This window comes from Vibrio tapetis subsp. quintayensis (genome assembly GCF_030409945.1).
GTDB lineage: Bacteria > Pseudomonadota > Gammaproteobacteria > Enterobacterales > Vibrionaceae > Vibrio > Vibrio quintayensis.
Genome location: NZ_JAUFQV010000026.1, coordinates 576,717 through 634,387, shown reverse-complemented (window position 1 = coordinate 634,387; position 57,671 = coordinate 576,717). Strand labels below are relative to the sequence as shown.

Genomic DNA, 57,671 nt, shown 5'->3' with positions numbered 1-57,671 from the left:
ACTGACAAATGAAGAAAAGTCGCTCCGTTGCTTTTACCAAAATCTGTTGCAGTTCTCTCTAAACCACTCTGCTATTACGGCCGAATTCGACGATGTTTACGCCAACAACGAAAATGCACTGGGCAGGCATGGTTATGTATTTGGCCGTCATGATTCCAATCAGTTTGTATTGATTGCGGCTAACTTCGATGCAAGTGAAGCGTTAGAAGCCACCATCAATCTTTCTGCAGCCACAATAGATGCATGGCAATTGGCTGACGGTGAGTATCCGCTAAATGAGCACATTGATAACGGCGACGCTATTACCGTAAAAGTGAATAACGGCGTTGGGGTTGTGTCACTGCACTTACCACCATTGGCCTCGTACGCGTTCACGCTGTAAGCCAGCCATACTCACTCAGGTCACTTTCGGCTTTATCTCATTGAACTCTGTTTTAACTTTCAATGAATAGAATCACCGGCAAGTGACCTTTGTCATTTACCCCCTTTCATGTTTATTCAGCGTGCCCTCACAAATTCGTAATCGCTATAACCACCAAGAGTTCTCAATTATTTGAAATGGTGCTTAGTCACCTAGCGTGGAATAGTTTTTATCTATATCACGACTTGTTCCGGCTATTTTCTTAGTCACGATTCCCTCGTTAATATACTGCCTATAACAACAATAACTTACCCTAGCTTTTCGGTTCGACGAGTTAAGGCATGAATCTGATTTTTGATGGGACAACGATATGAAAAATATACTAAAGAAATTGTCAGTCTGCACATTGGCAACGTTGATGGCATCGCCTGTTTTTGCTATGGATGAAGGCGAAATTGTTATTTGGATTAATGGCGATAAAAGCTATGAAGGCCTAGCCAAAATCGGACAACAATTTGAAGAAGATACCGGCGTTAAAGTGACGGTTCAGCACCCTGAGTCTCTTGAGTCGCGTTTTCAACAAGCTGCGGCTACGGGGAGTGGCCCTGATATCGTTTTTTGGGCACATGACCGGTTTGGTGGCTACGCAGAGTCTGGTTTATTGCAGGAAGTGAACCCAAGTAAAGAATTCAAAAACAAACTGGCGGATTTTAGCTGGGATGCCGTCACCGTAAACGGGAAATTAGTGGGCTACCCGGTTGCCATTGAAACCCCATCACTTATTTACAACAAAGACCTCATCGATACACCACCAAAAACATGGGAAGAGCTCGCCGCACTGCACACCAAGATGCAAAAACAAGGCAAACAAGCCATCATGTGGGACGTGAAAAATGCGTACTTTACGTGGCCTATGATTTCATCTGGCGGTGCGTTTGCGTTTGAAAAAGTCGCTGGCGGTTATAACGCTGGCGTAACAGGCGTTAACAATGATGCGGGAGTGAAAGGGCTAGAGTTCCTCGTTGATTTGGTTAACCGCGACATTGTAAACCCAGATATGGATTATTCGGTATCGGAAGCTGAATTTAGCAAAGGGAACGTCGCCTTAACCATCAATGGGCCGTGGGCATGGGGTAATTTAGATAAGTTAGGCGTAAATTATGGTGTTGCGGTTCTACCTACATTAAACGGCGGTACAGGTAATCCGTTTGTTGGCATTTTGAGTGCTGGCATAAACGCCGCGAGCCCAAATGGCGATCTCGCTGTTGAGTTCATCGAGAACTATCTGTTCCTTGATGATAACCTGAAGATCATGAATGACGATAAGCCACTTGGCGCGGTTACTCTTAAATCGTTCCAGAAGATCATCGAAAGCGACGAGCGAATTCGTTCTACCATGATCAATGCGGAAAACGGTGAGATCATGCCAAACATCCCTCAGATGACGGCTTATTGGTTCGCTGAAGGCGCGGCTATTGAAAACGCCATGCTTGGTAAGCAAACCAGTAAAGAAGCGTTGGATACGGCTGCCAAGCAAATTATTAAAAAATAGCCGGCTCGTACTCTAGCCTCAAGTCGCCCACTCACTGGTGGGCGCTTTCTACTTTCTACTTTCTACTTTCTACTTTCTACTTTCTACGACTGCGCCACGTATCAGACTTGATTTCAAACAGGCAATGACGCTCTAAGGCATGTCCTTTGGGTAGCTTAGGGCTATCGAAATCTTGGTCGATATTGATCATTCCAATTTTACTCATCACCCGTTGTGACGGTATGTTTGGCAACGCGGTAAAGGCATAAACCTGTGCAAGATTGAGTTGTTCAAATGCAAACTCTAACGCTTTTTCTGCCGCTTCTGGCGCGTAACCTTTGCCCCAATATTCAGAAGACAACCGCCAGCCGATTTCAATCATTGGCGTATTTGGGATCTCCGGTGCGGCTTGCTTATGCAGCCCAACAAAACCGATAAACTCACCACTGGATTTAAGCTCAACCGCCCAAAACCCAAAACCGTTGGCTTCAATCAATGAGTGAATAAGATCAGCCTGAGCATCACTTTCCGCTTGGTTCAGTAATGCCGGGAAATACGTCATGACTTTTGGGTCAGCATTCAATTTCGCGTAACCGGGCTTATCGTCGTCTTTCCACTGGCGAAGTATGAGTCGCTCTGTTTCCAATGGGTATCTCATTGGTTTTCTCCTAACAACTTATAGAAAATAACGGTCGCGTCCAATTCACCATTTGAACTCAACGCGAATTGAGGAATTTGACCGGATTCGATGTAACCTAATTTGCGATAAAGATCTGAGGCAACGTCTCCTTTGCGCGTATCCAATACCAACAGGGAAAGACCTAGCTCTGTACTTCGTTCTTCCAGCGTCTGCATTAATAATGTGCTGATGCCTCGGCCACGGGCGCTGGTTTTAACCATCAGTTTTTCAATTTCACCGCGATGACGGCCATTACGTTTCGTACACAAAGAAAGCTGCACCACACCAAGCAGTTGGTTATCTTCAACCGCTAGCCATATTTTTCTAGTATTATTGGCCAAATCACTTGCGACACCTTGCCAGTATGCTGTTACTTCTTGATGGTCTATCGGCATAATAAAGCCCACAGACGCGCCACTTGAAACGCAATCAATCAACAGGGTTTCTAACGACGGTTGGTAGCCATCGAGTGAGGGTAATTCAATAATATTCATGACGTTTCCTTGTCTATCGTTTTCCATGTTGCCGTTTTCGTTTTCTGTTTTCTGAATCGCTGCTTTACCATTCACATAAGCTCTATGGCTCTATGGCTCTATGGCTCTATGGCTCTATGGCTCTATGGCTCTATGGCTCTATGGCTCTATGGCTGAATAGCTGAATAGCTGAATAGCTTACAAACCTTCCCACATGGCTTCTATTTCTTCATCCGTCGGCATTTTGCTTTGCTCAATTGTCTTAATAACTCGGCATGGGTTTCCCACGGCAACAACATCGGCAGGAATGTCTTTGGTCACCACACTTCCAGCCCCAATGACGCTGCGATCACCAATGGTCACACCATCGAGAATAATGGTTTTTGCGCCTATCCAAACGTTATCACCAATCACGATGGGGTTCGCTGTCGCCACTGGTCTTACTCGCTCTGCTAAATCAAGTGGATGTCCAGCGGTGGAGATGACGGTATCTGGGCCAATTTGAACGTATTCGCCGATGGTAACAGTGGCAAGATCGAGTATTTTCACCCCTGTATTCAGAAAACCACCTTGTTTGAAGTGGATGTTTTTGCCCATATCACAATAAAATGGCGGGACGATGTGTACTTGGTTCGCAGAGCCCAGGATTTCGCCCAGCAATTGGTTTCGATACTCTAATTCGGACGGGCGAGAGTGGTTAAAATCATAGAGTTTTTCTTTCACTTGAGTTTGAAAGTCAAAAAGTGATTGATCGATAGGCAGTTGTATTTCAAAGTCGGCAATGCGTTGGCTCATCATGATTCCTCTGTCCATAAGAAACATTGAGCTTATGTCAATCAAGTAGGTATGTGAAGCCTAAGTATTAGAAAGGGCTGAGTTTCTTCCTGAAACCTTGTCGCAACTCGTAAATGCCTCTTTGTAAAAAAGAACAAGCACCGCGATTGCAGTGCTTGTTAACTTTTTTTGATTAGTAGCAATTACCGACTAAATGCTAGGTCAATTTTTGGCGGTAGGTTTGCCTTTACGGCTACCAAACACGTTCACGAGAGCGCCCAATACAATCATAATGCCACCAGCCCAAGTCCAAGCCGATGGCAGCTCACTAAAGAACAACCAGCCGAAGAAGATAGAAAATACAACCTGTACATAAGAGTACGCGGTCGCTTTGCTGGCCACTTCAGTTTTCATCGCCTTAGTTAAGCCAACCTGCCCTATTTGGGTAAAAATACCAATCAGAACCAATAGAACGATTCCTTCCATGTTCGGCATAACAAAGTCATCACCGAGCAAAAAGATGGATAAAGGCAAAGCAATAAGAGGGAAATAGAAAATAATGACCGAGCTGTCTTCTGTGGTACTTAATCGCTTCACAATCACATAGGCAATAGCACTACCAAACGCCCCCATCAGCGCTATTCCAACGCTCAGTAATGGCAGATCAGATGCCGTACCCGCCATGTATGCAGGGCTTACGATTAGGCCAAGACCTAGAAGACAGAACACGATACAAATCATGGTTGATATTTGAATGCGTTCTTTTAAAAAGACTAACGCCAATAATGCGGTAAATACAGGGTGCAAATACTGCAAAATGGTCGCTTCTGCTAACGGTAATGTCGCCACCGCGTAGTAAACGCATATCAGGGCCAATGAACCCGCGGTTCCTCGGGCGATAAGCAGTTTTTTGTTATTTCCCCATACTGAAATGCGTTTACGCTTCACGTCGATATAACTGATCACCAGCGAGACTAAAGCACGCGCAGCCACAATTTCAAATACGGGAATGCCGTGAGCACTAACAAGCTTTACGCAGCTGGTCATCAAAGCAAAGGCGAAAGCAGACATAAGCATGAATCTTACGCCCACAGGGAAGCTGCTTAACGAAGGAAATAACATAGCAAGTTACGAATTTATAGATAAGAACACGAATGATACGTTATTTAAGCTCGTGGGAATATCATTCCTCAATATTTATCATTATTGCTTTGGTGATCTGTTGTTTATTCTCTTCTAGATAGTTTATATCAGCTAAGTACGCTAAATGATGGCCATCCATCAAATTTTGCTTAAACGCTTGATTACCTTTATTTGCTTCTGACTTCATATACTCCACGACAGCGGCAAGACGATCCATCATCACGACAACCAAGTTGCTGCGTTGATCTGGTGTTGCCTGATAAGCGTCACAGAACAATTTAGCTCTGGCTATTTGCTGCTCTAGGTTACCCATTCTGTCATAGCTGTCTGTCTTGAATGGAGCCCAGCAATAAATAGAGAATGCCAGATCCCATACTTTTGGTGCAGGGTGTGCCGTATCAAAATCAAACACGCCGACGACTTCTTCTCCATTCAACGCCACGTTATAAGGGGTGAAATCACCGTGGCAGATCACTTCAACCGGCTGACGACTTGGCTGCATCCACGTGTGAGAGCTTAACTCTGTACACTGAACAAATTGCGCAGACACTTCATGAAAGTGAGCCAATATTCTGGCCCCAGAAACCAAGGCCATTTCACTGGCTATCGGCCCTGTAAGGGGGTAGTTATAGGTATCCCCTTCCACAAAGGAAAGACGCTCTCTCTTTTCATTATAATCAATAGGTTGAGGACAACACGTAAAGGCATGTGAGTGTAAAAAATTGAGTAGATCATGAACACTGCCGGTGCATCCTAAAGCGGGGCGAACAACATGATCGTCATTTCGATATATGCCACCTCTCCCGCCTTGCAATACTTCCATTAAAGCCCCTTTTTTATTGTTCAACTAAGATGACTTGCTCGGTATCAAACCCTCTTTGCTTAGCCATCAACATAAATTTATCAATAATAGTCTGATCCACTTGTGGAGTACGCGCTAGCAGCCATAAGTAATCCGTATCTGGGCCAGATACAAACGCATAGTCGTAGCCGGCTTTTTCAAGCTCAAATACCACATATGAACCGTAGAAAGGCCCAAAGAACGATACTTTCAAATACCCTTCATCAGAATTATCAACGAAATAGGCTTTGCCTTCTGCCTCACTCCATTCGTTCTTTTCAACGGAAAAACCACGGTTGATTACTTTCACTCCACCATCTTCTTTGAGGGTATATTCCGCAGAAACTTGGCTGAGCCCACGTTCAAAAGAATGATCGAGACGGGCGATTTCATACCATTTACCCAAGTAACGATCTAATTCAAAGTTTTGAACCGGCTCAACATTTTTGGGCATGCCTAAACAACCCGCTAGGCCAAACAGGCTCATCAATACCAATAATTTTTTCATGATGACTCTCCCTTTTGTGATTTCATTACCCATTTAGCACGCCATTCCGGAGCGTCATAATCGTCGGGCCAGAATTCAATTTGCTTGCAAATACGGCCGCCACTGACCGTGTGAAAGGTTATCGCTCTCGCCTTTTGCACCCCGTCAGTTATCGATACGTCGGTGACTACTTGGGCCATTTCACAGACCACACTATTGATTTGAAAGTGCCACCTACCATTAGCTGGATATTGGGTATTAATTGCGGTGAAATTATCGCGGCCCAATACTCGTTCATTCGACTGTGGCCAAATGCCTTCGAAGTCTTCACTTAACCAAAGGCTCGCTTTTTCAAAATCGTTACTTTGCATTTCTTGCCAAAACGCCAACACCACTTGCTTTGCATCCATTGCTTTTATTCCCTATTCATTATTGCCCTTAGCGAGCATACTCAGTTATTTTCGGCTACCAATCAATTTTTGACGGCAACCACCGAGTAAGTGTGCCAATGTTTTTCTCGGCCTAATGCTGTTTTGCCTAACTCGTTTCTTTCGTCAAATTGAATAATGTCAAAATCGCTAAAAAGGTCTTCTATTTGAAGCCTAGATATCGGGTTGGTTTGGTGTTTTCCCTCTAATACCCAACTGTCATCAATGCCTAAGAAGTCGCCAGAGAACACCCCTCCCGATTGCAAACTTTGGTTTATTGCTCGCCAAGTTCTAGGGAAGTGAAATGGGTCCGAAAAATACAAGCTAGAGTGGGCAATCACGACACCACATTGGCCGTATTGAAATTGTTCAAAACTGCTATGCGCGATAACAACAGAATCATCCTTGCTAAACCTCTTTTTACACAATGCTACTGAGTCTTCATTGATGTCAAAACCGTTCACTTGATAACCCAGTTGACTGAGGTAATGAGCATCGCTGCCCGTGCCACACCCACAGTCAATCGCAGTAAGCACGCCCGATGTATTAAGCTCTGCCGCTAGTTGGGTTCTAACATGGTGCGGCTTATTCTTTGTTTGTTTGTAGTAGTCTTGCCAGAGTATTTTATTTCGATTCATCAAACACCTATCTCCATACGTTTCACACGCAGCAACGGATCATAGTTTGCGGTAACTTTTATAAGTTTAATTACTTTGATAAGCGAATTTAAACGGAATTTCAAAGAATAATATGTAAAATTGGGAGGTGGAATCCAATGGAGTTTAAAGGGTGCGACCTAATAAGCGGAACGAGTAAATTATGGTATTTTTGAGCTAAGAGCCAATTCAACACGTGTGTGAATTGGCTATGCGTTAGAGAGGGTTATTCGATAAACTAAACGCAACATGTCCTTGTGCTGAATACCATGTTCGTAAATGGGGTCAGGGTAATGGTTAATAAAAAAGTCAGTCCAAATAGCGTCAACTCGAAAGCCATGTTTTTGGTAAAAACTCAGCTGATACCCAAAACTTCCCGTTCCCAACTCTACTTCCAGCATTCCTTTTTTTTCGACCGCATCTATAACATAGCTAAGGAGCTCGGCTCCATATCCCTGCCCTTGAACATCCGGTTTTACGGCAATATTAAACAACTCTGCCTTATGCTGGCCAACCTGTTTGATGACACATACTGCAACAAGGGTTGATTCAACAAATAAGCCAAAACACCAAGAATCATTAAGGTATTTTTGAATGCATGCTTCAGACGGATCGGCCTCTAGCAGTAATGCCATTGGCACTTCTTGAGAAGGTACCTGCTTAATTACTCGATAAATTGCCATGTACCTGCTCCGTCAAATTTCCTCACTATAATGTCATCAAGTAGCGTCGGGGCAAACATTCTGTAGTTAACAGAAAGCCGAGATGTGGGTGATGAATCGACCGATGTGTAATGCGTATGACACCCGCATACGCTGCAATGGTGAAAGCGAATTAAATGGTCACCATGTGAGTAGCTACTTAACGGAGCAGATTTGACGGTCACCTCAACCTCTTGTTCCGTCAGATGCCCCCAAATAGCCCCCACTCGAAAACATATCGAACAGTTACAACTTGTCGCCGTTTGAGTTGCTGTAGGGATGGAAATTTGAACGTTACCACAATGACACTGACCAGAGATCATGTTGTTATCCTTAACACTAAAATGAACAGCCTAAACACGAGAACACACTACTTGTTGATGCCGTCGAGAAGCTGCCTCGCTTGTTTTGGTGTTCTGACCCGAATGAAGCGTATATGTTGATATTCTTCCGACGCCATCATTTTTTCATAACGATCTCGGTTACTAGCATGATGATTAATCATCCATAGTAAAACCGACTCTTTACTCATAAATGTTCTGCGAAAGCTTTCCTTATTGCCGGTTCCAGGCCACAGTTCTGCTTTCGTCACCACTCGAATTATCGCTCTTTTTGTCGCTTGATAAAAGGTACGAATAAAGCTGTAATCAACCCAAATGACCGTATCGACATTAGCCCATTTAATGGGCACTGTCCTATTATAGTTTCCGTCGAGCACCCAAGAAGATTGCCCTGTGACCATTCTTAGATCAGCAAATAACACTTCATCAGAGACGCCCTGCCAATTGGCTCGCCAATATAGCGCATCCATTTCGTAAAATGGCGCGTTGACCTTGCTTGCCAGTGCTCGCCCTAGCGTGGATTTGCCACTTCCACTGGTTCCTACAATGTTAATTCGTTTCATGAGTGATATCCGTTTTATAAAACAAGCCAGATGCGGGTTGCGAATTCTAGATAATAATTCTCATTAACACCAGTGCGTTTTGCAATTTATTGATATAACTATACTAAAAGGCCCAGCAAATTTGCTGGGCCTTTGTCACGGAGCAATAACAACAAGCGCTACACGGCTACAAAAGAATGAACATGCCAGCTAAACAAGCACTCATTAAGTTAGCTAACGTGCCTGCAATAACGGCTTTGAAGCCGAGGTTTGCCACTTCAGCACGACGCTCTGGTGCCATAACACCAATAGAACCCAGTTGAACCGCAATCGAGCCAATATTTGCAAAGCCACACAAGGCGAACGTAACGATCACTTGGGTGTGTTCTGAAAGTAGCGCTTTGTTTTCAATGAAATCAATAAACGCAACAAATTCATTCATCACCACTTTTTGGCCAATGTATGAACCCGCCATTAATACTTCATGACTCGGTACACCGATCAACCACGCTAATGGCGAAAATAGGTAACCAAATATCGCTTGCAGAGTAACGCCTTCAAAGCCAACTAACCCACCCAGTGATTCTAAGCCAGTATTGACCATCGCAATCACACTCACGAACGCAATCAACATGGTGCCCACGGCAACCGCGACTTTCATGCCATTCATTGCGCCACTTGCAAGCGCGTCAATCACATTGCTTTGGTCGCCACTGTCCATAGAGATGTCGAGATGTTGCTCTGGCGTACCTTGTTCTGGGACTAAGATTTTCGCCATTAATAGGCTACCCGGAGCGGCCATGAAGCTCGCGGCAATCAGGTATTTAAGCTCTACCCCTAAACCAGCATAACCGCCAAGCACACTGCCAGCAACCGAAGCCATACCACCCGCCATTACGGCAAACAGTTCAGAGCGAGTCATTTTGGCAAGAAATGGGCGAATAAGAAGTGGAGACTCACCTTGAGAGAGGAAAATATTACCCGTTGCTACCAAAGATTCCGCTTTACTGGTGCCTAGGAATTTTTGAATGGCACCACCCAAGACTTCAATGACTTTCTGCATAATGCCCAGGTAATAAAGCGCGGAGATAAGAGCACTAAAGAAGATGATGATTGGAAGAACGCGAATGGCAAAAATAAAACCAGTACTGGCAAGGTCACCAAACAGGAAAGCGATCCCTTCATCAGCAAAACCTAACAAGCTCGATACGCCACTACTTAGGCTACCGAGTGCTGCCTGTCCCCATGGGAAATATAACACCAATGCAGCAAAACCGACTTGCAGCATCAAGGCTCTTGAAACGGTTTTCCAATTAATGGCTTTGCGGTTTTCAGAAAGGAGGAACGCACAAAACATCAGTGCAAACATGCCAATTAGGCTAAAGAGTACATTCATCATCTTAGTTCTTCTCCGAATCAAGTTGCTCGGAAAGCAAAGACGCAGATCGCATCGCGTTCGCGTAAGAAGAAGTAAAGATAGAGGCAGGAGCAAAAAGCCTACCAAAAACAGATTGGAACGACAAAGTCATTGTATTTCACCTTATACAAGCAGTTAAAAACAGCTGGTCCGGTCCGTGGGGTCATTCACTACATCGACTTGGGTGAAACACTGGTTACAAGTAACGCAGAGCCCATTGCCAAGAGATAATCTCCATGTGACGGCTTGTATTGGCTAAGCATCGGCTGTAACCGAGCGAGAAGTATAGCGATCAAAACGAGACTTTCATCACATTTCTTTACGCAAACGTTCGCTCGGCCATAATTTAAACGAATTGATTGCAATTGAACCATAAAAAAAGCCAACTCATTACAAGTTGGCTTATGATTAGTGGCGTTCAAAGAGTGCTAAAACTCGATTTTTGGTGTTATGCGTGCTCTGGAGGCAATAGAAAAACCCCATTAGGGTTAATCGTTAGATAGGCGTGATCCGAATTGCTTGCATCAAACTGCGACGAGTTAAGTTGCAATAGCATTTCTTGATCTTGCCATTTCACCATCACTTCGTACATCGCGCCCATGTAGGCAATACTCAAAACTTGGCACTGCTGACAAGCTTCTCCTTCTTCAGTCAGCAAAATCGCTTCCGGGCGTACCCCTATCTGATAATGCCCAGGGGCGATGCCTTTTACATTATCTTCAACGGCGGCTAATTTATAACCTTGAATATCAATTTCACTGCCCGTGAAGTCTCCTTCAAACATGTTAGCCTCACCCATAAAATTGGCCATGAACATCGATGATGGATGCTTATAAAGCTCCGTTGGGCTGCCCTCTTGCATAATTTCGCCATCTTTCATTACGATAACTGTATCGGAAACCGCAAACGCTTCAGACTGATCGTGCGTTACATACAGCGAGGTAATGTTAAACCTTTGCTGAAGATCACGAATGGTTTCGCGCATGTTTCGGCGTAAGTTGGCATCGAGGTTACTTAAGGGTTCATCAAACAACAGTACTTTGGGCTTTAACACTAGTGCCCTTGCGAGCGCCACTCGCTGTTGCTGACCACCGGAAATTTGGTCCACAAAACGTTCACCAAACCCCTCTAAGTCCACCAGCGTCAATGCTTCATCTACACGCTTATTCAACTCAGATTTAGATAAACCAAGCATTTTAAGGCCATAGCCTACATTCTCATGCAGCGACATATGTGGAAACAAAGCGTACGACTGAAACACCATACAAATATCTCGATGCTGAATCGACGTATTGGTTACGTCTTCCCCATCAATAAATATCTGCCCACTGGTTGGCTTTTCTAACCCAGCGACCAAGCGTAATACCGTTGTTTTTCCACAACCAGACGGGCCCAATAGCGTAACCAAACTGCCTTTCTTGATTTCCAGATCCAAGTCACCAATAACGGTATTGTCACCAAAGCGCTTACAGACGTTCTTTAAGACTACAAAGTTTTCATTTTCCATGAGTTAATTCTCCGGTTACGACTCTTGGTTATTGGCTTTGGAACGAGAAACTCGCGCTTCACCGACAAGGGAATCAAATATTAAAATAATGGCGAGCATCACCACGATAAGGATCGAGCCGTAGGCTATAGCAATGCCGTACTCACCGTCTTCTACTCGGTTTAGAATGTAAGACGTTGCTACGCGGGTTTCTGGTGTTACCAAGAATATGATGGCGCTTACCGTTGTCATGGCTCTTACAAAGCTGTAAATCAACGTTGATAGAATCGCAGGACGAAGTAATGGCAACAGAACATGAGTGATGGTTTTGAACGAGTTGGCACGTAAGCTCAGTGAAGCCTCATCTAAAGACTTATCTAACTGGCCTAACCCTGCAATACCCGAGCGAATACCTACAGGGACATTTCTCATCACCATTGAGATAACCACAATGGCCGCTGTGCCCGTCAGGTAAACTGGCGCATCATTAAAGGCCAAGATGTAAGACACACCCGCCACCGTTCCCGGCACCGCAAAACAAAGCATGGTCGCAAATTCGATGACTTTCTTGCCGTGGAATTGCTGACGAACCACAATGTAGGCAATCAGTAATCCGAAGAAAGCGGTGATCGGTGCCGCGATACCGGCATAAGTCATGGTGGTAATCAATGAAGGCCAAGCACCCTCGCCCATTCCCATGCCAAATAAGTTAATGTAGTTTGCAAACGTCAGGCTGTAATCCACGCCCCAGTTAACAGTGAAACTGCCGTAGAAAATACTGCCGTAAAGCAATACGTTGAATGCCATCCAGAAATACAGAAGCCCCGAAACCCCATGTTTTATCGCCGTCGGCAATGGTTGCACGTCGCCACGGTAGGATTTACCCGAAATCGTTACGTATGAGCGCTTACCAATCCAGAGGTACTGCACAACAAAGATCGTCAAAGAGAACAACAGAAGTACCGCGCCTAATGTACTGGCAGAAGCGTAATCTAACTGAGCACCCGCAATGTAGAAGTATATTTGCGTTGCTAGTACGTCAAAGCTACCGCCCAATACCAACGGGTTACTAAAGTCCGCTAACGATTGAACAAAGATAATAAGGAAACTGTTGGCCAGCGCAGGTTTAAGCAATGGCATAACGATCTTAAAGAAGGTTTGGTAGCGGTTAGCACGGAGCGTATAAGACGCCTCTTCTAAAGAAGGGTGCAGCGACTTCATCGCGCCATCTAGGATCATGAATGACATAGGAGCAAACGCCAACACTTGCGCCATCCAAATACCGGTAAATCCGTATAACCAGTTGGTTTGCTCCAGCCCAAACCATTCGGCCATGAACTCAGTAATGTAACCTGAACGACCCAACATTAAAGTCACACCCAAGCCAACAACAAAGGGAGGCGTTACGATGGGTAGAATTGAAAATATACGCGCAATAAAGGCACTGCGCTTAGCAATTCGAGTGGTATAGATAGCGAAAATCAAACCAAAGAAAGTGGCACCAAGCCCCACAGAAGTGCCGAGCATCACTGAATTTAGGATGATTTGAATGATCTGCGCTCGGCCCAGAATATCCAAAAACTGCCAAGCGGCAAAATTGCCCATATCATCTTCAAACATAGGCACAAATATCGCGATACTCGGGAATATGATGAAGGTTGAAATCAATAGAATAATGGCGATTAAGGAGCCAATTACAAATTTGTCGCCACCAAGGTACTCAAGCCTAGAAAAGGCCAATGTCATTACGGCACTTAATCCGACAAATAGCGCGATGGTCGAATACCCCATGCCTTGCTGGGTTATCCAAGACGACAACACCACAAAAACCATGCAGAACGAAGCATAACCAATATCAAAATAGTGGCGTTTTTTCGCGTATTTGTCTTGTGCGGTTAACGGGCGAATAAGTAAGGCAAGCGGTAATAGAAACCAAGCCCATGAAATGTTGGTACTGCTCCAACCCATTGCGGCTCGGAACTCTTCAGGGGTAGATTCGAACACGCCCCAATCCAAGGCAAAAGAAGGCAGTAAAACAAAAGCAGCGAGCAAACCGAGCACCCAATAAAAAACAGGGTCTCTTTTGGCTGCACTGGACGTGACGTGTGCGGCTATTTCGTTCATTTTTTAACACCTAAAAGATGAGATAGGTCAGCGGCGCTTACCGCCAACCTAGGTAGAAAGGTCAAGTAAGAAATGGGCGTAACTTGAAATAGAGTGTTCCGTAATCAAGTGCGCCCAATTGAATGCTACTCGCCCATTTTCACAACGTTAACCCACTTGTTGATCAAGCGTTTACGCTCAGCAGATGAACCGTATTTGTCCATGTCGTAGCTGATCAAGTTGATTTGTTTAGGGTCAAGTGCGTTAGGGGATTGTTCAGCATTAACATTGGTTAAGATCTGGAATGACTGACCTTTTTTCCATGCCGTTTCTTGGCCCTGTTTGGAGAGTACAAAATCAAGGAACTTCTTCGCGTTATCTAAGTTACGAGCGCCTTTAATTACACTCACACCACCAATCTCATAACCCGTACCTTCACACGGAGATATAAGCTCTAGCGGAGCACCTTTAGATTGTTCTAACGAGTAATCGTGTAAGAAACCAATACCAATTGCGATTTCACCACGCGCCGCATTTCGAGACGGAGTCACACCGGATTTGGTGTACTGAGAAATGTTTTTGTCTAGATGCTTGAAGTATTTGAATGCTTTATCTTCATCCCATAACTGAATGAACGTCGCTAGCGCAGTGTATGCCGTACCTGAACTTTGAGGATCGGCGATTTGGATTTCGTCTTTGTATTCAGGCTTGGTTAAATCATTCCAGCAGCGAGGGATCGCTAACCCTTTTTCAGCAAGGCGTTCCTTGTTCACGCCAAAACCAAGAATGCCCATGTAAACCGCAGAAGAATAATTGCCTTTGCGTTTTGCCGGGTCTTTAAACCCTTCCATGATATTGTCTAGCTCTGGAGATACATAAGGGTGCAGCAGGTTCATTTCACCCGCTTGAGACTGAGGATCAAGCGTACCACCATACCAAACATCGGCTCTTGGGTTCTTTTTCTCCGCTTCAATTTTAGCTAGCGTACTACCAGAACCGTTACGGACAAACGACGTCTTCACATCGTATTTGTCAGAAAACGCTTTGGTTTCGGCTTCACACATTGCATTCGTTGCGCTGCAATAAACCACTAAGCGGCCATCAGCCATTGCTTGTGGCGCAATCGCCATTGAACCAAAAAGACAAGCGGCGAGTAGGGTACGTTTTGTTCTAACTTTCATGTTATTTCCTCTTATTATTTCCTTGTTACAAGGGCGTTGCTGTTTCAAAGCGGCAACGCGAGGAAAGTAACCGAAGTTACGACACTGCGACCCTCGTTCGCTGCTGAGCTTTAACGAAAGGTAATATCAACAGTCCGATCATCGCTGCACAGAGCGTAATCACGGCGAAGAATCCTTCCCAGCTGTAGTTTTCTATAATCAGTGCGATTGGGTAACCGGCAAGTGCCGCGCCTAAGTAGGCAAACAGCCCGACAAACCCTGTCGCGGTGCCCGCTGCGTCTTTGTGTGAACACTCAGCAGCGGCCATTCCTATCATCATTTGTGGCCCGAAGATGAAAAACCCGATGGCAAAAAAACAGCCAGATAGCACAACAACGTTGTCTAATGGGGTTAGCCACAATCCGGCTACAGAAACAAAAATCCCTAATGCAAAAATCAAATTCATTGGCGCACGGTTACCATGGAAGAATCGGTCTGAACCCCAGCCACCAAACAAAGAACCTAAGAAGCCACCCACTTCAAACATCGACACTGCGGTATTCGCACTAAGCAACTGATAGCCATGTTTTTGAATCAGGTATAAGTTGCCCCAGTCATTAATGGCAATGCGCACCACATACACGAGCAAATAAGAGCTACAGAGCAACCAAATGTACTTATTTCCCAATACATACGTTCTCAATATCTGGCGAAACGGTAATCCTCGCCCTTCTGCTTCGTGCTGTTTTTCCAATTCATCATTACGCCACTCACCAACCGTGGGTAAGCCCATGGATACCGGTTTGTCTTTCAGGCGAAAACAAAGGATAACGCCGACAATAATTGCCAAGGTGCCTGGCAGAATAAAACCAAATCGCCAGCCCCAAGTTATCGCTGCAAAGCCGATAGATATGGGTATCAACGCGCCACTTAAGTTGTGGCAGGTATTCCATATTGACCACCAGAAACCACGCTCGGTACGTGAATACCAACTGGTCAGAAGCTTTGCACACGGCGGCCAGCCCCAACCTTGGAAAAAGGCGTTCAGTGCCCATAAACCCGCAAACATTACCAAGGACGAACTCAACCCGAAGGCGATATTAATCATGCCCGTGGCAATTAAGCCCAAGCCCATAAAATAACTGGGTTTCGTTTGGTCGCTGACCATGCCAGACAGAAATTTTGAAGCACCGTATATCACGTAAAAAAGCGTTCCTAACACACCGAAATCCGAGGTGGTCATATTGAGTTCGCTTAACATTTCTGGCATTGCGAAATTGAGGCTCTTGCGGGTGAAGTAGAAAACCCCGTAGCCAAGATACATCGCTGCCATTAAGTGGATTCGCCAATATCGGTAACTTTCATCTATCTGACGCGGGTCAGGTGCAGATACAAAAGTCATCCTTTCTCCTTATTGCGAGATTGATGTTATCGAATGAATTCATACAATGAATGGGACAGTTTTATATATCACTAGGAAAATTTCCTAGTTTTATGAAGAGGTGATGTGTTTTGTGGGCAAGTTAACATTTATCTTACTGCCAGTGCCGTCATGAGAACCGATTGCCAGTTGACCGCCAAGCGCACTGATTCGTTCTTCAATACCGGTTAAGCCTTGTCCTAGTGAACGCCAGTTAGAAGGAATGCCGATCCCATTGTCTCGGATTTCTAAATTAAAGCGCTCACCTGGAATTAAGGTTAAATGTACCAGGGTGGCCTGAGAGTGCTTACAAACGTTATTCAGTAGCTCTTGAACGACACGGTATAAGGTTACTGCGGTTATGTCGTCTAGGCGGTCTGGATTGACGCCAAAATTGAGTTGAAAATCAACATGCCTTTCTTTGAACTTCATCTCCCCTACTAACTGCCTAATCGCGTTCTCGAGCCCCATCTCATCGAGCGCTTGTGGTCGCAATTGCGTTAATAATTGACGTGTTGAGGTATGGATCCTCATAGCAAGATCGTTGGTTGTCGTGGCGATCGTCTCGCACTGCTCATTAGGTGCAATCCGCTTGGCTAGCATGGCTTGAATTTGGATAGCCGTGATGTTCTGGCCGATTTCGTCATGCAACTCGCGAGCGACAGACTTACGAATATCTTCTTCAACTTGCACTAATTGCCTGGCTAACAAGCGCTTATTATCAAGTTCTTTAGCGAGATCTGAGTTTACCTGCTGCAAACGATGAGACAGTAAATGTTGCCGACTAATCGCAATCCCCAAGCCTAAGCCAATAATCGCTTGCGTGGCGACAAAGGTCTGCAACTCTAAATCAGTATCAAAAGAGCCCGCTACCTGCTTGGCCGTTGCGAGTAAAATACTGTTCATCACACTGGCCAATACCCCGCCTTGCCAGCCGTATTGGTATGCCATGAAAATATTGGGCAATAAGAAGAGGATCAAAGCCAACGGCTTCATTTCATCCAGCAAGGTTAGTTCTGCGGTTAATCCAACAGAGAAAAAAACCAAACACCATATTAGCCCTGACGAACGCAAAGCCACTTCTTGGTGAACCAAGGTTGGGCTTAACGGTTGCCAGATCTGGCGATGTAAGTAGTCGTACAACAAATAGAAGAATGGCGTAAGTAAAATGCCACCGGTAAACACCGTAACGGCCCCTTCGATCGCATACTCGACGGATAAGCCCATTGGCTTAACCATCATGATAAGCGTTAGGCCGCAGATCACTGCGTAAGCAAAGGCAAAGCAACATAGAGCAAGCAGCTTTTTCCAATACACATCGAGCGTTAGCCAGACAGCGCGAAAAGGTATTGCGGCGGCATGCACAAATAGCGCAAACATGGCAAGCAACGCACCTTGAGCAAAATCACCTAAACCATAACCAACTGCAGTAACCCCAGCCAGTTCAACAAGAGTAAACCGCCACCAAAGACGACGATGACTGAGCGCGTATACGGCTAACTTCAAGCCACTTGGCAGAAATAACCAAGCCAATGCCACATCATTAACTAGGTAGTTACTGACATTCCATAAACAAAAGTAGCTGATCGCAAACAACACCATGGCGAACACATCGGAAAATGCTCTCGCTATTGCGCTCTGAATTGGCGATGTGGAAAGGCGGGCCTCATTCATACCGGTTCGTCGCTGAGCAACTGGTGTTGAAGTGCAAAACGTATCAGGTCAACGTTATTGGAAAGGTTGAGTTTATTGAGAATATTTGAACGATGAACATGAATCGTTTTATGGCTAATGCATAAAGCAGCGCCTATTTCTTTAACATCGAGCCCTTGAATAAGGTGATCAAACACTTGTTTTTCACGCTTGGTGAGATCATCGACCACCGATGTTTTGGTTGATGCGTTACTTAAGTTTACCAAGGCGTCCGCACACAAGTAATGATTACCGGATGCGACCTTTCTTATCGCCGTTACAAGCTCGCCAGGGCCACAGCGCTTTGATAAATAGCCAAATGCCCCCGCTTCTATCGCTTTACTCACGAATGAAGCCGAATCATAAATACTTAATATAATGGCTCTAAAATTCGGATTTTTGCGACGAAGTTTCTCAAGCAGTACCAAGCCACTTTCATCGGGCATAGAAATGTCGATAACGGCAACGTCTACATTCGATACCGAAAGCACTCTGAATGCATCTCGTGCATTATCAAATTCACTATGGACGTTAATATCGGACTCAACGGATAAGAGCTGAGCAAAACCAGAACGAACCATAATATGGTCGTCGACCAGAGAAACTGAAATCATAATAATGTCCTACTTTGGGGCTGCCATCCTCGCAAAACTATCAATAAGATTCAAAGCACGAATATCGAGGTGTGATTTCTATCGTCAAAATAATCAATTATCGCTGTGAGCCTCTCACTCTTAGCACAAAAAAAGCCAGATCAAGATGATCTGGCTAGGAGCTCTTACCCATAAGGGGGGTGGTAAGATTTTTGATGCTTAGCCCATCGCTAAAACGCCATTGATTTCCGTTTTAATGTTGTCAGATTGCGTGCCAAAAATGGCTTGTAGGCTGTCTCCGATCACGAGCACGTCATGGGCGCCTAGCGCTTTCAATTTCGCTACATCGACATTGTTGATGTCTTTCACAGTGACACGTAAGCGAGTGATGCAAGCATCTACCGACTTAATGTTTGCTTTGGTGCCCAGTGCCGCCACAATATCGACCGCGACTTCATCCAGTTTTGCGCTCAGTTCTACTTTTACTGGGTCTGTTTCACGGCCCGGTGTTTTCAAGTCCAATTTAGTAATCAGTAAACGGAATAGACCGTAGTAAAGAGCCGCCCACATTGGACCAATGATGAAGAACATCCACGCATTGCTCGACATTGGGTAGTACAAGAAGAACTGAATCGCACCGTGCGCAAAGTCGGTACTGTGTTTAATATCCAAGAACGCGGTAATGGCGAAAGCGATGCCGGTTAAGAACACATGAATCACGTACAAAATTGGCGCCACAAACAAGAAAGTAAATTCGATTGGTTCTGTGATGCCTGTTAACCAAGAGGTTAGCGCTGCCGTCATCATCAAACCACCAACCACTTTTTTACGCTCTGGTGCCGCACAGTGGTAAATGGCTAAGGCTGCAGCTGGCAGTGCCCACATTGAGTACATGAAACCGCCAGACAAGTAACCCGCGGTTTTATCGCCAGCGAAGAAGCGTGAAAGTTCACCCGTAATTTCTTTGCCTGTCTCAGGGTCAATGTAGCTCCCCACTTCGAAGAAGAATGGCGCATTCCAAATGTGATGCAAACCAACAGGCAGTAACGAGCGCTCACCCGCACCATAAATTGACCAAGCTAATACCGGGTTTTGGTAAGCTGCCCAATGAGAGAAGGTATCTAAAAGTTGTCCTACTGGGGGCCATGCAAATGCCATTAGCGTACCGACTGCAATGGCGGTAATACCGGTAATAATCGGCACAAAACGTTTGCCAGCAAAGAAACCTAAATATTCTGGTAAGCGTATATTGTAGAAGCGGTTATACATGGCAGCAGCCACTGCGCCCATGATAATCCCGCCAAACACACCGGTTTGAAGTGTATTAACCCCCATGATGGTAGCGTCGGTTTCCATGCCTCTTAAACCAGTTACTACGCCAAGCGCCGCGTTCATGATAATAAGGCCAACAACACCTGCCAATGCAGCCGCGCCATCGTTCCCCTTGGAAAGCCCCAACGCGACACCAACAGCAAACATCAATTGCATGTTGCTAAACACACCATCACCGGCTGCCAACATAATTTTACTTAGCGCATCAGGAATAAAAGCAAATCCAGCATTACCTATCCCTAGCATTAAACCCGCCACCGGCAGAACGGCAACAGGCAGCATTAACGAGCGCCCTATTTTTTGTAATTGTCCAAATGCGTTCCCTAACATATCCCCTCCTATGGAGATTCGTTTTGTGATGCCTTGCTAAGCTGTAGGTGCCAAAGGCAAGGCGTTTTGTTTGTTATTGAATTCACCGTTAGGTTACCGCGACTAAAACTTCCCAAGGTTACAAATGGCAAGCAGTTTGTAAGGGGGCACTTACAAAAATAGCGCTTTGTAAGTAACGAATTACGATTGCATTGATTGTTTTATCGATTGGCTCAATGCATCATATTCGCATTGGATTTTTTGATTCGGCAGGCTGACATGGACAATAAGCAAATATTGGTTGTTGACGACAATTTTGAACTACGCGATGCACTGACCGATTACTTAGGCAGAGCCGGATTCGATGTGATCAGCGCAGAGAATGGCCAAAAAATGTGGCAATGTTTGGACAAGCATACGCCAGATTTGATCATATTAGACATCATGATGCCAGGCGATGATGGCTTTACGTTATGCCAAAAGCTGCGCCGGATAAGTGATACCCCTATCATTATGTTAACCGCAGTAACCGAAGAAGCAGACCGTGTTGCCGGGCTTGAAATGGGGGCCGATGACTACATCACTAAATCCTTTAGCCCAAGAGAACTGTTAGCTCGCATCAAAACCATTTTACGGCGCAGCCAAACCAGCTTTGAAACCAAACTGGCTCGTAAGGTAACGTTCGCAGATTGGCAATTAGATACGGTAACAAGGCAGCTCACTCATCTATCCAGCCAAACCGTGAAACAGCTTTCCGGTTCGGACCTTTCTTTGCTAGGGCTTTTTATCTCCCATGCAGAGCAGGTGTTATCCAGAGACGACATTGCGCGTGAAATTTGGGGCCGAGATGCAGAACCACTAGAGCGCGGTATCGACGTGCAAATCAGCCGTTTGCGTCATCACCTAGAAGACAAAGATCGTTCTTTGCTACTTACTGTGCGTAATAAGGGCTACATGCTAACGACGAGCGTTCACTATGAGCTTTAAGTTTGTCCCGACCTCTTTGGCCGCAAGAACCAGTTTATTTTTGCTCATCGTCATTGTGGTCGCTCAAGTGTTCTCTGGCGCTATCTGGTATCAGCAATCCAACAAGAAAGACCAAGAAGGCCTCATCAACACCGTTCACAGCCTTGCCTTAAGCGCGTCTTCTACTATCTCCTTTTTCCAGTCTTTACCTGCGGAATATCGCCACTTAGTGTTAAATCAGCTTCGTAGTATGGGCGGAACGCGCTTTTTCGTCTCGCTCAATACGCATTCACTACCCATCAAGCCATTACCGGACAGTGAACGTAAAGCCTTGGTCATTAACCACGTTCGGCAAGTATTAGAAGATGAGTTAACCGGGCCTCAAAACATTCAGCTTGAGTTTACTCTAAGACAAGATTTAAAGGTGTTCAATAAAGAGCTGCCAATTGACGAATTGCCGCTACTTTGGGCGCATTATTCACTGTCTTATGGCGACATTAATCCACCAATATTGGTGATGCAGATAGAAGTCGCCGACGATCAATGGTTCTACCTCGCGGCCGTATTGCCGGCCCCTTACGTTAACTTAGAAACCGAGTTATTTACGATACGCGAAGTGATTACCATCTTGTTTTCCGCCTTGTTACTGCTTGTCTGTACTTGGTTTGTGGTAAGAAAAGAGATACGCCCGATTCGCAACCTGGCCAAAGCCGCGACGCTGATGTCTGGCCGGCTTAAAGTCCCTCAGGTCACGGAAGAAGGCAGTGCTGAGTTACGGGCGGCGATCCATGCTTTCAATAAAATGAATCGCCGAGTAGAGAGCCACATTAAAGACAGAGAGATGCTATTTGGCGCGATATCTCACGATTTAAAAACCCCCATCGCTTGTCTTAAACTTCGAGCAGAAATGCTGGATGATGACGTTGATAGAGTGCGATTCGTGCGCATTGCAAACGATCTTGATCTCATGGTGAAAGGGGCACTTCAGTGCATTAAAGAAACGGATATTCACGAAGAAATAGAATCCATAGATATGTCAGCGCTGGTCGATCACGCCATACAAAGCGTCAGTTCCCGCGACGATCAAGTTCGATACCAAGCAAATGAATGTGCGCCTTACGCGGGTAAGCCTCTCGCATTAAAACGCTGTATTCAGAATCTCATCGATAATGGCATCAAGTATGGTGACAGCGTCACTGTTAACATGCATGATTCACCGCAAGCACTTTGTATTCAGGTTACTGACGACGGCACCGGACTAGAGGCTCACACGTTAGAGCGCTTATTTGAACCTTATTATCGCCAGAATCCAGAGGGTGATAAAGAAGGCACTGGCTTAGGACTCACTATTTCTCAAAGTATCGCAAAATCCCATGGTGGTCTGCTGGAGCTTTCACTTACCGAGCAAGGTGGACTCAGTGCGACATTGATCTTCCCAAGAGACGAGTGACGGTTTAGTTCAGATGTTTGGCTTTACTAATTTCAATTTTCCAAGAGAACAATTATGCATCGGTTTATGTGTTGGCTAACGATTATTGCTTTCCTAACGCCCACTTTTAATGCTGCTGCTCAAGTAGAGCTGCTTCACTGGTGGACATCAAAAGGCGAGCAAAACGCGCTGGCTGTTTTGCAACAAGAGCTCGCTGACAATCACTTTGATCTTACGTACTCCCCTGTAACTGGCGGGGGTGGTGACAGCGCCATGACCGTACTACAAGCTCGCGCTTTAGCGGGTAATACTCCTCACTTTGCCCAAATAGAGGGGCCCAGCATCAAATCTTGGGATGCTATAGGCATTTTACACCCACTAAATGAACTCGCCTCTACGCACGAATGGGATCAAACGCTTTACCCTGTCGCACAACAGGTGAACAAAACTCAAAATGGATACGTGGCGCTCCCGTTAACTCTCCATCGCATGAACTGGCTTTGGGTTAACCACCGGTTGCTAAAACAATTAGATGAACCTGTACCTGAAACTTGGCAGCAGATGTTCGCTGCTATGGCCGTCGCAAAAAAACAAGGGGTTTCTCCGTTAGCGGTCGGGCTTGAACCTTGGCAAGTGGCACAGTTATTTGAAAGTATCGTCATCGCCCGTGGCGGCGTTAATTTCTACCAACAGGCTTTGGTTGCTCTAGAAAAAGATGCGCTATCATCAGACACCATGAAATTAGCATTAAACGATTTTCGTCAATTGAGCCTGCTGGTCGACAACCCGTTAGCCAATGCCAAATGGGACAACGCCACTCAAGCACTTTACGATGACCAAGCATTATTCCAAATTGGCGGGGACTGGATATTAGGCGAGTTATTGGCTCTTGGAGCTGGTGTGCCCAATCACATTGATTGCCTACCTACCCCAGAGTCAGATGGCGCATTTTTGTACAATATGGACAGCTTTATTTTCATGGCCAAGCCAGGATTTAATCAGGCCCAAGCAAATGATCTCGCTCGTGCTTTGTCGAGTAAGGAATTTCAAAGCCGCTTTAATCGCGTAAAAGGATCAATCCCTGTACGCAATGATATTGCACTTGACTCATTTAGCGTGTGTCAGCAAAAGTCGAAACGAGACTTCTTGCAAGCAACAAAAACCGGAAAAGCGGTACCAAGCATGACCGATTCAATGGCGGTTAACCCCATAGAGCAGCATGCGTTTAATACTGAACTGTTTCGATTTTTCCGAGATCATGACATGAGTGACGACACCATCATAAAACGACTGGTGTCTATTGCTGGCAGTAATTAAATAAGCCTGCACAACCCTATATTGCAGAGAATTATGGTAGGCGTTTGTTCCACTTACCCTGATGTTCAGCATTGCAGGCTTCTTCGGTATCGTAACGCACGTGTGAAGGCAGGCTTTTAGGTGTTATGTTGATAAACGACAGTTGCTTCGCCAGTTGACGCATTAAGTTTTGCTCGGCAGTACTGTCGGAAAAATTAGCCAAATTGGCGTTGGTATCAAAGACAAATACCACTTTTAAACTGTTTGGAAAACGGCTGTAGTCAACCAAATGCGTCAGCCACGTGAAGCCCTCGCAGTTTTCTGTTGCAAAGTCACACAAATCCGTTAACTCGGTACGTATTTGATTATCTAATTTCTTATCGCTTTTTTTCACGGTTTTTCCTCTAAACTGCGAATGTCTATATCAACCTCAGCGCCTTGAAGCCATTGGATGATTTGGGCTCATTTGCAATAGATCCCACAAGTTACCATACAGATCTTCGAACACCGCGACCGTACCATAATCTTGTTCAGCTGGTGGTCTCACGAAGTTGATGCCATCGGCTACCATTCGGTTGTAATCACGCCAAAAATCATCAGTATTTAAAAACAAAAATACGCGTCCACCAGCTTGATTACCGATAAAGTCGTGCTGCTCCGGTTTTGACGCTTTGGCTAACAATAGCGTCACGCCATTTGAACCTGGTGGAGAAACGACAACCCAACGTTTATCTTGCTCCGGTTGGTAGCTGTCTTCAATCAAGTCAAACTTTAGCTTATTGACATAAAAATCGATCGCTTCATCGTAGTCTTTAACGACCAAAGCAATATGAATAATGGACTGTTGCACGTTGGGGTTCCTTGTATCGACTGGCTCGGTTACTGATCAAGATAGGGGCATATTGGCTGCACGCTATTTAATTTGAGCCAGTTTTAAGTATGAATGAATTTCGCGATTCTTATGTTCCACTGCTGAGTGGATATTCAACGCGCTATTACCAACAACCGCAAAGGTATAAGTGTTATCACCTTTATTGATAGAGACATGAAGAATACCATCTTCAAGCAACCATGTACCAGAGGTTGGAAAGCGATCGAACAAACGGTATTCATCCAGCGTCCCGTCTTTATGAAACTGCACTTCGGTAATGTAACCTCCAGTGCAAGTTTTAATCCAGTGCGTATTTGCAACGTCTTCTTCGACAATTTGCCTTTTCTCAGCGAGCCATCGCTTAAACGGCAAGCCGTTTTCTAACGAATAATCCAGTTCAATTTCGGACAATAACCTGTTTTGGCATGAATCACTTTCTCGCATAAAAAGCTGCAAGAGTGCTGTTTGGTTATTCATTTACACCTCTGTTCATGATGTTTAAATGTTATAAAGGCCCTGCAATGCGCAGAGCCTTTAGTATTAGCTTATAGCGGACGCCGGTAACTATTCGTCGTCGATATCTCGCAGTTTAGTACTGCCGCCATGGTAGACCTCACGTTTACGTTGAACCATCGCATAGAAGCTAGGAATCAAGAACGTACCAGCAAGCAACACACATAGCAGACCACCGGTTAAGGAAATACCCAACGAGTTCTGGCTGATGTAGCCAGCACCGGATGCAAACACCAATGGCATGATGCCTAAGATGAACGACCAAGACGTCATGTTTACAGCGCGGAAACGCAGTTCCCCACCTTTCACTGCCGCTTCATCTATTGGGATTTCTTTATCTTCCCGCTCTTGTTTCGCGAATTCGACAATCAAAATGGCGTTCTTCGCGGCCATTGCAATCAGTAGAACCAAACCTATCTGCGCATACAAGTTAAGTGGTATGCCCGTTAAGTTAAGCGCAAGGAAGGACCCGAGTGTCGCCACCGGAACAACCAAGATGATCGCAAGTGGAATGGTCCAACTTTCGTACTGAGCAACCATAAACAAGTAGATAAAGATCAAGGCTAACGCAAAGGCGTAAATCGCTTGACTACCTGCTTGAATTTCTTGGTAAGCCATACCTGTCCATTCGTGTTGATAACCGTTTGGCAGCACTTCTTTAGCCACACGTTCCATTGCAGCGATAGCATCACCACTAGAGTAACCAGGAGCAGGTTCACCCTGAATCACTGCAGAACGATACATGTTATAACGCCACGCTACATCAGGTTCGAACACTTGGTCGAAGGTAACTAGCGTGCTTAATGGAATCATTTCACCTGATGAAGAACGAACATTGAAATGCCCAAGATCATCCATACCTGTGCGGTATTCCGCATCGGCTTGCATGGTCACTCGGAAGCTCTTACCAAACATGGTGAAGTCATTGACGTACATTGAACCTAAATTGCCTTGCAGCGTTTGGAATATATCGCCTAATGCAATACCAAGCTGTTTGGCTTTTTCACGATCAATGTCGACATAGTAGTGCGGCACGTTGGCACGGAATGTACTGAATGCGTAGGCAATTTCAGGTTGCGCTGAAGCTTTTTGAATCACCTCACCCATCACTTGAGCAAGATCGCTACGGCTACGTCCTAATGTGTCTTCCAACACAAATTCGAAGCCTGAAGCAGCGCCCATACCAGGAACAGCTGGCGCCCCTAAAGCGAACACGACGGCTTCAGGCACTTGTGCTGCCGCTCTTGCATTAACACGACGCGTGATAGCAAACGAGGAGTTATCACCCTCCATATTGCCGCGTGTTTCCCAATCTTTGAGCTTAACAAACATTGATGCGCCGTTTGATGCCGAAGCACCTGTCATAAACGCATAACCCGTTGCTACCGTTACAGCTTCAACACCGGGTTCTTGTTCAACGATGTTTTTCATTTGCTCGGCGACGATTTCAGTACGAGACAGAGAAGCGGAGTCTGGTAGCTGAATATTAACCAACATGATGCCTTTGTCTTCTTGAGGCACGAACGCCGTTGAAGTGGTGTTTGCCATCCAAGCCAACGCACCCATCGCTAAACCAAACAAAGCAACCACAATCAGAGTTTTTCGAACTAAGAAACCAGCAACTTGACCATAACGGTTGGTGACTTTGTCTAGCCCACGGTTAAACATTTCAAACCAACGAGCCGTATTTCCACCACCTTGTTTCAGTACTAGAGAACACACAGCAGGTGACAGCGTTAATGCGTTGATGGATGAAATAACTACCGCGATACAGATAGTCAAAGCAAACTGTCGATACATGATACCGGTAATACCCGGCAGCATGGCAACAGGTATGAATACCGCAAGCAATACTAGAGTAGAGGTAACAATTGGCCCTGTTACTTCTTTCATTGCCATGAGTGTTGCTTTACGTGGCGTGATACTAGGGTCTTTACGCATAATGGTATCGACGTTTTCGATAACCAATATGGCGTCATCCACCACGATACCGATGGCCAATATCAAACCAAACAAGGTCACGGTATTAATCGTAAACCCGGTCACCAGCATGATTGAGAATGTACCAATCAAAGAAACCGGAATAGCAAATACAGGAATAAGCGTTGCACGAGCGCTGCCCAAGAACATGTAAGTCACGGCGATAACAAGCAAGATGGCTTGAATCAGCGTTACTACTACACCTTTAATTGACTCAGCAACAAACAAGGTTGTGTCGTAACTTGTTTCGTATGACATGTCATCAGGAAATGTTTTTTCCATTTCGCCTAAGCGAGCCATCACCAATTCACCACTTTCCAGTGCGTTAGCACCACTTTGTAGTGAAAGGATAACAACTGCGGCATCTTGGCCACGGAATTGACCTGCACCGTCGTAGGATTTTTTACCCAGTTCTACACGAGCCACATCTTGAAGATACACAGCCGAGCCATCGTTGTTAGCGCGAAGCATAACGTTCTGGAATTCTTCAACTGACTCAAGTCGACCTTTGGTCACAAGGTTAAATTGAACTTCTTGTGGGTCAGCATAAGGTGCTGCACCAATTTTACCCGCGGCAACCTGCACGTTTTGCTCTGCAAGCGCTGCATAAACATCCGTCGTGGTTAAGCCTAGATTCGACATTTTCTCAGGGTCTAACCACACTCTCATGGCAAACTCACCGCCACCCAACACATTAACGCCACTGATGCCTTTAACACGCGCCAGTTGGTCTTTAATGTTTAAGTTTACGTAGTTCATCAAGAACTTGTCGTCGTACTTGCCGTCAGGTGAATAGAAGTTCAACACCATCAACATGTCTGGGGAGTTCTTAGAAACCGTTACGCCGACTTTTCTTACGTCTTCAGGTAACTTCGACTCAATTTGAGAGACTCGGTTTTGTACGTTGACCTGAGCCATATCTGGATCGGTACCCACATCAAACGTCACGTTTAACGAGTAAGAACCATCGTTTGCGCTTTTTGAAGACATATAGATCATGTTTTCAACGCCATTAACCGATGTTTCTATGGGGTCTGCAATGGCCTCTTCGACAACTTCTGCACTTGCTCCTGTAAAGTAAGCAGTTACATTAACCGACGGAGGGCTTATTTGTGGATATTCCGCTATTGGTAGCACCATCAAAGAGATGGCCCCCGCAAGCGATAAGATGATAGAGATAACCAGCGCAAATTTCGGACGCTGGATAAAAAAGCGACTTAACATAGAGAGCCCTTTACTTAGCGTCTGCTGATTCGTTGAGAGTTACAGGAGAGCCATTACGCACTCGCTGTAAACCTTTTATGATCACAACTTCGTCTGGGCTCAGCCCTTCTGAAATAATGATGCCCTCTTCTAATTGACGTCCCATCTCTACATTTCGGCGCTCTGCGATATTGCCATCAGCGATAACCATGACAAAGTCACCTTCAAGATCACTTTGAACCGCACGTCGTGGAATGACGACTACATCTGTCGGAGCTTTTTCTTGAATGGCAATTTTGATGTGCTGCCCTGGCAATAAAACTTGATCAGGGTTAGGCACAACCGCTCTAAGCGCAATAGTACCTGTCTTAACGTCGATGCGGTTTGAAACGAAATCCAATTTTCCTGTATGTTCGTATGCATTGCCGTTTTCTAACATGACAACCACTTCTAACGCATTCGCGGTGCCCTCTCCGCTGCCCGTCATTCGATCCATACCGAACTGAATACGCTCACGCTCACTTACGTTAAACGATGCGTGTATTGGGTCTAAGCTGACTAGAGTGGTTAACACACCTGACGATGGAGAGAGTAAATCACCCGTACTCACTTCACTGTCGCTAATACGACCAGTAAATGGAGCAACGATGGTTGTGTGAGATAGGTTGACTTCTGCGATGGTTAGTTGAGCTTTGCTCGCTTCAACTTCGGCTTCTGCGCTAAGTAACTTGGCGGTCAATGAATCGAATTCTGACTGAGAAATGTTGCCTTTAGGCAGTAGGTTCTTACCACGTTTAAAGTCCATTTGAGACTTTTTCAAATTAGCATTGGCTTGAGCAACCGCTGCTTTTGCTGTAGCTACTTGCGCTTGAAAAGGTGCGGGTTCAATTTGATACAACAAATCGCCCTCTTCTACCATTTGACCTTCGGTGAACAGCCTCGCTTCGAGATAACCGGAAACTTGCGAAATAATGTCAGTATCTTCGACTGCTGTTGCTCGACCAACGTAGCTTTTACTTTGTTGGTGCTCAACGACTTGCGTAGCAACTGCTTCTACAAGAGGCGCAGCTCCTTGTCCTTTTGATCCGGTAGCAGATTCACCACAACCAACGAGAATTAGAGAGCTCGCAACCGCGAGACTAAGCATTGTTTTTTTCATTCACTAAACCACTATTATTAAGGCTGCAACTCGCAGCAAGAGGTGTCTATACGACTGCTATATTGCTAAAGTTACTGCAATTGGCTTAGTAAATAAATGTGTCAGATTGTTTCTGTGATGTGAAAGCCGTACCTAAAACAAGTAAAAAAACCTCAAACCACGAATATGTTTAACGCAAAACAACAAAAAAAGAATTGAGCTCGAACATATGAAATCACATACCTTTGAATAACGCTTGGCAGGCGCGGCTTACTGGTAACTGTCTGTCTGCAATTTTCACGTGCATTTTACCTGTAAAATCTTTTTTTACTTTTTCGACTTTCCGCACATTCACGATAGTAGAACGATGAATTTGCCAAAATAGTTCGTCATCTAACTGGCTCAATAAATCTTTTAATGACGTGCGAATTAAATATTCGTTAAATTGTGTACCTTGACGTGTAAACAAAGAAATGTACTTATCTTCTGCTTTGAAATAACAAACCTCATCACACGGAACTAAATGTATTTCTTCGCCTTTTGTCGCTCTTATCCAATTGAGTACTTCTTTGGGAGCCTCTTTATTCGCCTGCTGCAACTGCTCTACAAGCGCAGAAACATCTGGGATATGACGAGGTAACCCAGCCTCAATCCGTTGCTGGAGCTTGAGGCAAGCTTGGTAAAGTCTGTCTTCAGATAATGGCTTCAAGAGGTAGTCGACTGCGCTGTGTTCAAACGCCTGAACCGCATACTCATCATAGGCGGTCGTAAATACAATGTAGGGAACCTTATTAAGCTTGCTGATTTTTTTGGCAAGCGTAATACCATCTAGGTTGGGCATTCGGATATCCAGAAAAACCACATCTGGCTCTTGTTCCAAGATCGCATCAAAGGCAATTTTTCCGTCACTCGCTTTGGTTAGCACATTGAGTTGTGGCCACGCCTCCCCTAACAGTTTATTCAGATGATGGAGCAATAAAGGCTCGTCGTCGGCAATAACGGCAGTGATCATATTTGATGGCATCCTTGTCCCTTAAAGTGTTTTTTTGTCATGCTTATTTTTGGAAAGTGTTTGCATAGATGGAATCCCAATACAAATTTGAGACGTCACGCCCTTGAGCGGGTTTTCTTTAATCTGCAAGTTAGCGTCAGCTTCAAACAACGCCGTCAATCTCTCTCTTACGTTCTGTAATCCAATGCCATTCCCACCAGATTTATGTGCGGGAGACGCCGGGTTGAGCCCTTGACCATTATCAGAAACACGTACACACAATGTGTCTGTTTCTCGCTTAATCGATACTTCAATATGTCCTCGCTCTGCTAACGGTTCAACACCGTGCAGTACCGCGTTCTCGACCAAAGGTTGAAGCAATAGTGGAGGCAGTGCTAATCCTGCGAGCTTGTCTTCGCATTCAATATCAAAAGTAAAATCGTCACCTAACCGAATTTGCTGTATTTCTAAGTAGGCAGCAACCAGATCCAACTCTTCTTTAATCGTTGAAAGTTGCGTCCTGTTTTTTTTCAACGTTGCTCTTAGCAACTCTGTCAACTGGGTTAACATCCGCTGAGCTTTACTTGGATCATGCTCGATCAGAACATTAATGTTCGCCAGTGTATTGAACAAGAAATGTGGCTCTATCTGACTTTGTAACTGTTTTAGCTCCCCTAAGACAATGGCTTTTTCTTGCTCCGACTGAACTCTTTTTAACCGTTCAAGCTCTTTGTCGGCCATGATTTTTTGCTCATGTGCGTAAAAGTAATAAAAACAAGTCACAGTAAACACCGCGCCAAGCATAATGACAGACTCTATACCTGCGGCACTCTCATCGCCGTGAAAATAGCCTAGCCACCACCCTGCGTTCATTGATCCAAAGATCAAAGCACCAATAACACTAAACGCATCGCTCTGTCGCGCAGTGAGGCTTGGGAATCGCCAAGTAATGATACGGGCACTAATGATTGCACTGTAACCGTAGCCGAAACTAATAAGTGCGTGATCATAATAGCTAGATGGCCATACGAGCATGGTAGCAAACGCAATGATGGCACAAAATAGCGATGTAAGTAGAACGCTTTTTAGCCACTTATTTTTTATTGAAAACTTCATCACCATTTAGAACCGTCCTTTAAGATTCAATAAAATCATATTCTTATCTGGTAAATTTTGATAGGCCGATCGCTCATCTCCGAGTAGAAAACGTGCAGCAAGTTCGGTTTCAAATTGCGTCGCCCCTGTGTTCAGCCATTCATACGTTAATTTCGGAGTAAGAATCACCCCTGAATCCTCGGGTGAATAGAGCAGGTCGACTAAAGGAGTCAGTGAAGACAATGCATCAGCACTCAGCCCATAATCACTCAAGTTATAGTGACTCCAACCAGAGCTATCAAAGCTCCAATGCAACATCACATTGTGCTGCACGATGTTTTCCTGCTGATAACCATTGGCATAGCCGTACCGAACATCGGACACATTCCTGTTTTGCCTCAGCAACTGGCTATTATGATGATTTTTCTGCCACTGGTTATTGCTCCATGCACGGCTATCGTACCAATACTCAAGCACAATATTATGACCCGTTTCACTTGCCCAAGTTAGACCGACAAGAGCCTGCACTGCTCCTATTTCACTTCGTATTTCTGGCACACTATACCGTGACGCCGACGTTGGAAAGTGATATCCAACGTATTCATTTTGATAGACCACGGAACCATGAAACTCCCACGATGCATCCACGACCGACACTAAGCTTCCGCCAACCAATCCTTTTCTTACATCATCGTAGTAAGCGATCAACTGATACTCGCTGTCTCCCGTTAAGCCATACCGACGAACTCCGATACCTTTTTGCTTTTTTGCGTCTTCAAGGTCGGTCATCTCTTGGCTTGTCCACGATGAATCAGTTCCGAGTAATGTCCATTCACCCGTCGCATCAAAATGAGAAAAGCTCAAAACGCCGGCTCCCTCTTCAACTTGAATACCAATTGGGTTACGTCGGTATGGTTTAAATAAATCCAGCGGGCGATATCCGTAACCGACGCCCCAATCCAATCTCATCTTTCCCGCTGTAATATCAATGGACGTATCCGCCACCTCTACGCTGCCTTGCCAAAACAGTTCTCGTAGGATCACTTCACTCGAAACAGAGCTGGCGTTGTCTGAGTGATAAAGATCGTTGGCTTTGATTGCGGCCAAACCTACCCACTGTTGCCCCATCACTTCTAAGTCCAGTAGGCCGCTTATTGAGCCATTGCTTGATCGGTTGTCAGGGAAATACTGCGCTTGTTCGTTAACGCTATTATGTTGTGCGCTGATCATCCAATCCCAGTTAAAGGAAACATCGCCCGCCCATGCTGTTGTCAGAGCGAATGGAGAAGACACGAAAGCGAGTAGCAAAGGCCAACGTTTCATCTATAACTCCGATACCGTATTACGAACGAGATATGACGGGTTGTAGTACTTGTCTTCTAGCTCTACTTGCGTAATGGATTGATATTCAATGACGGTTTTTTTGCTTGGTTGAATGCTGTCTTGCAATGTCATCGCGGTAACGGCGAGTTGTCCATTACGCTTGCCTTGCTCAAACCTCGCTTGTTTTGCCATTTTTCCCGATCGAAGATATAAATCGGCTTTTATCGGGAAGTAGTTATCTTCGGTGATCCACAGGTCAATTTTGTGATAACTTGCGCCTTTTGTGGTCGAGACTAAATGCAGTTTTATCGCTTGAGCCGGCTTTCCTGTTTCAGTTTCTATGCTTTCGGATGCGATGAGTGTGCCTTGGTAATCTTCACTCCACGTTAAGGTTGAAATGTCTCCGACTGACGCTTCACCTAACAATTTTTGCATGGGTGTAATGCGTATAGGACGACGGCTTTTAGGCATAACTAACCAATAGTTGTCTTCGAGCATCAACATTTTTTGCCCTGCTTCTACTTTTGATTTAAATACCACCAGCGACTCGCGTTCAGGCCTTGAATAAACGTGGTACTTCTGCGTTTTGTCTAACTCGCCACCTTGGTACAAACGTACAACAGAGACAATTTTAGCCGACTCTTGATCCAGTCGGTACTGATCCGCTTGTTTCAACATCGCGGAAACATCCTCACTCGCCTGAGCGGAAATCGCTAACAGCGCCGAACACACAGTCAAGACCACTAGGACAAACCCGCTCTTAATGAAGCTTGTGACGTTTTGAAAATAAACCTGAAACTTATACATAAATCAGTGCCTCTGTAATAGGGCGATTGACACCCTTGCGAGCGGAAATGAATGCGGCAATAAAGCAAATGATAATCACGGCGGCCCCCGCGTATGCGGCTAACTCAAGTGAGAAATAGATGTTGAGAGGGTAACCTTCCGTGTGCCCCGGTGGCGGTGGCATTTCAATATCAACGACAAGTAACAACAATGTCGCGAGTCCACTTAAAATCGTACCTATAAGAGCCCCAGCCGTGGCCAATATGACTGATTCGCGTAAAAATCCAGCAACGATTTCACGAGGGTAACACCCTAACGCAGACAACGTGCCTATTTCACGCGTTCTCTCGGTTACCGACATGGTCATGGTGTTAAACAGGGAAACGAAAACGACCAACCCCATCACTATTCCCATGATGCCAAAGATCCGGTCATAAAGATCTTTTACCTTTTTGTAAAAAAAAGCCCGATCCTCCCATGGCGTAATTTCCAAGCCCTGCTGGCTCACATCGCCAAGCTGCGTAGTTAACGCTTCTTGTACCGGCGCTGTAAATTTCGTTTCAAATAGGAAGACCGATAACGTACTGACTTTTTCGCTCACGAGAAGCTCTTGCGCCGATTGAATATGAATATAGAGTTGTCTCTTATCCAACTCAGGAATACCGGTGGAATAAATACCTCTGACTTTAAAGTCAAATGCATTCAATGCTCCGTCAGATGTGGTTGCTAGTAACGTCAGCCAATCGCCAACACTCACATTGAGGTTTCGCGCGAGGTCACTGCCTAGCATTATCTCAGGCTCTGCTGGGTCAAAACGCGTCGACTCAACGTTAGACAAGGTCTTCCCCTCTATCACATTTAGGAACGGGCCTTTCATATCGAATTCTCTGTCATTAACGCCAATGCCCATGAAGATTGTCGATTTATTGCCGTTAGAAACTAAACCAGAAAGGTATACTCTTGGCTGCACGCTGCGGACGCGTTCGTCTTTCATAATTTGCGGGATGAGGTGTTCGCTAGCAGTGAGACCATTGCTCAACGGCATTTCTTCATCTTGTTCAAAGTAACCTGGCTGGCTGATGGTTAGGTGGCCAGTTTCTCTCGCCGTCGATTCTTTCAAAGACTCATACGTGTATAAACCAAACCCACCCGCACTGACCATCGCGAATACCGCTATCGAAATTATGGTGATAGACAACAGACTTCGTCTGCCATTTCGCATTAAGTTGAGTAACGCCAATTTGTAACTGTAAGGCATCAGTTTTTCAGTTAACTTACCCATTTCAATGACTCCTTATTGATCTCACCATCTAGCAATTGAATAGCACGGTCACAATGTTTGGCCATACGAGGGTCATGCGTAGCAACAACAAACGTAGTGTTAAATTCGTGACCGAGTGATTTCATTATTTCGATCACTTGATTTGCGGTTTGGCTATCTAGGCTAGCTGTCGGTTCATCAGCAATGACCAATGATGGATTGTTCACAAGCGCCCTTGCAATAGCCACTCGCTGCTGCTGACCGCCGGACAAGTTGTCTGGCCTGTGATGCAAGAAGTCTTTAAGCCCTACTCTTTCCAGCATGTCGCTGGAACGCTTTTGTTGGTCCTTAAGAGACACACCGTTTAAATGCAGTGGGTACGATACATTTTCCAACGCCGTCATCACCGGCATTAAATTAAAACGTTGAAAAATGAAACCGAGTTGCTGACGACGTATATTCGCAGCTTGATTTTTGTCTTTTGGCAGCGGTACTCCGTTTAGTAAAACCTCACCTTGATATTGCATGTCCAGTAAGCCCAAAATATTCAGTAATGTACTTTTACCGGAGCCTGATGGTCCACATAAGGCCACCATTTCACCTTTTTGAATGCAACCATCAACGTTATTGAGTGCGTGAACACTTAACTGGCCCAATTGATATTGTTTTTCAATTTCACTAAACCTAAGCATGATACTGCCTCCCAACTACGCTTGATTAATTAGAGACTGAGCCGCAATAGTGTCGTTGCTTTCCGGTCCACGTTGTTCCATGACCGCCAACCACAACTTTGCTTGATTGACATCTTCAGCACGAATCGCAGCTTCAATTGCATACGCATATATCCATGATGTCGCTTCAAATGGTGCTTGTTGGATATACGGTTCATCTAGCAAATCAAGGTACAAGTCGTAACCACGTTCAAAGTGGTTGAACATATCTGGTAGCTGACTATAAGTCGTCGCAGCTATCGCTCGTGCCATGTAACTTTCAGGTAAACCCATAATGACGGTCTGTTGTTCGCTGGCTATTTTTTGAGTTCCCATCAGGTTCAAACCTTTATCTATGGTTGCTAACCCTTTCTCCACCAACTTCATTTTATTCCAAGGCCAAAATGCATCTCGCCCTTGCAGTGTTTGTCCACTGCCTAAGTACACTAAAGTGAGGGGGTTCGCGCCTTCGTTATCAATTAACGTGGTCAATTCTGTCACAACCGTTTCAACCAAGGCTTCATCACCGGCTGCGGCTTGGTTGTATTGGCTGATAAGCGCTTCAGACGGAGCGGCAATAACGGTTGATGCAGTAGTTAATAACCCAAGCGACAATAAGCCTGAAGCCAAAAGTGCCGATGTTTTCTTAAAAGAGTGAGTAAGCGTTTTCATAACAAGTTCCCGATTTGTTTTCGATGTTGATTAGCTTACTGCTATCGACGAAGACAAACAGACCAATGCGATAAACGGGGATTTAAAGGAGTGAATGGTATTTGAGTTGCTTAAACGGAGAAAAGTACGGCAGTGAATTGCCGTTAGTGATAAAGATCATCGATAGACAAGCGAAGCCCCAACCAATCAACCCCTTAGATTCGAACATAACTCACAATCACGCTAAAGAACCAAGCAACATCAAAACGTGACAGCGTTATCTATTTGAACTTTCCCATAAAACCAAAGCTCGCACTGTATGTAATTTTGGTATAATTATTGCTGCACTTAAAAAGCGAACCTAAGAATGATGCTTAGGTGATTAGATCTAGGCACCATGCGTCGTGCCTTTCACGGATGTTATTATGAAAAAACTGAGCTTGTTACTTTTAGCCTTATTCTCTACCTCAGCCATGGCGGTTATTGGCATTGATAAAGATGACGCATTTGGCTACGCGGGTGCGAGTATTTCCTACAATCAAAGTGCCTTTACGACTTCAAACAGCGCCGCTTGGAACTTTGTCCCCGACCTCTATTACGAAAGCCGACAAGGCTTTGTTGACGACAATTTGGGCACCTTGTATATATTGCCTTACGTGGGCGTGTCAGGAAGTTGGCGCTGGATGGAAGTAGGTGGCCGATTTGCAGAACTGCCAACAGGTATATCAGACCGTAATGGCAATGCGGAATTTGGTTTCACACTCGGGACGCCTAACGTACGACTAACTTACCTACACGACGTCATGGCTGTTCATAAAGGACAAGAAGTTCAAGTTCATGTTTCTCAACCAATCAGCACCATGCGCCGATTTGAAATGGTGCCATATTTAGAATTCAGCTGGCGCGACGAGAAACTATCACAGCATTTGTATGGCGTATCTGCTTCAGAATCAGCGGCAAGTGGCCTTGATCAATTCAATGCTGGTGCTTCTTGGGTATATGAAGCGGGGATTATTGGTCGATACGATCTTTCTCGAAAACTGATTATGCTGAGCAAAATTAAAATGGAAAGCCATAACTACGACAGTCCACTGGTTCAAAGGCCATTTGGTTGGGCTGTTGAATTTGGCATCAGTTATCAATTTGCAGGTTTCTAGCCGCTAAATTCAGATAAAAAAAACCAGCGATATACTCGCTGGTTTTTTAATGTCTACTTTTAGTCAGCTTGTCGGCTAAGGCACACCGTGACCTTTAGACGCAACCCATACTCGGTACCATTGCTCGCGTGTCATTTCTAAAGACAAAGCTTCAACGGCACTTTTTACTCGAGCGATTTTACCTGAACCTAGAATTGGCAGAGGGTTAGATGGCAATTGACGAATCCAAGTATAAATAACTTGATCTAAGCTCTTCGCGCCAATTTCTTTACCAATGGCATTTAGCTCATCTCGTACTCGAACATGTTGCTCATCAGTACCGCCAAAGATATCCCCGCCCGCTAAGCACGACCAAGCCATTGGCTTAATACGATTCATCTGCAGTTGATCCAAAGTGCCGTCGTGCACAACGTCGAAGTTAAGCGGATTAATTTCGACTTGATTGGTCACAAGAGGCTTATTGATCCGTGATTGCAACAGTTCGAATTGACGAGGTGAAAAGTTAGACACCCCAAAGTGCTTCACTTTACCGACTTTATGTAATTCCGCGAATGCGTCTGCGACTTCATCTGCATCCATTAGCGCGTCTGGGCGGTGAATAAGCAGAACATCAATTTCGTTGATATTCATTCGTTGTAACGAATTATCTACCGACTTAAAGATATGTTGCGCACTGGTATCGTAATGATTGATTTTTCGCTGTGGGTGCTTTGCGCATAAATTAATATCGCATTTAGTCACGATCTCGATTTGCTCGCGGACCGAAGGGTCTAACGCTAACGCTTCTCCGAATAACTGTTCGCACTCATAACCGCCGTAAATATCCGCATGGTCAACGGTTGTAATCCCTAAATCAACATGCTGCTTTAGAAAGTCCAATCGCTGTTGTGGAGACATGTTCCACTCAGCCAATCGCCAATAACCTTGAACTAACTCAGATAATTCTGGGCCTTGATGCGCCGTTGTTATTTTTGCCACCATTTGGTGTGCTCCCTTTTATTGTTGTCTGCCCCTATCCTATGGACAAATAAAGCTTTGAGCAAGGATCTTACTTCACAAGGAAAGTTCCCTAATCCATCACTAATAATCGTTTTTTGTAGGTTTCTGCACAATTTAAATGAGAGTCACCTCTCAGTTCATTATCAAAGACTTCTAAATCAACCTAAGCTTATCCAATTTTATTCTAAAACTCATATGCGGCTCATCTCACATCACTGCGATAATTTGAAGTCACTCGCATTTAGGTTATTGACAACTCATTGAGCAAATATCACAAAACCATCCCATACCACTGATTTAATTGAATTTATATTCCTATCAACTTCTAAATTTTGAAGGATATCATGTAACTTCCCCCTACCTGTTCTCACAATCCAATTTGCGAGTAACCTAATTCACGTTCTCAATAAATCAACAAGTTAACTGAGCTTCATCAGCGGCCAACCCGATGAAGCTCACATTAAAAATTACAGCTATATTTTAGGAGTTCACATGAACAAGCTATTTACACGCTCTCTACTTGCAACCGCAGTTGCCTCAGTAACAATGGTTGCAACCCCTGCAATTGCAGAAGAAACCGATGCAAAATACGAAGTGTACGGCATCATTGCAGTACAGGCTCACTATCGTGACTATGAAACAGACAACAGTAACTTAACGGGTTTTCAAACCAACAATGAAAGCCGAATCGGCTTCCGTGGTTCGAAACAGTTTAAGAACTTTGGCCCTAAATTCATCTGGCAAGTCGAAAGCGGATACGTTGACCCTTCCTATTCCGACCATGAAGCCAAAGGTGGTTTTGGCGAACGTGATACGTTCGTTGGATTTGAAGACTTTGATTCTTTTGGTCAAGTTAGAATCGGTCGCGTCTTAACGCCATTATACGAAGTAGTCGATTGGCCGGGATCAAACCCAGGTCTAGGTGATGTATATGACTGGGGCGGGCTAATTGGTGGTGCTAAGTTCCAAGACCGTTCATCAAATTCGGTTCGTTGGGATTCACCTGCATGGGGCAATCTTTCTTTGGACGTTGCAGCTGGCCGCACAAAAGCAGCCGCAACAGGTAGTGACCAAGGTTACTGGCAAGGCGGTGCAGCGCACTATAAAGTTGGTCCATTGCAATTTGATGCGGCTTACGAAATCAACCGTGATACCGCTGAGTCATTTACAGATGGCACACTAGATACGACTGCGCATGACCCAAAAACAGAAAAATCGTTTAGCCGTATCTGGGACAACAACACTTACTTAGTGGGTGTTCAAGGTTGGTTTGAAAATGGAATTTCTTTCTTTGCTCAGTACCGTATGCAAGATGCAAATGTTAAAGAAGGTACTGATGTAGGCCGTGAAGAGAAACAAAATGCAATGACCTCCGGTTTAATGTACACCGTAAACGACTGGCAGTTTAAAGTCGGCTACACCAAGAACTTCGATTTAGAAGTGAATGGTAATACCGTAGAAAATTCTTCCGATGATACCTACTCTGCACAGGCCATGTACTTTGTTGACCCGTCAGCGGTGCTTTACGTACGTGCTCGTGATGTTCGAATGGGCGGCAACACAGTTGAATCTGGTAACGCAGGCATGAGCTATGACCGCTGGAAATCAGATTCATTTAGTGAAGTATCTGTTGGTGTTGAATACTACTTCTAATCGCACTAAAATCAGTTAAAACAATTAGATAGACATGGGCGAGATTTCTCGCCCTTTGTCGTAAGGAGAAAACATGCAAAAACGAGTTATTACAGCTATTGGCTTAGCATTCGGTTTTTTATCAAGTCACGTTCTTGCAGCGCAATCAATCGAATTTAGCAAAGAAATCGTACCTAGAGTGATTAACGAGCAAGCCATCGATTCTAGTTTCTTTGAATCAACGCAACAGGTCGATCTTAAAGAAGGGCATAATCAATTACTGATCACCTTAAATCAGCTAGTCGCAGAAGATGGCCGAAGATCTAAATACAGCTCGACTCCAATGATCATCGATTTTAAAGCAGGAACGTCTGCCATTACATTAAGCTACAAGCCATTTCGCACCATAGAAGATGCTCGCTCTTTTGAGAAACAACCTCAGTTTATATTAGTCGACGATCAAGGTAATGCGATCAAGCACAACGCGCAGCTGTTACACATTGGTGGTTTCCAGTCTTTTCCTGATTATCAAGCAGCCGTTATCAAACATAATGGTAGTGCTGCTACTGCTACTGCTGCTGCTGCTGCTGCTGCTGCTGCTACGAAGGCAAAAACATCTAGCGCAGAATTACAAGTAGATCAGGTATCCACGCAAATAGACATCATCAAATCTGATTTCGAAAACATGACCGCTGAAGAGCAAAAAGAATTCATGATGTGGGCCATGGGTGCAATGAAAAAGTAACCCGTATAAAAACTCTCATTCCTTAAAAAATGATAGCGACACCGAATGTGACAGGTGTCGCTTTTAGCTTTTTCCAGCTACGCCTTTTGGCTGTTGAACTTTGATCAAGCTAACTTTTTAGGGCGTAGATCTCAGGAATGATGTTCTCTATTCACAACTGCCTTACCCTATTTATAACAATTAAATAGGACCTGACTGATGAAACGGACTTTGCTTACCAGTGCTATACTGGCCGCCGCATTTCAAAGCTATGCATCCCCTAACATCACCATTGCTACGTCAACGAACAGCCGGGATTTTCCTCTTCCGGCCGATTCTGCCTTAGTGGTGCCATTAAACAAGTCACAATACACATTTACAGTAAATGGCTTAGACGGCGCGTGTAGTGCCACTGAAAATCAGCGGGTGAAATTCAATACACCGTTGTCTCTAAATTGTAATCAAGCCACTGAATTTTCATTCAAGATCCGCTTTGCGGGTGATTACGCATTTCAGTTCGATGCAACCAACCACACACTGTCACTAAAACGTCAGCCAAAGAAAAGCACAAAATCAGAATTTAAACGCCCTCTTCCACAGGTAGAATGTGACGTATATGCGGGTGGTGCAGTCACTATTCAGCTTGGCGACACCTTTAAAGATGGCACGCAATTGCGAAATGCCTTTACCGATGAAATCGTCACGGTTAACCAGCATTCTGTAACATTAACACCCAGCGACAAATCGAATGGACTCGTTCTGTTAGAAGAAGTCGAAGCAAAGAAATCAGACAGTACCTTTGATTGGCGCAATGCCAGTATCTACTTCGTCATGGTCGACCGATTCAACAACGGAGACACCACCAACGACTTCAGTTATGGGCGCAAAAAAGACGGTAAAGACGAAGTTGGCACATTTCATGGCGGCGACTTAAAAGGTGTGATTGATAAGCTCGATTACATCCAATCACTGGGTATGGATGCAATTTGGCTTTCTCCAATAGTAGAACAAGTGCATGGCTTTGTAGGCGGCGGCGATAAAGGTTCATTCCCATTTTATGCTTATCATGGCTATTGGACTCGAGACTTCACTAAAATTGACGAAAATTTCGGTAACGAAGAAGACCTAGCCTTATTGGTTAAAGAAGCACATAAGCGCGGAATCCGTATTCTCCTTGATGCCGTTCTTAACCATACTGGTTACGCAACACTGGCTGACCTCCAGTTTGATCACATCAATGCGGTTAATCCCCCATCCGACTGGCCCCAAAAATGGCGTAATTGGAACCCTAAAGGCAACCAAAACTGGCACAGTTTTCATGAAGCCATTAATTACCAAAGCCCGGAGTGGGAAAATTGGTGGGGCAAAGATTGGGTGAGAACAGGTTTACCTGGTTACGACCAACCCGGTAGCAGTGACATAACCATGTCATTAGCTGGCTTACCCGACTTAAAAACAGAGTCAGACCAATTTGTAACACCACCTCAGTGGTTACTGGAAAACCCAGGAACGCGAGTCGCTAAAAGAGACGATTACACTGTCACTGATTATCTAATCGAATGGCAAACTGATTGGGTGAAGAGGTTTGGTATTGACGGCTTCCGTGTTGATACGGTTAAACACGTTGAAAGTGATGTATGGAAACGTTTAAAGCAGCAAGCAAGCAACGAACTAGAGACATGGCAAAAAGAGCACGATAAACCCAATTCACCATTTTGGATGATGGGCGAAGTTTGGGGGCACAATGCCTATCGCAGCCCATATTTTGATGATGGTTTTGATGCGTTAATTAACTTCGATATGCAGAAAAAGATGGATAAAGGCGCCGTATGTTTCTCACAAATGGAAAATACATACAGCGACTACTCTTCAACGCTGGCCGATAAACCCGACTTTAATCCAGTAAGCTACATGTCCTCTCACGATACAGAGCTGTTTTTCGGTCGTTTTAAATCTATCGAGATGCAAAAAGGGGCCGCCAATGCACTACTACTTAGCCCTGGAGCGATACAGATTTACTACGGTGACGAAGTCGCACGTAAACCTGGACCATATGCGGATGACTTCCATCAAAGTACCCGTTCAGACATGAACTGGAAGTTAGATGTAAAACGAGGTGAGCTGCTAACGCACTGGAAAACAATAGGAAAATTCAGACAAAGTCACCCTTCAATCGGGGCTGGATCACACAACATGATAAAACAAGACCAAGGTTACGGCTTCTCAAGAATCCATAACAATGACAAGGTTTTCGTTTATTACGCTGGGAAATCAAGTAATTAATTAAAAACTAATACACAGTTTGGCACCTAACACGCTTTTCCTTGAGGTTTGTTAGGTGTCTTTTTTAATATATGAACGAAATTAAATATTTGTTACATTCATTAATGCGACAAAAGTAGCTACAATAATATTGCATATACATAAAAGTGGTAAAGCTAGTGCAACCCAACCCAAACGATTCCATTAAACTGCCAATCGCCAATGTCTCTGTTGGTATGTTTGTCACCGCGATAGAGCACAGTAAAAAAGTTAACCTCGCCAATGCTGGGCGGATATCATCAGAAAAAGCCATCGCTCAGCTGATTGATAGCGGAGTAAAATTTGTGTGGGTAGACTCAAAACTTTCAGCGTCAGGATGCACTTTTAAAACAGAGCTTGATGAGCCTGAAACGAAAGATGAAAGCGAGGATGTATCCGCCCTGCTGAAACCCAAAGGCAGCCGGGCTGTTCGTCAAAAACGAGCGAAAAAATTAATTGGTGAAGCCAAAGATTTAGCACACAAAATACTCACCGAAACTTTTGATGGTAAATCTGTCGAGCTTAACGTAGTCGAAGACTGGGCTGACAACATGATCGACGCCATTCTTGTCGATTCTGATGCCATCAAAATAGTTTCAGCACTACGACAAAAAGACACTTACCTGTTAGAACATTCAGTTAATGTGGCCTGCTTGTTGATCACTTTTGGCCGTCACTTAGATTTTGATAAACATACCCTGCGCCAACTGGCCATTGGGGGGATCTTACATGACGTTGGTAAAATCAAAATTAGAGATGAAGTTTTAAACAAACCAGGTCGGTTGACACCTGAAGAGTTTGAGCACATCAAATTACACCAAGTCTACGCAAAAGATATCGTGCCTCATATTGAAGGCTTAAGTGACATTAGCCGAGATGTCTGCTTAATGCATCACGAGAAGCTTGATGGCAATGGCTATCCGAATGGCCTAAAAGGCGATGAACTGCCCACACATGGCCGCATGAGCAGTATTGTAGACATCTATGATGCCCTTACCGCAGATCGTTGCTATAAAGACGGTATGAGCTCTGCTGCTGCATTCAAGATCATGCTGACTTTAACGCCATTCCACCTTGATCAAGATCTGGTTTACAAGTTCATTAACTGCATTGGCATGTACCCGGTAGGCTCATTGGTCGAACTGAGTGACAGCCAAGTTGGCATCGTTTGGACTTCCAACGATGAACACCCACTGAAGCCCGAAATTAAAGTCTTTTATTCACGAAAATACAAACGCTTCACCGATGTAAAATTTGTCGAATTAAAGCATTCTTCTGTAAAAATAGTGAAAGCTATCTCCCCTAGTAGCTTCGAAGTGGACGCAACGCCTTTCTTCGAATAAGCCAACCGACATCCTTTTTTACCAAGCCATTGTCACTTCTCGATGGCTTGCTATTCTCCCTTAACATCACAATGCAACCAGTTTAACTTACTGTTTAAGCAGTGATTTGATATATGGTTCACTGTCTTTTCATAAAAATGTGGTATGGTATTCGCCATATAAACCTAACCTAAACGCAACATTCTTCTCACACCTAGGTTCGGGTCAAACATTTAAAGGAACTAAAATGGCAGCGACGGCTTTTCTTAACCAACTCAATCAACGCTATCTTTCCATCCACAGAACTAAAGAAGATCGCTTCTGGGATACTTACATGGGAATTAAGGTCGATTACGATGGTCTTTCCCAATCTGAAACAGAATTAAACCAGTTTTTGAGTGATTCGAGTCAAATCAATGATGTTGAGCAGCACCTGCTGCTCACCAACGATATCCAAGACTCTGACGAACAAGCCAAAACCGTCACCGGGTTAAAAGGTTGGTTAGCGACGTTTAAAGCACATTCAATCGAATCAGCAGAGGGCAAAGCTCTTAAAGCCGACTTAATCGCATTTGAAACGGAGTTATTCGATAAGAAGCAAAATCATTCGTTGTATTTCACTGATGACAGCGGCAATAAAGTAGAAGGGTCATTACCAACCCTTGCTTCCAATGTTAGAGCTAGCGACGACGAAACAGTACGAAAATCCTCGCATCAAGCATTTTTAGACCTAGAACAATGGCTACTGAAAAACGGCTTTATTGAACTCATTAAGCGTCGTAATCAATTTGCGAAAACGCTTGGTTTCGATAACTTCTTCGACTATTCAGTCAACAAAAAAGAACAGATGACAACCGAGCAGCTATTTAGCATCTTGGATGATTTTGAACAAAGAACCCGCGACAGCCATTTAGCAAGTTTAGCGTCATTATCTGACGCAAAAGGCGCCGATGCACTATTAGGCCACAATTTTGTGTACTCCTATTCTGGTGATGTGATGCGAGAGCTTGATGCTTACGTGCCGTTCTCTAAATCACTGAGACGCTGGATTGAGTCCTTTGGTCGACTCAACATTGAGTTTTCGCAAGCCGAATTGACGTTAGATTTACTAGACCGTAAAGGCAAATATCCCAACGGTTTTTGTCACGGACCTATCCCCTCTTTTTATGATCAAAATGAATGGGTAGCAGCCAAAGTTAACTTCACTAGTAACGCTAAACCCGATCAAATGGGCAGCGGCTACGATGGTATCAACACCTTATTCCATGAAGGGGGTCATGCCGCCCACTTCGCTAATGTTAAAATGAATGCTCCATGCTTCTCTCAAGAGTTTGCTCCAACATCCATGGCTTATGCTGAAACACAGTCGATGTTTTGCGACAGCTTACTTAATGATGCAGATTGGCTTAAGCAGTACGCGTTAAATGATGACGGCCAACCCGTACCGGATGACATCATCAAAGCCATGATCGATGCGAAACAACCGTTCAAAGCCTATGAAGAACGCAGCATCTTAGTTGTACCGTATTTTGAACGAGCACTGTATCAATTAAGCGATGACGAACTGACGGCCGAACGCATAACTCAATTAGCACGTGAGATGGAAACACGTATTTTAGGTTTAGCCTGTTCAGCTCGCCCATTAATGGCGATTCCACACCTGATCTCAGACGAAGCTTCTTGTGCTTATCACGGCTATCTTCTTGCTCACATGGCGGTGTATCAAACTCGAGCCCATTTCACCGAAAAGTTTGGCTACTTAACGGATAACCCAGAGATCGGCCCATTGCTGGCGAAACATTATTGGAATGCTGGCAATAGTGTCAATCACAATGGCAGCATCGAAAGCCTAACGGGTGAAGGTTTTAATGCGAAATACTTAGCAGACGAATGTAACTTGTCCTCAGAGCAAGCTTGGCAGTCTGAACTGGCTAAAATTGCCGGCTTGAAAACCCGAACTCAATCCGATGTTTCATCGCTCAATGCTAAAATAAAAATCGTTGATGGTGATAAACTACTGGCGTTGAATACATTGTCTGATGCCCAAATGTGTGATGATTTCGAAAACTATATTGTTGAACATTATGGTCGTTAATTTGTAAGTCAGTGCTTGTTATAAGCGACTTTCTATAACAGACAAGCAAGAATCGACATCCAACAATAAAACCCACCGCTACTCGGTGGGTTTTCTTTTTCTGCAATAGCAGATTGATATCAGTACAAATTTGTATCCATCACTATCATCACGTATGCTAATTTTATATTCGATAGTTTATAGAACGAGCCTTTATGCAAAGCGACAATCCGTCCAATCAAAGCACGTCCACTTCCGAAACTATTGCCGCTTCCAGTGCGGATAAAAAAAGCCTCGCGATTTTAAAAGAACTGCTTCAATTTATACGCCCATACAAATGGCGCGTGTTGGCCAGTGTCGTCGCTCTGATATTTACCGCATCCGTCATGCTGTCTGTTGGCCAAGGTGTTCGCATGCTTATCGACCAAGGCTTTGCTCAACAATCAATTGAGCAACTCAAAAGTGCTGTCGGTTTCATTTTTATCATCACAGTTTTGATTGCCATAGGCACCTACGCTCGATTCTATCTCGTTTCTTGGCTGGGTGAGCGCATCAGTGCAGACATCAGGCTAGCGGTGTTTAACCACGCCATTACATTGCACCCAAGCTATTTCGAAACCAGTGGTAGCGGCGATATTATGTCACGCATCACTACCGATACTACGCTACTTCAAAGTATCATTGGTTCATCATTTTCAATGGCGCTTCGAAGCTGTTTGATGTTCTTGGGCGCACTGGTCATGCTGTTTGCAACCAACATCAAACTGACCTTGATCGTCCTTGTCTCCGTCCCGTTTATTTTGTTACCTATTTTGTTTTATGGCCGACGAGTTCGAAAACTGTCACGTAAAAGCCAAGACTCTATGGCCGATGTTGGCAGTTACGCAGGCGAAGCCATTGAGCATATTAAAACGGTGCAGAGCTTTACCAATGAACCTCAAGAAAGCCGTTCCTTTGCCCTTGAGGTCGACAACGCCTTTGAGATTGGAAAAAAGCGAATCCAACAACGTGCCACCTTAATTGCTGGTGTCATCATTATTGTTTTTGGCGCCATTAACGGCATGTTGTGGGTCGGCGGCAGTGATGTTATTTCAGGCGCCATGAGCGGAGGAGAACTGGGCGCTTTTGTTTTTTATGCCATCATCGTTGCGTCTTCATTGGCGACCATTTCTGAAGTGATGGGAGAATTACAACGAGCTGCCGGCGCCACCGAAAGATTAATAGAAGTACTTCATATTGAAAGCCACATACAGCCCCCATCAAACACAAGTGACACGACTCCAGCGGCGTCATTAACATCTGAAATTCAGTTTGAAAATGTTACGTTTCACTACCCATCACGACCAAGCCAAGCCGCCGCTCAAAAGTTGTCACTCAACGCGGCCCAAGGAAAAGTTCTGGCATTAGTTGGCCCGTCAGGGGCTGGCAAAACAACCATTTTCGAATTGATGCAACGTTTTTACGACCCGCAAGATGGCTGCGTCACCCTAGGCGGCGTTGATATTAAGCAACTCGATCCAAACGAGCTGCGCCAGCAAATGGCTTTGGTTCCTCAGCAGCCTGCTCTGTTCAGCAACGACGTGTTTTACAACATCCGCTACGGAACGCCAAATGCCACCGACCAGCAAGTCATTGAAGCCGCGAAGAAAGCCCATGCCGACGAATTCATTATGCAGCTTCCAGATGGTTACCATAGCTACTTGGGATCTCGAGGGGTTCGCTTGTCTGGTGGACAACGTCAACGCATTGCCATCGCTCGAGCTATTTTGAAAGATCCAAGCATTCTACTGCTCGACGAAGCGACGAGCGCGTTGGACAGTGAAAGCGAACATCATGTTCAACAGGCGCTGGAAGAACTGATGCGCGATAGAACGACCATCATCATCGCTCACCGCTTGTCTACCATTCAACACGCGGATCAAATTGCCGTCATGGAGAATGGTACGATTGTCGAAATTGGCGATCACCAATCCTTAATGCAAAACTGTGACTTGTACCAACGACTGGTCGAGCTACAGTTTAAGCACATGCCAACGCAGGCAAATTAGACGGTCGAAATGTATCAATTTAGTGCCATCACAGGTAAAGTACGCGCAATTAATTAATGAGAAAGGGTGTTAAATCACTTCTTTTGGCAAAGAACGAAGAGCAAAAAATATGAATGACGAACTCGGTATTATAGACAGCCTTGGCGAACTAGAAGCTTTCATGCTGATGGTTGAAAATGGTGGCTTTGGTTTACAAGGTGTTGAAGGCATTGGCTTGGCAAAAAACAACTCTGACGGCCGCCCATTCATCGCGGTTTTTGACAGCAAGCATAAGTTGCTACTGGGTCGCTGGGTTACACAAGAAGTATACGATAACGGTAAAGAGTTAGTCCGTAACGGCCCAAAACGCCCACACTAACCGTTCTACCTACCGATCAAAACAAAGAGCTCATGGTGATTACCCATGAGCTTTTTTATTGACGCTCGCTTTTTTACCCTTTCTATCCTACGCCTTGCCACCTTCCGTAACCTTTCCATTCCGTTGAATTACATTTAATTAACCGTACTCAATACGCCAAGATTTTAATTTTATAAATAAGTAATTTGAGCTGGACATGATAACCGTTATCAATCAGAATTTGCTGTTATGATATAACATAACAATTAATATGAGATTACGATGAATAAAAAATGGATACTTTTATTACTGCTCACCATCGTGGCGAGTACCGCTTGGTTCATTCAACCCAATTCAAAACCCACAACACTTGCGATATCAGGGCCATTTGAATTTAACAGCCAAGATATGTCGAAAGACGGTTTCTTATTTTCTCGGCTACAAGTTGTCGAAGCGCTAGTTGGAATTAATGAAAACGCCGAACCTTTCCCGCTATTAGCAAAAAGCTGGACCCAGTCGCAAGATGGGCTGACATGGCGTTTTGCCATTCGCGATAACATCAAGTTTCATGATGACACCCCTCTGACCGCCCTCTCGGTTGTTGAGTCTTTGAGAGCCGCAAAAAGCAAACCCGGAGTAATGCGACACGTACCCGTTGCCACCATCTTCGCCGAAAACAATGACGTAGTGATTACCTTAACGAAACCTTATCGACCTCTGACGTCTGTACTCGCCCATTACACAACCGCAATCGTTACCAATATCGATCAAAATGAAGCTGGTATTAAGATAGCCGGTACTGGCCCTTACCAGGTTAAAGAGTTAACCCCTCCCCACAAAGCTACCGTCTCTCGCTATGAAGATTACTGGAAAGAGAAAGCCAAAATAGATCAGGTCAGCTACCTTGCGGGCCACCGTACAGAAAGCCGGACCTTACTTGCTCAAAGCGGCCAAGCCGATATCGTTTATACGGTTGACCCTGTGAGTATGGCGAATTTACAACAGGCAGATAACCTAAAACTGCATGTTGAATCCATGCCTCGTACCGTGTTGATTAAACTGAACAACGAACACAAATTCCTCAATCATGCCGATATTCGTAAAGCGTTGAGCTTAGCCATCGACCGTGATGGTATTGCTAATTCGGTATTAAGACTGCCAGGTTCACAAGCTTACCAATTGTTTTCTCCTGCACTTGGTGCATGGCATGCAGACAACTTACCCGCATCACACCGAGGCCTATCTGAAGCACAGGCGCTTATGTCATCTCAAGGTTGGGAGCTTAACTCTGAGCAGTTACTTGAAAAGAACGGAGAGATTTTCAAAATTCAGCTAGTCACTTATTCTGACCGTCCTGAGCTACCGCTGATCGCAACAGCGCTGCAAGCGCAACTTCGTGAATTGGGTGTGGATATGCAGATTTCAATCGACAATTCGAGTGCCGTGCCAGCAAAACATCATGATGGGACGTTAGAAATGGCACTGATCGCCCGTAACTTCGGAACACTGGCCGATCCTCTGCCACTGCTAATGCGCGACTTCGCGACCAAAAAAGGGTCAGGTTGGGGCCCGACAAACTGGGAGTCCGCAGAGTTTACTCAGATCCTTAACCAACTTTCATCTGAAATGGATCAACAACATTATCGAGAGCTTTCAACCAAAGCTGCGCAACTGCTAGCCAATGAAATGCCGCTTATCCCAATTACTTACTATCGCCAATTGGTTGCAGTAAATAATCGGGTAAGCGACTTCACTTTCGACCCTTTCGAGATTAATTACCGCATTTCGGAGATGCAGTTAGATGACTAAAATCTTACTGCAGCGCCTGTACCAAGCGATGTTTGTCGCTTGGTCTGTCGGCACTGTCACTTTTATTCTGATGCGACTTATCCCCGGAGACATGGCCTACCGCATTGCGGCAGGTCGTTATGGCTACGATTACGTTACCGCAGACGCCGCGACGTCCGTACGTGACGAATTGGGTTTGGATAGGTCTGGCTTTGAAATGTACTTCCAATGGTTATGGGATCTTGTTCATTTCAATTTAGGTAATTCGCTGGTCAGTGGCGAGCCCGTCATCAATGACATTGCTCATCAACTAGGTCACTCGTTATTACTTGCCGCCGTTGCAACTTTCATCTCCTTACTGATTGCCATTCCTATTGGCATTTATTGTGGTCAGCGTGCCAATAAATTTGGTGACCAATTTGGTCTATTTGCCTCTATCGCCTTGAAAGCTCAGCCTGTGTTCTTGATTGGTTTAGTGCTAGTGATTGTATTTTCATTACACCTAAGATGGTTGCCAGTTGCTGGGTTTGGTGAAGCTAAGTTTATTATTCTGCCAGCATTTGCGTTAGCGCTAAGTTTGGCTGCCATGTCTAACCGAATGATCAGAAACTCGACTCTGAATGTATTGCGATCTCCTTATTTTCAATTCGCTCGCCTGAAAGGCCTCACTCAAGAACAAGCATTCCAGCGTCACGCACCATTAAATATTGCGTTACCTGTGATTGCTTTTATCGCGATTCAAGCAGTCAGCCTTATCGAGGGCATTATCATGATTGAGTCATTATTTTCATGGCCCGGTATTGGCCATGCACTTTCTCATGCCATATTCCGAAGAGATATTCCAATGATCCAAGGTTCAGCCTTGATTATGGGGTTAATGTTTGTCTTTATTAATACCCTGATCGATCTACTCCAATATTGGTTGGATCCAAGGTTAAAGCAGTCAAATGAACCTGACAGTAACAGCAAATCTGAAGAGGTGGCGGCGTGATTAAGAACACATTCTCTCGTGCTCAGTTAACAGGGCTGACCATCCTAGCCATGTTGTTTCTCCTCGTCGTCGCTGAAAAGTTGTTTTTCCAAGGAGACATTGCCAAACAGCACTTAACCCTAGCATTTGAAAGCCCAACGTGGGCTGAACCCTTTGGTAGAGATCAGTATGGAAGAAGTAACTTTACCCGACTAACAAGCGCCATCAGCACATCGATCATCATGGCGTTGATCAGTGTCACCACCTCCGCTGTACTTGGCTTAATCACCGGAGTAATTGCAGCTTGGAAAGGCGGATGGTGGGATAAGTCTTTATCATGGTTAGTTAACATGCTACTTGCATTGCCAGGCTTAATACTCGTGTTGCTATTCGGCGCCATGATCCCCGGGTCGTTTATGGTGCTCTATTTCGCCATCTCTCTCATGCTATGGGTAGAGTATTTCAGAGTCGTGAGAAGCCGCACGTTAAGCTTGCTCGAATCACCAGAAGTAGAGGCATCTAAACTCTATGGCTTTAGCATGGTTTACCTATTTAAACGACATTTATGGCCGTCTCTCAAACATGACCTATTCACTCTAGGCTGCTTTGGAGCAGGTAACGCCATTTTAGCACTGGCTTCCATCGGGTTTCTTTATGTTGGGCTTAGGCCACCACAGGCAGAATTGGGCCTCATGATGGTTGAACTCTTTCGTTACTACCACCAGGCACCATGGGTACTGATTCAACCAGTCATCGTTGTGTTTTTATTGGTGGTCAGTTTTCATCTTCTAGCAAAAGGAAAAGAGGCATGAGCATATTATTAGATGTGCAATCGCTCTCCATATTCGATCAAGATACGGCATTAGTCAGCAATCTGTCGTTTCAATTGAGCCAGCATCAAGCAGTCACTATTTTAGGTGAAACAGGCTCAGGCAAAAGCTTACTGGCCCATGCCATCATCGGCACGTTACCAGAAGCACTTCAGTCCCAAGGGAATATCGTACTGTTTGACAAAGATCACAGCCAACGCTCGAAATCTGACATCGAAGCCCTTTGGGGAAGAGACTTAGCCGTATTGCCGCAAGAGCCCTGGTATGCACTGAACCCCGTGATGAGTTCAAAAGAACAAGTGAGCGAAGTTCATCAACTCGTTCGCAACGATAACCAAAACGCGAACAGCTTGACCGAACAAGCATTTGCAGGCGTGGGGCTTTCTGCTGATATTGATAAGTACCCACATCAGCTTTCAGGTGGAATGGCCCAACGGGTGTCCTATTTATGTGCCACTCAAAATAGCACCCGGATCTTAATAGCGGACGAGCCAACAAAAGGGTTAGATATCTCACGAAGAGACGACATCATCGAGCAGTTACTTCGTCAAAAAAAAACCGCTTCAGTGATCACTATCACGCATGATGTCGAAGTCGCTCGCCGTCTTGGTGGCGAAATCATTGTAATGAAACAAGGGCAGATACAAGAACGCGGTTCAAGTGACACGGTACTGAACTCTCCAAAATCTGATTACACCAAGGCGCTCATACAGGCCGATCCTCAGCATTGGAATACATTAAAAAAGCCACATTTGAATGAGCCACTTATCAGCGTAAAAGGCCTTAGCGTTACGAGGGGGAACAACGAGCTGTTCTCTGATCTAGCGTTCACTTTGTCGGAAGGAGAAATCCTTGGTATTAGTGGCGATAGTGGCAGCGGTAAATCAAGCCTTGCAGACACGTTGCTTGGATTGATACCGCCGTCCCAAGGTGTCATCAAGCGGCATCGCAAACTGCGCTCTGGCCAAGCGCTGAAGTTGTATCAAGATCCTCCAAGCGCAATGGCAAAAAGCGTATCATTGCAAGTGTTACTCGATGACCTATGTTCACGTCATCAAATTTCTGTTGATGATATCGACCCACTACTTACGCGTTTAAAGCTCTCGAAAAAGTTGCTAGGACGCCCCGCCACTCAAGTTTCAGGTGGAGAATTGCAACGATTTGCCATTTTACGTGCATTATTGATGAAGCCTGCACTACTCATTGCCGATGAGCCAACTTCAAGGCTAGATCCGATAACAGCTGCGAATACTTTGCAATTGATTGTCGAACTCACTCAAGAAATAGGATGTGCTCTGGTCTTAATCAGCCATGAGCCTCAAGTACTATCAAAAACATGTCACCGTATCATTACACTCTAGCAAAAAATTATTTTTAGACGTCCACGTTTGATGGTTTAAGCCGATTTCAGCTAAGCCATCAAACTATTTCTAGCTATTTTACCTCCTATTTATTTGTCTACCTCACTTCAATTACTTCATAAAATGTAAGCTCTCCGCCCGATTACAAACAATTGCATATAAGCAATTTTTCGACAATTTGATGATGCAGTGAACAAATAATCAGCACTTAGCAGCATAAACACGACAAATGTCAGATTATTACACTTTGGGGGCTTTCATCTGTAACCATGAACTGTTTTACTTGTCACCACTCAGTCGTCATTGATAATTCTAATACTTGTACACATTTATGAACACTTCTTCGTATCGATGAATGTACACCCTTTTTTAAGACACTGAGTACAGATGCACACAACAAAAAGATGGAGATACCGTGGCTACTAGTACTACAAACACTAAGCCCCGTGATAAATGGGGCTCAAAAATAGGATTCGTTATGGCTGCAGCAGGTTCTGCTGTTGGTCTTGGTAATATTTGGAAATTCCCTTACACCGCAGGTGAAAGTGGCGGTGGCGCATTTGTTGCCATTTATCTGCTTTTCGTTATCACTATTGGTTTTAGTGTCATGCTAACTGAGTTTGCAGTTGGCCGAAAAACAGGTTTATCTGCTGTAGGTGCCTTTAAATCTAAAGATCGCCGCTGGAGTTTCATTGGCGTTATTGGCGTAGTCAGCGGCTTGCTTATCATGGGTTTCTACCCTGTGGTTGGCGGTTGGTCGATCGCTTACATCTACAAAATAGCAACGGGCTTACTCAGTACGCCGGATGCCATTGGCGATAGCTTTGGTAGCTTTATCTCAAACCCAATTGAACCACTCATGTGGATGGGACTTTACCTACTTCTTAATATCGTGGTGGTTATCCGTGGTATTTCTGGTGGTATCGAGAAAGCGGGCAAGATTTTGATGCCTTTGTTATTCATCATCCTTGTCGTTGTTGCAATAAAAGGTATGAGCCTACCAGGAGCAAGTGCTGGTCTTGAGTTCCTATTCAGTCCCGACTTCTCTAAAGTAGACAGCAGCGTTGTTTTAGCAGCGCTAGGTCAAGCATTCTTCTCTCTAAGTCTGGGTATGGGTTGTATGATCACATACGGCAGCTACCTTAAGAAGAAAGAAAACCTAGTTCAAACGACCGCTATGGTTACCGCAATGGATACGTGTGTCGCGATTCTTGCGGGTGTTGCAATGTTCCCTGCAATGTTTGCATTTGGTATGGAACCTGCTGCAGGCCCTGGTTTGGTATTCGTTGTCGTCCCTCAGCTATTTGCTGAAATGGGTGGTATGATTGGCCTAATGTTCGCACTGCTATTCTTTGTTGGATTAAGCGTTGCAGCATTAACTTCTTCTATCTCTTTACTAGAAGTGGTTGTTTCTTACTTAATTGATGAAAAAGGCATGAAGCGCCCTACCGCTGTATTCTCAGCGAGTGCGGTGATGGCGACACTTTGTGTGTTCGCGTCTCTTTCTCTTGGTGGTGTCGGTCCAACGCTATTCGGTACGGGTGCGTTTGATATCTTCGACTTGCTGACAGATAAGATCTTCCTAGCTGTGGGTGGTTTACTACTTTGTATCTTCGCTGGCTGGCGTCTAAACCGCGAAGAACTAGAAAAAGAAATCACAAACGATGGCGAAGTGTCATTCCCACTGTTTGGCCTTTGGTACAACTTGGTTAAATACGTGATTCCATTTGCTATCGCAATCGTTGCAATTGCTGGTATTAAGGCAGGCTTCGACAGTGGCAAAGGCGAAATCATGCTAGTGGGTATTGGTATCATCGCTCTTGGTGGCTTCGCTTCTAAGAAGCTATAAGCAAACCAGAACGATTACTTAGGTCCAATCAATTTAGTCAGTTAACATAGACCTTAAGCCCAAAATAAGGGCGAGCACCCATCAGGTTCTCGCTCTTTTTTTTACTGTTTCTATCTATACGCTGTGCTACGGAACCGTATCGTACTGCGGTACGCCTTTAGCAATGACTTCCCATGAGGCTTTAGACCCGACGTAAATATGCCTCGCGAGTTCTATTTTAGGGCTGCCATTAACGCAACCTAACGTCACGCCATGTACTTCACCCTGATAGACGCCAACCAACGTCGAGCCGCATTGACTGCAAAACTTTAAACCAAAACCATGTTTGCCAATGTAAGCCGTTAGTAATGACTCTCCTGATACCCACTTGAACTCACTGGCTTCAACGAGCGCATAAGCTGAAGCTTGGGCACTGAATGCTTTACGACACCTTGAACAATGACACGAACGTGCGTCTTTCAGTTTACCGTCAACTTCGTATTGGATTTCTCCACAAAAACACTCACCAGTGATCATATTATTTTCCTTATCCGTCGGAATGGTTATCAATAGGCTTGATAGAGTCCGAGTCTATAAAAACTGTCTCATTATATGTTGTGGGCCCACTGGGCCGCCTTCATATAACTCGTTTGTATCTTCAAACCCGTATTTTCTGTAGCACTCAAATGCAGGCATGTTCCTACAATTTACGGTTAGATAGAGCGCAACAAATTCGGGGTAATGCATTTTAGCAAAATTGCCCATTTGGCTTATCGCCTTACCCGCAATGCCTCGTCCTTGGTAGTGGTGATCAATAAGCAGTGCCCGCACGCCTAAAACGTTTTCTGGACAAAACTCGTACTCATCGGAATAAGCGGCATCAAACACAAAAAAGCCCACCACAACATCATTATCTAAGATCAGGTGTGGCATTTTAGTGTCAGGCAGTGTTGGTAAGAACTCACCGATATTGTCTACGGTAAATTGCCCTTGTTGTTCTTTCACACTTAACGCACACGCTTCTGCTCGCCGAACATCGGTCAGCTTTTCAATAATAACCATCTAAACTACTACTCCCTAATAATGCTTTGCCGCAAGCCCTATACGGCCGTTGTTATATAACGGACAAGCTAAGTTATATAAAAGACAACCTAAGAGATACAAAATCAGCCTCATCACTAACGCGTTTATAACCCAGATTTTGGTAGAACTTTATAGCACCGTGGTTACGCCTAAAGCTTGATAGGGTGATTCGCTTTTTGTTTTCGTCGTGGGCTTGCGTTTCAATTTTCGCCATGACGCGACCCCCTATCGCTTTGCCCTGATGGTCATTCAAGATGATCAGCAAGTGAACATGGAAAGCATCTTCATAGGGTTTATAACAGACCAGCCCTACTTTCACCCCGTCTTGATACACCCAATAAAACCACTCTGGCTGATAGTCATCAATAAGTCGTTGTTTTTGAAAATCATCGTCCCATCCGAATACGGCGTCAACATGATGATATAACCCAGCTTTAACAACCGTGAATAACTTAATCCATTCATCTGGAGCCACTGTTCTAAACTCTAATTGAGTGGGCATTTTATCTCCGAAAACTGATTCACCTACAAGTTT

54 protein-coding genes (1 of these 54 only partly in view) are annotated in these 57,671 nt (G+C 44.7%); 18 read left to right on the top strand and 36 right to left on the bottom strand.

Annotated features, from left to right (window positions below; genetic code table 11):
• A protein-coding gene (locus QWZ04_RS13375; RefSeq protein ID WP_290328759.1) for an alpha-amylase family protein crosses the window boundary here: on the top strand, positions 1-382 show its 3' end. The gene continues 1,385 nt to the left of window position 1, outside the view; only the last 382 of its 1,767 coding nucleotides appear in the window; the start codon falls outside the window, past its left edge; its stop codon occupies positions 380-382.
• Positions 383-731: 349 nt separating this feature from the next.
• Positions 732-1,913: a maltose/maltodextrin ABC transporter substrate-binding protein MalE gene (malE, locus tag QWZ04_RS13370; RefSeq protein WP_290328758.1), complete on the top strand. Its 1,182-nt coding sequence runs from the start codon at positions 732-734 to the stop codon at positions 1,911-1,913.
• Positions 1,914-1,989: 76 nt separating this feature from the next.
• On the opposite strand, the gene QWZ04_RS13365 is transcribed toward malE, so the two are convergent.
• The 20 genes from QWZ04_RS13365 to ptsG all read right to left on the bottom strand — a co-directional run bounded on the left by QWZ04_RS13365 (position 1,990) and on the right by ptsG (position 20,490).
• Positions 1,990-2,550 (bottom strand): GNAT family N-acetyltransferase, encoded by a 561-nt coding sequence (locus tag QWZ04_RS13365; RefSeq protein ID WP_290328757.1) that lies wholly within the window; start codon positions 2,548-2,550, stop codon positions 1,990-1,992.
• A complete protein-coding gene (locus QWZ04_RS13360) occupies positions 2,547-3,065 on the bottom strand; it encodes a GNAT family N-acetyltransferase (RefSeq protein ID WP_290328791.1) in 519 nt (172 codons plus the stop codon). The genes QWZ04_RS13365 and QWZ04_RS13360 overlap by 4 nt, the downstream gene beginning before the upstream one ends.
• Before the next feature lie 177 nt (positions 3,066-3,242).
• Positions 3,243-3,839, bottom strand: a complete 597-nt coding sequence (locus tag QWZ04_RS13355; RefSeq protein ID WP_290328790.1) for a sugar O-acetyltransferase — start codon at positions 3,837-3,839, stop codon at positions 3,243-3,245.
• Between the two features lie 201 nt (positions 3,840-4,040).
• On the bottom strand, positions 4,041-4,940 hold the full coding sequence (locus QWZ04_RS13350) for a DMT family transporter (RefSeq protein WP_290328756.1): 900 nt from the start codon (positions 4,938-4,940) through the stop codon (positions 4,041-4,043).
• A 61-nt stretch (positions 4,941-5,001) separates the two neighbouring features.
• Complete coding sequence (locus QWZ04_RS13345; protein WP_290328755.1) at positions 5,002-5,784, bottom strand: phosphotransferase enzyme family protein; 783 nt, start codon at positions 5,782-5,784, stop codon at positions 5,002-5,004.
• Positions 5,785-5,797: 13 nt separating this feature from the next.
• A complete protein-coding gene (locus QWZ04_RS13340) occupies positions 5,798-6,310 on the bottom strand; it encodes a lipocalin family protein (protein WP_290328753.1) in 513 nt (170 codons plus the stop codon).
• A complete protein-coding gene (locus tag QWZ04_RS13335) occupies positions 6,307-6,699 on the bottom strand; it encodes a nuclear transport factor 2 family protein (protein ID WP_290328752.1) in 393 nt (130 codons plus the stop codon). The genes QWZ04_RS13340 and QWZ04_RS13335 overlap by 4 nt, the downstream gene beginning before the upstream one ends.
• Positions 6,700-6,761: 62 nt before the next feature.
• Positions 6,762-7,355 (bottom strand): class I SAM-dependent methyltransferase, encoded by a 594-nt coding sequence (locus QWZ04_RS13330; RefSeq protein ID WP_290328748.1) that lies wholly within the window; start codon positions 7,353-7,355, stop codon positions 6,762-6,764.
• Between the two features lie 227 nt (positions 7,356-7,582).
• Positions 7,583-8,056 carry a GNAT family N-acetyltransferase gene (locus tag QWZ04_RS13325; RefSeq protein WP_290328746.1) on the bottom strand — a complete coding sequence of 158 codons (474 nt, stop codon included), beginning with the start codon at positions 8,054-8,056 and terminating at the stop codon, positions 7,583-7,585.
• A complete protein-coding gene (locus QWZ04_RS13320; protein ID WP_290328744.1) occupies positions 8,038-8,397 on the bottom strand; it encodes a GFA family protein in 360 nt (119 codons plus the stop codon). Before QWZ04_RS13320 ends, QWZ04_RS13325 begins: the two co-directional genes overlap by 19 nt.
• A 47-nt stretch (positions 8,398-8,444) precedes the next feature.
• Positions 8,445-8,978, bottom strand: coding sequence for a shikimate kinase (locus QWZ04_RS13315; RefSeq protein WP_290328742.1), 534 nt, complete (start codon positions 8,976-8,978; stop codon positions 8,445-8,447).
• A gap of 166 nt (positions 8,979-9,144) precedes the next feature.
• Positions 9,145-10,353, bottom strand: a complete 1,209-nt coding sequence (locus tag QWZ04_RS13310) for a NupC/NupG family nucleoside CNT transporter (protein ID WP_290328789.1) — start codon at positions 10,351-10,353, stop codon at positions 9,145-9,147.
• Between the two features lie 4 nt (positions 10,354-10,357).
• Positions 10,358-10,486 (bottom strand): hypothetical protein, encoded by a 129-nt coding sequence (locus tag QWZ04_RS13305; protein ID WP_290328740.1) that lies wholly within the window; start codon positions 10,484-10,486, stop codon positions 10,358-10,360.
• 336 nt (positions 10,487-10,822) lie between these two features.
• Complete coding sequence (gene fbpC, locus QWZ04_RS13300; RefSeq protein ID WP_290328738.1) at positions 10,823-11,881, bottom strand: ferric ABC transporter ATP-binding protein; 1,059 nt, start codon at positions 11,879-11,881, stop codon at positions 10,823-10,825.
• A 15-nt stretch (positions 11,882-11,896) separates the two neighbouring features.
• Entirely contained in the window at positions 11,897-13,984 is a 2,088-nt protein-coding gene (locus QWZ04_RS13295; protein ID WP_290328736.1) for an ABC transporter permease, read from the bottom strand.
• 125 nt (positions 13,985-14,109) lie between these two features.
• Positions 14,110-15,144 carry an ABC transporter substrate-binding protein gene (locus tag QWZ04_RS13290; protein WP_290328734.1) on the bottom strand — a complete coding sequence of 345 codons (1,035 nt, stop codon included), beginning with the start codon at positions 15,142-15,144 and terminating at the stop codon, positions 14,110-14,112.
• A 76-nt stretch (positions 15,145-15,220) separates the two neighbouring features.
• Complete coding sequence (gene uhpC / locus QWZ04_RS13285) at positions 15,221-16,525, bottom strand: MFS transporter family glucose-6-phosphate receptor UhpC (protein WP_290328733.1); 1,305 nt, start codon at positions 16,523-16,525, stop codon at positions 15,221-15,223.
• A 90-nt stretch (positions 16,526-16,615) separates the two neighbouring features.
• The gene (locus QWZ04_RS13280) at positions 16,616-18,217 is read right to left on the bottom strand and encodes an MASE1 domain-containing sensor histidine kinase (RefSeq protein ID WP_290328730.1); all 1,602 of its coding nucleotides are present in this window, start codon (positions 18,215-18,217) and stop codon (positions 16,616-16,618) included.
• Positions 18,214-18,849, bottom strand: a complete 636-nt coding sequence (locus tag QWZ04_RS13275) for a response regulator (protein ID WP_290328728.1) — start codon at positions 18,847-18,849, stop codon at positions 18,214-18,216. The genes QWZ04_RS13280 and QWZ04_RS13275 overlap by 4 nt, the downstream gene beginning before the upstream one ends.
• A gap of 198 nt (positions 18,850-19,047) precedes the next feature.
• Positions 19,048-20,490 (bottom strand): glucose-specific PTS transporter subunit IIBC, encoded by a 1,443-nt coding sequence (gene ptsG / locus QWZ04_RS13270; protein ID WP_290328726.1) that lies wholly within the window; start codon positions 20,488-20,490, stop codon positions 19,048-19,050.
• Positions 20,491-20,748: 258 nt separating this feature from the next.
• Here ptsG and QWZ04_RS13265 point away from each other — a divergent pair, with 258 nt between their 5' ends.
• From QWZ04_RS13265 to QWZ04_RS13255, 3 genes are all read left to right on the top strand, one after another.
• Positions 20,749-21,456, top strand: coding sequence for a response regulator transcription factor (locus QWZ04_RS13265; protein WP_290328724.1), 708 nt, complete (start codon positions 20,749-20,751; stop codon positions 21,454-21,456).
• Positions 21,446-22,885, top strand: coding sequence for an ATP-binding protein (locus QWZ04_RS13260; protein WP_290328722.1), 1,440 nt, complete (start codon positions 21,446-21,448; stop codon positions 22,883-22,885). Before QWZ04_RS13265 ends, QWZ04_RS13260 begins: the two co-directional genes overlap by 11 nt.
• 66 nt (positions 22,886-22,951) lie before the next feature.
• Positions 22,952-24,181 carry an ABC transporter substrate-binding protein gene (locus QWZ04_RS13255; RefSeq protein WP_290328788.1) on the top strand — a complete coding sequence of 410 codons (1,230 nt, stop codon included), beginning with the start codon at positions 22,952-22,954 and terminating at the stop codon, positions 24,179-24,181.
• Between the two features lie 31 nt (positions 24,182-24,212).
• Here the strand turns inward: QWZ04_RS13255 and QWZ04_RS13250 are convergent, their stop codons facing one another.
• From QWZ04_RS13250 to QWZ04_RS13195, 12 genes are all read right to left on the bottom strand, one after another.
• Positions 24,213-24,554 carry a Fis family transcriptional regulator gene (locus tag QWZ04_RS13250; RefSeq protein ID WP_290328721.1) on the bottom strand — a complete coding sequence of 114 codons (342 nt, stop codon included), beginning with the start codon at positions 24,552-24,554 and terminating at the stop codon, positions 24,213-24,215.
• 36 nt (positions 24,555-24,590) lie between these two features.
• Positions 24,591-25,010, bottom strand: a complete 420-nt coding sequence (locus tag QWZ04_RS13245) for a VOC family protein (RefSeq protein WP_290328720.1) — start codon at positions 25,008-25,010, stop codon at positions 24,591-24,593.
• A gap of 63 nt (positions 25,011-25,073) precedes the next feature.
• Positions 25,074-25,508: a hypothetical protein gene (locus QWZ04_RS13240; RefSeq protein WP_290328719.1), complete on the bottom strand. Its 435-nt coding sequence runs from the start codon at positions 25,506-25,508 to the stop codon at positions 25,074-25,076.
• Between the two features lie 87 nt (positions 25,509-25,595).
• Positions 25,596-28,748, bottom strand: a complete 3,153-nt coding sequence (locus QWZ04_RS13235; RefSeq protein ID WP_290328718.1) for an efflux RND transporter permease subunit — start codon at positions 28,746-28,748, stop codon at positions 25,596-25,598.
• A 10-nt stretch (positions 28,749-28,758) separates the two neighbouring features.
• On the bottom strand, positions 28,759-29,886 hold the full coding sequence (locus tag QWZ04_RS13230) for an efflux RND transporter periplasmic adaptor subunit (protein ID WP_290328717.1): 1,128 nt from the start codon (positions 29,884-29,886) through the stop codon (positions 28,759-28,761).
• A 214-nt stretch (positions 29,887-30,100) separates the two neighbouring features.
• The gene (locus tag QWZ04_RS13225; protein ID WP_290328716.1) at positions 30,101-30,889 is read right to left on the bottom strand and encodes a LytR/AlgR family response regulator transcription factor; all 789 of its coding nucleotides are present in this window, start codon (positions 30,887-30,889) and stop codon (positions 30,101-30,103) included.
• 9 nt (positions 30,890-30,898) lie between these two features.
• Positions 30,899-31,978, bottom strand: a complete 1,080-nt coding sequence (locus QWZ04_RS13220) for a sensor histidine kinase (protein WP_290328715.1) — start codon at positions 31,976-31,978, stop codon at positions 30,899-30,901.
• Positions 31,979-33,274, bottom strand: a complete 1,296-nt coding sequence (locus QWZ04_RS13215; RefSeq protein WP_290328713.1) for a hypothetical protein — start codon at positions 33,272-33,274, stop codon at positions 31,979-31,981.
• Positions 33,275-34,081: an outer membrane lipoprotein-sorting protein gene (locus QWZ04_RS13210; RefSeq protein WP_290328711.1), complete on the bottom strand. Its 807-nt coding sequence runs from the start codon at positions 34,079-34,081 to the stop codon at positions 33,275-33,277.
• A complete protein-coding gene (locus QWZ04_RS13205; protein WP_290328709.1) occupies positions 34,074-35,342 on the bottom strand; it encodes an ABC transporter permease in 1,269 nt (422 codons plus the stop codon). Before QWZ04_RS13205 ends, QWZ04_RS13210 begins: the two co-directional genes overlap by 8 nt.
• Entirely contained in the window at positions 35,330-36,013 is a 684-nt protein-coding gene (locus QWZ04_RS13200) for an ABC transporter ATP-binding protein (protein WP_290328707.1), read from the bottom strand. Before QWZ04_RS13200 ends, QWZ04_RS13205 begins: the two co-directional genes overlap by 13 nt.
• 15 nt (positions 36,014-36,028) lie before the next feature.
• Positions 36,029-36,703: a hypothetical protein gene (locus tag QWZ04_RS13195; RefSeq protein WP_290328705.1), complete on the bottom strand. Its 675-nt coding sequence runs from the start codon at positions 36,701-36,703 to the stop codon at positions 36,029-36,031.
• 404 nt (positions 36,704-37,107) lie between these two features.
• Here QWZ04_RS13195 and QWZ04_RS13190 point away from each other — a divergent pair, with 404 nt between their 5' ends.
• Complete coding sequence (locus tag QWZ04_RS13190; RefSeq protein WP_290328703.1) at positions 37,108-37,839, top strand: MipA/OmpV family protein; 732 nt, start codon at positions 37,108-37,110, stop codon at positions 37,837-37,839.
• 75 nt (positions 37,840-37,914) lie between these two features.
• Here QWZ04_RS13190 and QWZ04_RS13185 read toward each other — a convergent pair whose 3' ends face one another.
• Entirely contained in the window at positions 37,915-38,820 is a 906-nt protein-coding gene (locus QWZ04_RS13185; RefSeq protein ID WP_290328701.1) for an aldo/keto reductase, read from the bottom strand.
• Between the two features lie 510 nt (positions 38,821-39,330).
• Here QWZ04_RS13185 and QWZ04_RS13180 point away from each other — a divergent pair.
• From QWZ04_RS13180 to QWZ04_RS13125, 12 genes are all read left to right on the top strand, one after another.
• A complete protein-coding gene (locus QWZ04_RS13180) occupies positions 39,331-40,491 on the top strand; it encodes a porin (RefSeq protein WP_290328699.1) in 1,161 nt (386 codons plus the stop codon).
• A 73-nt stretch (positions 40,492-40,564) separates the two neighbouring features.
• Complete coding sequence (locus QWZ04_RS13175) at positions 40,565-41,215, top strand: DUF2057 family protein (protein ID WP_290328697.1); 651 nt, start codon at positions 40,565-40,567, stop codon at positions 41,213-41,215.
• Between the two features lie 198 nt (positions 41,216-41,413).
• Positions 41,414-43,477: an alpha-amylase gene (locus tag QWZ04_RS13170; RefSeq protein ID WP_290328695.1), complete on the top strand. Its 2,064-nt coding sequence runs from the start codon at positions 41,414-41,416 to the stop codon at positions 43,475-43,477.
• A 158-nt stretch (positions 43,478-43,635) separates the two neighbouring features.
• The gene (locus tag QWZ04_RS13165) at positions 43,636-44,838 is read left to right on the top strand and encodes a cyclic di-GMP phosphodiesterase (protein WP_290328693.1); all 1,203 of its coding nucleotides are present in this window, start codon (positions 43,636-43,638) and stop codon (positions 44,836-44,838) included.
• Positions 44,839-45,064: 226 nt separating this feature from the next.
• Entirely contained in the window at positions 45,065-46,912 is a 1,848-nt protein-coding gene (locus QWZ04_RS13160) for a M3 family metallopeptidase (RefSeq protein ID WP_290328691.1), read from the top strand.
• 194 nt (positions 46,913-47,106) lie between these two features.
• The gene (locus tag QWZ04_RS13155) at positions 47,107-48,939 is read left to right on the top strand and encodes an ABC transporter ATP-binding protein/permease (RefSeq protein WP_290328689.1); all 1,833 of its coding nucleotides are present in this window, start codon (positions 47,107-47,109) and stop codon (positions 48,937-48,939) included.
• 109 nt (positions 48,940-49,048) lie between these two features.
• Complete coding sequence (locus QWZ04_RS13150) at positions 49,049-49,297, top strand: hypothetical protein (RefSeq protein WP_290328687.1); 249 nt, start codon at positions 49,049-49,051, stop codon at positions 49,295-49,297.
• A gap of 261 nt (positions 49,298-49,558) precedes the next feature.
• Entirely contained in the window at positions 49,559-51,085 is a 1,527-nt protein-coding gene (locus QWZ04_RS13145) for an ABC transporter substrate-binding protein (protein ID WP_290328685.1), read from the top strand.
• Positions 51,078-52,055 (top strand): ABC transporter permease, encoded by a 978-nt coding sequence (locus QWZ04_RS13140; protein ID WP_290328683.1) that lies wholly within the window; start codon positions 51,078-51,080, stop codon positions 52,053-52,055. Before QWZ04_RS13145 ends, QWZ04_RS13140 begins: the two co-directional genes overlap by 8 nt.
• 50 nt (positions 52,056-52,105) lie before the next feature.
• Entirely contained in the window at positions 52,106-52,846 is a 741-nt protein-coding gene (locus QWZ04_RS13135) for an ABC transporter permease (RefSeq protein WP_435433616.1), read from the top strand.
• Entirely contained in the window at positions 52,843-54,225 is a 1,383-nt protein-coding gene (locus QWZ04_RS13130) for an ABC transporter ATP-binding protein (protein ID WP_290328681.1), read from the top strand. Before QWZ04_RS13135 ends, QWZ04_RS13130 begins: the two co-directional genes overlap by 4 nt.
• A 415-nt stretch (positions 54,226-54,640) precedes the next feature.
• A complete protein-coding gene (locus QWZ04_RS13125; protein WP_290328679.1) occupies positions 54,641-56,074 on the top strand; it encodes a sodium-dependent transporter in 1,434 nt (477 codons plus the stop codon).
• 126 nt (positions 56,075-56,200) lie between these two features.
• Here the strand turns inward: QWZ04_RS13125 and QWZ04_RS13120 are convergent, their stop codons facing one another.
• The 3 genes from QWZ04_RS13120 to QWZ04_RS13110 form a co-directional block, all read right to left on the bottom strand.
• Entirely contained in the window at positions 56,201-56,590 is a 390-nt protein-coding gene (locus QWZ04_RS13120) for a GFA family protein (RefSeq protein ID WP_290328677.1), read from the bottom strand.
• A 54-nt stretch (positions 56,591-56,644) separates the two neighbouring features.
• The gene (locus QWZ04_RS13115) at positions 56,645-57,115 is read right to left on the bottom strand and encodes a GNAT family N-acetyltransferase (protein WP_290328675.1); all 471 of its coding nucleotides are present in this window, start codon (positions 57,113-57,115) and stop codon (positions 56,645-56,647) included.
• Positions 57,116-57,188: 73 nt separating this feature from the next.
• Entirely contained in the window at positions 57,189-57,638 is a 450-nt protein-coding gene (locus QWZ04_RS13110; RefSeq protein WP_290328673.1) for a GNAT family N-acetyltransferase, read from the bottom strand.
• Positions 57,639-57,671: the final 33 nt, after the last annotated feature.

Excerpts from the sequence above, each read along its gene's own strand:
- QWZ04_RS13210 (WP_290328711.1), bottom strand. The coding sequence starts at position 34,081 with ATGTATAAGTTTCAGGTTTATTTTCAAAACGTCACAAGCTTCATTAAG.
- QWZ04_RS13355 (WP_290328790.1), bottom strand. The coding sequence starts at position 3,839 with ATGAGCCAACGCATTGCCGACTTTGAAATACAACTGCCTATCGATCAA.
- QWZ04_RS13140 (WP_290328683.1), top strand. The coding sequence starts at position 51,078 with ATGACTAAAATCTTACTGCAGCGCCTGTACCAAGCGATGTTTGTCGCT.
- QWZ04_RS13335 (WP_290328752.1), bottom strand. The coding sequence starts at position 6,699 with ATGGATGCAAAGCAAGTGGTGTTGGCGTTTTGGCAAGAAATGCAAAGT.
- QWZ04_RS13145 (WP_290328685.1), top strand. The coding sequence starts at position 49,559 with ATGAATAAAAAATGGATACTTTTATTACTGCTCACCATCGTGGCGAGT.
- uhpC (WP_290328733.1), bottom strand. The coding sequence starts at position 16,525 with ATGACTTTTGTATCTGCACCTGACCCGCGTCAGATAGATGAAAGTTAC.
- QWZ04_RS13325 (WP_290328746.1), bottom strand. The coding sequence starts at position 8,056 with ATGGCAATTTATCGAGTAATTAAGCAGGTACCTTCTCAAGAAGTGCCA.
- QWZ04_RS13160 (WP_290328691.1), top strand. The coding sequence starts at position 45,065 with ATGGCAGCGACGGCTTTTCTTAACCAACTCAATCAACGCTATCTTTCC.
- QWZ04_RS13200 (WP_290328707.1), bottom strand. The coding sequence starts at position 36,013 with ATGCTTAGGTTTAGTGAAATTGAAAAACAATATCAATTGGGCCAGTTA.
- QWZ04_RS13320 (WP_290328744.1), bottom strand. The coding sequence starts at position 8,397 with ATGATCTCTGGTCAGTGTCATTGTGGTAACGTTCAAATTTCCATCCCT.
- ptsG (WP_290328726.1), bottom strand. The coding sequence starts at position 20,490 with ATGTTAGGGAACGCATTTGGACAATTACAAAAAATAGGGCGCTCGTTA.
- QWZ04_RS13295 (WP_290328736.1), bottom strand. The coding sequence starts at position 13,984 with ATGAACGAAATAGCCGCACACGTCACGTCCAGTGCAGCCAAAAGAGAC.
- QWZ04_RS13275 (WP_290328728.1), bottom strand. The coding sequence starts at position 18,849 with ATGATTTCAGTTTCTCTGGTCGACGACCATATTATGGTTCGTTCTGGT.
- malE (WP_290328758.1), top strand. The coding sequence starts at position 732 with ATGAAAAATATACTAAAGAAATTGTCAGTCTGCACATTGGCAACGTTG.
- QWZ04_RS13115 (WP_290328675.1), bottom strand. The coding sequence starts at position 57,115 with ATGGTTATTATTGAAAAGCTGACCGATGTTCGGCGAGCAGAAGCGTGT.
- QWZ04_RS13220 (WP_290328715.1), bottom strand. The coding sequence starts at position 31,978 with ATGGTGATGAAGTTTTCAATAAAAAATAAGTGGCTAAAAAGCGTTCTA.
- QWZ04_RS13170 (WP_290328695.1), top strand. The coding sequence starts at position 41,414 with ATGAAACGGACTTTGCTTACCAGTGCTATACTGGCCGCCGCATTTCAA.
- QWZ04_RS13120 (WP_290328677.1), bottom strand. The coding sequence starts at position 56,590 with ATGATCACTGGTGAGTGTTTTTGTGGAGAAATCCAATACGAAGTTGAC.
- QWZ04_RS13155 (WP_290328689.1), top strand. The coding sequence starts at position 47,107 with ATGCAAAGCGACAATCCGTCCAATCAAAGCACGTCCACTTCCGAAACT.
- QWZ04_RS13135 (WP_435433616.1), top strand. The coding sequence starts at position 52,106 with ATGTTGTTTCTCCTCGTCGTCGCTGAAAAGTTGTTTTTCCAAGGAGAC.
- QWZ04_RS13315 (WP_290328742.1), bottom strand. The coding sequence starts at position 8,978 with ATGAAACGAATTAACATTGTAGGAACCAGTGGAAGTGGCAAATCCACG.
- QWZ04_RS13290 (WP_290328734.1), bottom strand. The coding sequence starts at position 15,144 with ATGAAAGTTAGAACAAAACGTACCCTACTCGCCGCTTGTCTTTTTGGT.
- QWZ04_RS13360 (WP_290328791.1), bottom strand. The coding sequence starts at position 3,065 with ATGAATATTATTGAATTACCCTCACTCGATGGCTACCAACCGTCGTTA.
- QWZ04_RS13175 (WP_290328697.1), top strand. The coding sequence starts at position 40,565 with ATGCAAAAACGAGTTATTACAGCTATTGGCTTAGCATTCGGTTTTTTA.
- QWZ04_RS13330 (WP_290328748.1), bottom strand. The coding sequence starts at position 7,355 with ATGAATCGAAATAAAATACTCTGGCAAGACTACTACAAACAAACAAAG.
- QWZ04_RS13215 (WP_290328713.1), bottom strand. The coding sequence starts at position 33,274 with ATGAAACGTTGGCCTTTGCTACTCGCTTTCGTGTCTTCTCCATTCGCT.
- QWZ04_RS13240 (WP_290328719.1), bottom strand. The coding sequence starts at position 25,508 with ATGAATAACCAAACAGCACTCTTGCAGCTTTTTATGCGAGAAAGTGAT.
- QWZ04_RS13225 (WP_290328716.1), bottom strand. The coding sequence starts at position 30,889 with ATGCCATCAAATATGATCACTGCCGTTATTGCCGACGACGAGCCTTTA.
- QWZ04_RS13235 (WP_290328718.1), bottom strand. The coding sequence starts at position 28,748 with ATGTTAAGTCGCTTTTTTATCCAGCGTCCGAAATTTGCGCTGGTTATC.
- QWZ04_RS13265 (WP_290328724.1), top strand. The coding sequence starts at position 20,749 with ATGGACAATAAGCAAATATTGGTTGTTGACGACAATTTTGAACTACGC.
- QWZ04_RS13185 (WP_290328701.1), bottom strand. The coding sequence starts at position 38,820 with ATGGTGGCAAAAATAACAACGGCGCATCAAGGCCCAGAATTATCTGAG.
- fbpC (WP_290328738.1), bottom strand. The coding sequence starts at position 11,881 with ATGGAAAATGAAAACTTTGTAGTCTTAAAGAACGTCTGTAAGCGCTTT.
- QWZ04_RS13195 (WP_290328705.1), bottom strand. The coding sequence starts at position 36,703 with ATGAAAACGCTTACTCACTCTTTTAAGAAAACATCGGCACTTTTGGCT.
- QWZ04_RS13345 (WP_290328755.1), bottom strand. The coding sequence starts at position 5,784 with ATGGAAGTATTGCAAGGCGGGAGAGGTGGCATATATCGAAATGACGAT.
- QWZ04_RS13365 (WP_290328757.1), bottom strand. The coding sequence starts at position 2,550 with ATGAGATACCCATTGGAAACAGAGCGACTCATACTTCGCCAGTGGAAA.
- QWZ04_RS13130 (WP_290328681.1), top strand. The coding sequence starts at position 52,843 with ATGAGCATATTATTAGATGTGCAATCGCTCTCCATATTCGATCAAGAT.
- QWZ04_RS13230 (WP_290328717.1), bottom strand. The coding sequence starts at position 29,886 with ATGAAAAAAACAATGCTTAGTCTCGCGGTTGCGAGCTCTCTAATTCTC.
- QWZ04_RS13260 (WP_290328722.1), top strand. The coding sequence starts at position 21,446 with ATGAGCTTTAAGTTTGTCCCGACCTCTTTGGCCGCAAGAACCAGTTTA.
- QWZ04_RS13180 (WP_290328699.1), top strand. The coding sequence starts at position 39,331 with ATGAACAAGCTATTTACACGCTCTCTACTTGCAACCGCAGTTGCCTCA.
- QWZ04_RS13110 (WP_290328673.1), bottom strand. The coding sequence starts at position 57,638 with ATGCCCACTCAATTAGAGTTTAGAACAGTGGCTCCAGATGAATGGATT.
- QWZ04_RS13255 (WP_290328788.1), top strand. The coding sequence starts at position 22,952 with ATGTGTTGGCTAACGATTATTGCTTTCCTAACGCCCACTTTTAATGCT.
- QWZ04_RS13280 (WP_290328730.1), bottom strand. The coding sequence starts at position 18,217 with ATGAATGAGGCCCGCCTTTCCACATCGCCAATTCAGAGCGCAATAGCG.
- QWZ04_RS13350 (WP_290328756.1), bottom strand. The coding sequence starts at position 4,940 with ATGTTATTTCCTTCGTTAAGCAGCTTCCCTGTGGGCGTAAGATTCATG.
- QWZ04_RS13205 (WP_290328709.1), bottom strand. The coding sequence starts at position 35,342 with ATGGGTAAGTTAACTGAAAAACTGATGCCTTACAGTTACAAATTGGCG.
- QWZ04_RS13190 (WP_290328703.1), top strand. The coding sequence starts at position 37,108 with ATGAAAAAACTGAGCTTGTTACTTTTAGCCTTATTCTCTACCTCAGCC.
- QWZ04_RS13310 (WP_290328789.1), bottom strand. The coding sequence starts at position 10,353 with ATGAATGTACTCTTTAGCCTAATTGGCATGTTTGCACTGATGTTTTGT.
- QWZ04_RS13340 (WP_290328753.1), bottom strand. The coding sequence starts at position 6,310 with ATGAAAAAATTATTGGTATTGATGAGCCTGTTTGGCCTAGCGGGTTGT.
- QWZ04_RS13305 (WP_290328740.1), bottom strand. The coding sequence starts at position 10,486 with ATGACTTTGTCGTTCCAATCTGTTTTTGGTAGGCTTTTTGCTCCTGCC.
- QWZ04_RS13150 (WP_290328687.1), top strand. The coding sequence starts at position 49,049 with ATGAATGACGAACTCGGTATTATAGACAGCCTTGGCGAACTAGAAGCT.